The organism is Kitasatospora sp. NPDC086009 (assembly GCF_044540385.1).
Classification (GTDB): domain Bacteria; phylum Actinomycetota; class Actinomycetes; order Streptomycetales; family Streptomycetaceae; genus Kitasatospora.
In genome coordinates this window covers 87,126-137,455 of the sequence record NZ_JBITSA010000019.1, presented here as the reverse complement: position 1 = coordinate 137,455, position 50,330 = coordinate 87,126, and the positions used below count along the sequence as shown (strand labels likewise).

Annotated in this window: 18 protein-coding genes and 1 pseudogene (1 of these 19 only partly in view); 6 read left to right on the top strand and 13 right to left on the bottom strand. The window is 75.0% G+C overall.

The features are described from left to right. Nucleotides 1–142: 142 nt before the first annotated feature. Both ACIF6L_RS32535 and ACIF6L_RS32530 read left to right on the top strand, forming a co-directional pair. Nucleotides 143–611, top strand: a pseudogene (locus ACIF6L_RS32535) (IS5 family transposase); the annotation flags it as partial. A gap of 555 nt (nucleotides 612–1,166) precedes the next feature. Next, nucleotides 1,167–1,688 carry a TerD family protein gene (locus ACIF6L_RS32530; RefSeq protein WP_359810058.1) on the top strand — a complete coding sequence of 174 codons (522 nt, stop codon included), beginning with the start codon at nucleotides 1,167–1,169 and terminating at the stop codon, nucleotides 1,686–1,688. A 1,181-nt stretch (nucleotides 1,689–2,869) separates the two neighbouring features. On the opposite strand, the gene ACIF6L_RS32525 is transcribed toward ACIF6L_RS32530, so the two are convergent. The 9 genes from ACIF6L_RS32525 to ACIF6L_RS32485 form a co-directional block, all read right to left on the bottom strand. Beyond that, a complete protein-coding gene (locus ACIF6L_RS32525; RefSeq protein ID WP_396490981.1) occupies nucleotides 2,870–5,275 on the bottom strand; it encodes an arylsulfatase in 2,406 nt (801 codons plus the stop codon). Beyond that, nucleotides 5,272–7,050: a dipeptide ABC transporter ATP-binding protein gene (locus ACIF6L_RS32520; protein WP_396490982.1), complete on the bottom strand. Its 1,779-nt coding sequence runs from the start codon at nucleotides 7,048–7,050 to the stop codon at nucleotides 5,272–5,274. Before ACIF6L_RS32520 ends, ACIF6L_RS32525 begins: the two co-directional genes overlap by 4 nt. Continuing rightward, the gene (locus ACIF6L_RS32515; RefSeq protein ID WP_396490983.1) at nucleotides 7,047–7,904 is read right to left on the bottom strand and encodes an ABC transporter permease; all 858 of its coding nucleotides are present in this window, start codon (nucleotides 7,902–7,904) and stop codon (nucleotides 7,047–7,049) included. The genes ACIF6L_RS32520 and ACIF6L_RS32515 overlap by 4 nt, the downstream gene beginning before the upstream one ends. Before the next feature lie 5 nt (nucleotides 7,905–7,909). Further along, complete coding sequence (locus tag ACIF6L_RS32510) at nucleotides 7,910–8,854, bottom strand: ABC transporter permease (protein WP_329491832.1); 945 nt, start codon at nucleotides 8,852–8,854, stop codon at nucleotides 7,910–7,912. Between the two features lie 3 nt (nucleotides 8,855–8,857). Further along, entirely contained in the window at nucleotides 8,858–10,444 is a 1,587-nt protein-coding gene (locus ACIF6L_RS32505) for an ABC transporter substrate-binding protein (protein ID WP_396490984.1), read from the bottom strand. A gap of 103 nt (nucleotides 10,445–10,547) precedes the next feature. Beyond that, nucleotides 10,548–11,858, bottom strand: coding sequence for an ROK family protein (locus ACIF6L_RS32500; protein WP_396490985.1), 1,311 nt, complete (start codon nucleotides 11,856–11,858; stop codon nucleotides 10,548–10,550). A 100-nt stretch (nucleotides 11,859–11,958) separates the two neighbouring features. Beyond that, the gene (locus ACIF6L_RS32495) at nucleotides 11,959–12,915 is read right to left on the bottom strand and encodes a TauD/TfdA dioxygenase family protein (protein ID WP_396490986.1); all 957 of its coding nucleotides are present in this window, start codon (nucleotides 12,913–12,915) and stop codon (nucleotides 11,959–11,961) included. Nucleotides 12,916–14,376: 1,461 nt separating this feature from the next. Continuing rightward, nucleotides 14,377–14,574, bottom strand: a complete 198-nt coding sequence (locus tag ACIF6L_RS32490; protein WP_396490987.1) for a hypothetical protein — start codon at nucleotides 14,572–14,574, stop codon at nucleotides 14,377–14,379. Nucleotides 14,575–14,679: 105 nt separating this feature from the next. Continuing rightward, nucleotides 14,680–15,189 (bottom strand): ArsI/CadI family heavy metal resistance metalloenzyme, encoded by a 510-nt coding sequence (locus ACIF6L_RS32485; RefSeq protein ID WP_359836797.1) that lies wholly within the window; start codon nucleotides 15,187–15,189, stop codon nucleotides 14,680–14,682. Between the two features lie 87 nt (nucleotides 15,190–15,276). Here ACIF6L_RS32485 and ACIF6L_RS32480 point away from each other — a divergent pair, with 87 nt between their 5' ends. The 4 genes from ACIF6L_RS32480 to ACIF6L_RS32465 are packed head-to-tail and all read left to right on the top strand — an operon-like array spanning nucleotide 15,277 to nucleotide 17,367. Beyond that, nucleotides 15,277–15,669 carry a metalloregulator ArsR/SmtB family transcription factor gene (locus ACIF6L_RS32480; RefSeq protein ID WP_359836799.1) on the top strand — a complete coding sequence of 131 codons (393 nt, stop codon included), beginning with the start codon at nucleotides 15,277–15,279 and terminating at the stop codon, nucleotides 15,667–15,669. Beyond that, the gene (locus tag ACIF6L_RS32475; RefSeq protein WP_396490988.1) at nucleotides 15,666–16,415 is read left to right on the top strand and encodes an aquaporin; all 750 of its coding nucleotides are present in this window, start codon (nucleotides 15,666–15,668) and stop codon (nucleotides 16,413–16,415) included. Before ACIF6L_RS32480 ends, ACIF6L_RS32475 begins: the two co-directional genes overlap by 4 nt. A gap of 35 nt (nucleotides 16,416–16,450) precedes the next feature. Continuing rightward, a complete protein-coding gene (locus tag ACIF6L_RS32470) occupies nucleotides 16,451–16,870 on the top strand; it encodes an arsenate reductase ArsC (protein WP_359836804.1) in 420 nt (139 codons plus the stop codon). After that, nucleotides 16,867–17,367, top strand: coding sequence for a GNAT family N-acetyltransferase (locus tag ACIF6L_RS32465; protein ID WP_396490989.1), 501 nt, complete (start codon nucleotides 16,867–16,869; stop codon nucleotides 17,365–17,367). Before ACIF6L_RS32470 ends, ACIF6L_RS32465 begins: the two co-directional genes overlap by 4 nt. A gap of 125 nt (nucleotides 17,368–17,492) precedes the next feature. On the opposite strand, the gene ACIF6L_RS32460 is transcribed toward ACIF6L_RS32465, so the two are convergent. The 4 genes from ACIF6L_RS32460 to ACIF6L_RS32445 form a co-directional block, all read right to left on the bottom strand. Next, entirely contained in the window at nucleotides 17,493–18,005 is a 513-nt protein-coding gene (locus ACIF6L_RS32460; RefSeq protein WP_359836805.1) for a GNAT family N-acetyltransferase, read from the bottom strand. Between the two features lie 113 nt (nucleotides 18,006–18,118). Then, entirely contained in the window at nucleotides 18,119–18,322 is a 204-nt protein-coding gene (locus tag ACIF6L_RS32455) for an MbtH family protein (RefSeq protein ID WP_352291321.1), read from the bottom strand. Between the two features lie 92 nt (nucleotides 18,323–18,414). Beyond that, nucleotides 18,415–38,418: a non-ribosomal peptide synthase/polyketide synthase gene (locus ACIF6L_RS32450; protein WP_396490990.1), complete on the bottom strand. Its 20,004-nt coding sequence runs from the start codon at nucleotides 38,416–38,418 to the stop codon at nucleotides 18,415–18,417. Nucleotides 38,419–38,431: 13 nt separating this feature from the next. After that, nucleotides 38,432–50,330, bottom strand: partial view of a non-ribosomal peptide synthase/polyketide synthase gene (locus ACIF6L_RS32445; RefSeq protein WP_396490991.1) — the 3' portion only. The gene runs 5,330 nt beyond the window's last position; the window shows 11,899 of its 17,229 coding nt (coding positions 5,331–17,229); the start codon falls outside the window, past its right edge; it ends in the stop codon at nucleotides 38,432–38,434.

The window sequence follows — 50,330 nt, the reverse complement described above, 5'->3', positions numbered from 1 at the left end:
GCCACGACACCCCCAACGGTTGGACGGACGGACGCCACCGCACATCCAACCGCTGGCACCGCCAACCCGGCGAACTTTCCCGGTCAGAGCACTAGCTGCAATACCGGTGACTTTGGTGGGTTTTGGTCGTTGGAAGGGTTGTGCCATCGACTCCAGCCACGTCCGGGCTGCCGGAAGGGGCCCAAAAGCGGACCGAGCCCGGTCGACCGCGCACGACCGGGCAGCAAGCACCACGTCCTCGTCGACGCCCAGGGCATCCCGCTCGCGGTGTCACTGACCGGCGGCAACCGCAACGATGTCACCCAGCTGCTGCCCCTGCTGGCGAAAGTTCCCGCCGTGGCCGGCCTCGTCGGCCGACCCCGGCGCCGCCCCGACCTCCTGTTCGCCGACCGCGGCTACGACCACGACAAGTACCGGCGCCTGGTGGGAGGCAGGGCATCAAACCGATGATCGCCCGCCGGGGAGTGCCCCACGGTTCCGGCCTGGGCGTCTACCGTTGGGTCGTCGAACGGACCATCGCCTGGCTCCACGGGTGCCGCTGCCTGCGCATCCGCTGGGAACGGCGCGACGACATCCACGAGGCCTTCCTCGGCCTCGCCACCTGCCTGATCACCCACCGCCACGTCCAACGCCTTTGTCAGGACCTCTTACGCCGGATCGGTAGGCACCGGCTTCACCAGCCCCGAACGTCGCACCCTGCGGCCGCGCTGCGCCACCTCGGCCGGTACGAGTCACCGTTCACCACGGACCGGGCGGGACCGGGGCCGGACCGCTGCGCCAGGTGCGCTACGCGCGGCCCGAGCTCCCGGCCGACGAGTCCCTGGAGCTCACACAGGCCGCCGCGACAGAAGCTGGTATGAGGGCCTGCGCGCGTGAGCTGCCCACCCCGGGCCGGTGGCTCGGGTAGGCAGCGGCCCTGCGGTGCCGCCGGTCAGCCAGCGCCCGCGGTCGGGGCGGCGAAGGTCTCGCGGGGCCCGAAGTCTGGGTAGGTCACGGAGAGGGCGGATTTGGGGTTCGATGATGAGCACGGTCACGCCCGTGTCGGCCCGAGGCGCCGACGGGCATTGATAGTATGTCAATTACATATTAGTGCAATGCTTTTAACCGCCAAGGACTGATACGCAACAGCGCAGATCCGGTCGGTGCGACGACGAAGGGACAGTCCGGTGAGCAGTCTCAACAAGGGTCTGGAACGGATCGAAGTAGGCCTGTTGTGGGATCCGAGTCCCGCAGGCTCGGCCCGCCACGATCTGGACCTCGTCGCCGCGACATACACCGCCGCCGCCCCGTCCGGCGCCCCCGCCTACCTGGTTCATTTCGACAACCGCGCTCCCGACGGCACGATCACCCTCACCCGAGACAGCCTTGACGGCAAGGGCCTCGGCGTCGACGAACGCCTCGTCCTGGAGCTCGACCGTCTGGCCGACCGCTACGTCCGGGTGGTCGTGGGCGTCGCCATCCAACAGAACGCCGGCCGACTGACGTTCGGGGACATAGCGAACCCCGTGGTGAAGATCCGGAACGGGCGCGATGAGTTCGCGGCTGTGGACTTCGCCGGTGCCGGTGAGGCAACAGCGGCGAGGGTCGCGGAGTTCGTCCGGGACAGCTCGGGGGCCTGGGGATTCCAGCCCGGCGTCTACGGCTTCGATGCCGATCCGGCGACTTTCGCGAGGATCATGGGCACCTGAGACCTGTTGCGGAAGGTCGCGTACGAGTAGGCCGGGATGCCTTGAACAACTCCTGCCGACACCATGCGGTGCGGGCTGTCTCCCCCGTGGTTCGGATCTTGTCACGGTGCGACAGTGAGCTGGTCTCTCTGGTCGGCCCCGGGGCTGTGGAGCGTTCTGACGTGACCCGCGCCACCCGCATCACGAGGGAGGTGACCCGCACCGCGCCGGGCCCCGGACGCCATCGTCGAAGCGGGTGCCGGTACGAACCGGGGGGACCAGGTGAACGCCGGTGATTGCGCGCCGTCGACCGGTACGGACTCGACGAGCTTGAACACCGTCGGGAGGGCCGCGGTCGGGTTGCCGGCACGCCAGGGGACCATGGTGCGGAGGTTGACCGTGGCGAACGTCGACCCGATCGGACTCGTAATCGATGGCCCGTGTGAAGATCACGACCCGCCGGCCGGAGCCGTCGAGGCAACCCTGATACCGGGTCCGGCGGCCTGACGGGCGGTCGCCGCTGCCGGCCCCATCAGGTGCTCCTTGCCGTGCAGCCCGGACAGAATGCAGCGGCGCGGACGCTCGATCGTCCGGGCCGCCTCCGAACGCCTCCGAACTCCCCCGGCACCGCCGCTGGTGCCTTCGGCGCGCACCTCAGCGGCCGAGCCGGCGTCATCGCGGGACACCGATGGGGGGTCCGCAACAGCCCGCCGCGCAACGGCACCCGACCGGTGTCCCCGGCGTCCGGCACCAGCAGCAGGGCCAGTCGATCCGTCGCGCTCCCCCGCCCCGCGAGAAGGATGCCGGTGGTGGCGCGGCACCGATTCTCCGGGCGTGTCCGCCGTTCAGGCCCGCGCATCCGCGAGGAAGCGGCCGTAGCGACCTCATCCTGACCACCGGCCATACGTGGCCGGTGCTTTGACCTGCGCCGTCGTCCGGCGACGCGTCAGCATCGACAGCGGATGGCAGGTTCCGCGACCCCGGCCTCGCCGCGCGCGGCCGACCCGGGCTGCCCCATTCCTGACGCCCGTGCGCGTACGTGACGGAGGGGGTCCGACGGCGGAGGCGAAGGGGTCTCCGGCTGCCGGCCGGCGTGCCGGCAGACGAGTCGGGCTCACGCCGTACCGGCGACAGTCGCTGAGGCCGGCCGGGCCGGGCGGTAGGGGTGGGCCCGCCCCTACCGGCCGGCCGGGCCGGGCGGTCTACTCGAAGGCGGCCGCCGCCTCCCGCAGCGCCCGGACGACCGTCTCGGGGTCGTACGGCGCCGGCTCACCGGGCAGGTAGGTGACGGCGTGCAGCCCGCCGGTGTAGCGGAAGGAGCGGTGCCGTTCGTGCACCGGCCAGGAGACCGGGGACTTGCGGTCGATCCCGACGCTGATGCCCTGGAACGGTGCCATGCCGATCAGTTGGTGCACCGGGCCGAGCCGGCCGCCCTCCGCGCCGTCCACCAGGACGCGGAACTCCCACTTGAGGTCGGCCACGGCCGTGGCCTCCAGGGTGATCCGGCGGGCGCCCGGCGCGAGCGGGCCGCCGTCGGCCTCGAAGAGCTCGCCGTACTGGTTGTAGGCGAAGTGCAGCCGGCCGTCCTCGACGTAGAGGCTGTAGCCGCCGCCCTGGTCGCCGTGCGAGACCAGGACGCCCCGGTCGTCCGCGCCGTGGGCGGTCAGCTCGACCTCGACGGCGAAGGAGCGGAAGGAGATCAGGCGGGAGGAGCGGTAGCGCTCCAGCTCGGGGGTGCCGGCCAGCAGGGTGACCGGCCGGCGGAGGCGGTCGGCCTCGGGGCCGCGCAGGGCGAGGGCGCCGCTGCCGTCGGCCAGCGGGAACACGCCGTTGCGCCAGGCGGCGGCCTCCCACGCGGCGGCCAACTCCTTGACCAGTTCCGGGTGGTCGGCGGCGACGTCGTGGATCTCGGTCGGGTCGGTGCGCAGGTCGTACAGGGCCCACTCGCTGTCGTCGTACGGCGCGCCGAACCGGTGCAGGGTGACCAGCTTCCAGCCGTCGCGGTAGTAGCTGCGGTTGCCGGTCATCTCGCAGTACTGCTCGGGGTGGGTGGACGGCGCGCCGGGCGTGCGCAGCACGGGGGCGAAGCTGATGCCGTCGAGCGACTGCACCGGTTGCCCGCCGCGCTCCGACGGCCTTTCGACACCCGCGAGTTCGAGCAGGGTGGGCAGGATGTCGGTGACGTACTGGTACTGCGCGCGGACCCCGCCGTCAGCTTCGGCGCGGGGCAGACCGGCCGGCCAGGAGAGCACGAACGGCACCCGGACGCCGCCCGCGTAGGTCTGGCCCTTGTAGAAGCGGAACGGCGTGTTGGAGGCCATGCCCCAGCCGCGCGGGTAGTGGACGAGGGACTGCGGGCCGCCGATCAGCTCGATCTCCCGCTCCACGTCGGGGTTCCAGTCCTCGGGCAGGTTCGGGTGGTGGACGAAGCGGCTGAAGTAGCTGCGGGTGCCCTCCGCGCCGCCCTCGCCGGTGCCGCCGTTGTCGGAGGTGAACACGATGATGGTGTTGTCGAGTTCGCCGAGCGCGGCGAGGGTGTCGGTGAGCCGGCCGAGGTTCTGGTCCACGTTGTCGACCATGGCGGCGTACACCTCCATGTAGCGGGCGTACACCTTCTTCTGGACGTCGGTGAGTTCGTCCCACGGGCCGACATCGTGACCGGCTTCGCCGTTGCGCTCGGGCAGCTCGGTGCCGGGCGGGAAGTGACCGGCGGCGAGCTGGCGGGCGAACCGGGCGGCGCGCAGCTCGTCCCAGCCGCCGTCGTACCGGCCCTTGTGCCGGGCGAGGTCGGCCGGCTTGGCCTGGAGCGGGCCGTGCACCGCGTTGTGCGCCAGGTAGAGCAGGAACGGCTTCTCGGCGTCGTGCGCCCGCAGCGACTTCACCATGGCGATCGCCTGGTCGGTGATGTCGTCGGTGTAGTAGTAGCCCTCGGGGAACTCGTCGATGTCCAGCGGGCTGTTGTCGCGGACGAGTTGGTGCGGGTGGAACAGGCTGGTGAGGCCCTCCAGCACGCCGTAGTACTGGTCGAAGCCCTTCTGCAGCGGCCAGTTGGCGCGGTTGTCGGCCGCGTTGGAGGCGGAGTCCCGGGTGAGGTGCCACTTGCCGACGGCGTAGGTGGCGTAGCCCCGGTCGTGCAGCAGCTCGGCGAGGGTGGGGATGTCCCCGGCGACCTCCATGCCGTAGCCGGGGAACCCGGGGTCGGCGTTGGCGACGAAGGAGTAGCCGACCCGGTGCGGGTTGAGGCCGGTGAGGAGGGCGGCGCGGGCGGGAGAGCAGAGCGGCATGGTGTGGTAGTTGGCCAGCTTGACGCCGGTCGCCGCGAGCCCGTCCAGGGTGGGCGTGGGGATCTCGGAGCCGAACGGGCCGATGTCGCTGTACCCCATGTCGTCGATCAGGACGACGACGATGTTGGGCGCGCCCTCGCGCGGGCGGACCGGCTCCGGCCAGGCGGGGGTGGAGGCGCCGAAGGTGCGGCCGACGGTGCCGGGGAACCCGGCGTAGGGGTCGCGGCGGTGCGGGTCGGTGGCGGTGTCGGCGGCGGTGCCGGTGCCGACCGCGGCGGGGCGGGCGTCCGCGTCGGGGCGGTGCGGGTCCGGGGTGCTGGTCATACGGGGCTCCGGGTGGTGAGGTGCGGGGCGAGCTGCGGGGCGAGCTGCGGGGCAGACTCCAGCCGGGGGACGGCGGCCAGGAGTTGGGCGGTGTACGGGTGTTCGGGGGCGGTGACGACGCGGTCGGCCGGGCCGGTCTCGACGATCCGGCCGCGGTGCATCACCGCGATCCGGTGGCTCACCTGCCGGACCACCGCGAGGTCGTGGGCGATGAAGAGGATGGCGAGCCCGAGGTCGCGCTGGAGCCGGGCGAGCAGCTCGATCACCTGCGCCTGCACCGAGACGTCCAGCGCGGAGACCGGCTCGTCGCAGATCAGCACGCTCGGCTCGGGCGCCAGCGCCCGGGCGATGCCGATCCGCTGGCGCTGGCCGCCGGAGAAGGCGCGCGGGTGCCGGTCGGCCGTGGCCGGATCCAGCCCGACCTGCCGGAGCAGTTCGGCGACCCGCTTCTCCCGGGTCGCCCGGTCGCCGAGCCCGTGGGCGATCAGCGGTTCGGCGATGATCTGCCCGGCCGTCATCCGGGGGTTGAGCGAGGCGTACGGGTCCTGGAAGACCATCTGCACCTCGCGGCGGGCGGCGGCACCGCCGCCGCGGCCGAACTCCTCGCCGCGGAACCGGATGGTGCCGGCCGAGGGGGCGTGCACCTGGACCAGCGCGCGGGCCAGCGTCGACTTGCCGGAGCCGGACTCGCCGACCAGCCCGAGCGTCTCGCCGGGGTGCAGGACGAGGTCGACGCCGTCCAGCGCGGTGACGGCCCGTCGGCGCGACCCGTACGTCTTGCCCACCCCGCTGACGGTGAGCAGCGGTTCGGGGCCCGGGGTGCTGTTGGCGGCGGCCTCGGAGGGGGCATCCAGCCGTGGCACGGCGGCCAGCAGCTCCTTGGTGTACGGGTGCCGGGGCGCCGCGAGCACCTCGGCCGTCCGGCCCTGCTCGACCACCCGGCCTTCCCGCATCACCAGGATCCGGCGGCACGTCCGGGCGATCACGCCGAGGTCGTGGCTGATCACCACGAGGGCGGTGCCGGTCTCCCGGTTGATCCGGGCCAGCAGCCGGAGGATCTGCTGCTGGACGGTCGGGTCGAGTGCGGTGGTCGGTTCGTCGGCGACGAGCACCTCGGCGTCGTGGGCGAGGGCGAGCGCGATCATGATCCGCTGGCGCTGGCCGCCGGAGAACTGGTGCGGGTGGTCGCGCAGCCGGCCGGCGGCGTCGGGGATGCCGACCAGGCCGAGCAGCTCGACCGCCCGGGCGGCCCGCGCGGTGCGGTCCGCCCTGCCGTGCGCCCGTAGGGCCTCGTCCAGCTGCTTGCCCACGGTGAGCACCGGGTTCAGCGAGGACATCGGATCCTGGAAGATCATCGCGATCCGCCGTCCGCGCAGCTCGCGCAGGGCCGGCTCGGGCAGCACGGCGAGGTCCCGGCCGTCGAGCTCGACCGAACCGCCGGTGATCCGGCCGCCCGGCGGCAGCATCCGCAGCAGGGCCAGCGCGGTGGTCGACTTGCCGGAGCCAGACTCGCCGACCAGCCCGAGCGTGTCCCCGGCCGCCAGCTCGAAGCCGACCCCGTCGACGGCGCGGACCCCGGGGACGGCGCCGACCCCCCGGCCGGTGGCGGTTCCGGCTCCCTCCCCCGCGCCGCCGAACTCGACGGTGAGGTCGCGGACCCGGAGCACCGGGCTCCGCCCGGGACTGCTCCCCGGGCGGCTGTCGGGGCCGTGCTCCGGGCGGCTCCCCGGGCGGCTGTCGGGGCCGTGCTCCGGGCGGCTCGCCGGGCGGCTCATCGGCGCACTCCCTTGTTCAGCGCCTCGGCGATCAGGGTGAAGCCGAGGACCAGGGCGGTGGTGGCGGCCAGCGGGGCGGCCGCGAACGTGGGCTGGGTGGAGAGGTAGGCGACGGACTGGCTGAGGATCGAGCCGAGGGTGGGCTCCGGCGGCCGGACGCCGAGGCCGAGGAAGCTCATCGCGCCCTCGATGAAGACGCCGATGGAGAGCGCGACGGCGGTCTGCACGATCAGCGGGTCGGCCGCGTTGGGGACGACGTGGCGCAGCAGCACCCGGAGCCGGGAGGCTCCGCCGACCCGGGCGGCCAGGGCGTACTCGCGCTCCCGCTGGACGAGGATGCCGGCCCGCAACTGGCGGCCGAAGCCCGGGATCTCGGCAAGCGCGATGACGATCAGGACCGGCCAGCGGCCGGGGCCGAGGACGGCCGTGACGGCCAGGGCCAGGATGATCCCGGGGAAGGCGAGCAGCAGGTCGAAGACGCGCTGGACGGCGAGGTCGGCCACCCGGGACGAGGCCGCGAGCAGGGCGAAGGAGCAGCCCAGCAGGGCGCCGACCGGCACCGCGGCGAAGGTGATCGCGAGGTCGGTGCCGGTGCCGTGCAGCACCCGGCTGAAGAGGTCGCGGCCCAGGTCGTCGGTGCCGAAGGGGTGGGCGGCGCTCGGCCCGGCCAGGGCCAGCGCGCTCTGGGCGTTCGGGTCGAGGTCGGTGAGCAGCGGCGCGGCGAGGGCGGCCAGGGCGATCACGCCGACCAGGACCAGGCCGGTGAGGCCGCGCCCGGTCAGCAGCCCGGCCAGGTAGCGGTTGTGGCGGCGGGCGCCGGGGGACTTCGGCCGGTCGGCCGTGAGGACGGTCATCGGTTTCACTCCCACCGGATTCGGGGGTCCAGCCACGCGTACACCAGGTCGGTGAGCAGCTGGACGGTGACGTAGACGGCGACGATCAGTAGCAGGAGGTCCTGCACGACGGGGTAGTCGCGGCGGATCACGCCCTGTTCGATCAGCTGGCCGAGGCCGGGCCAGGCGAAGATCCGCTCCACCAGGACGGCGCCGGCGATGAGTTGGCCGATCTGCAGGCCGAGCACGGTGATCGCGGGCGGCAGCGCGTTGGGCAGGGCGTGCTGCCAGACGATCCGCCGGCGGGAGACGCCGAGCGCGGTGGCGGTGCGGACGTAGTCCTCGGCGAGCGCGCGCTCCATGCCGTCCTTGAGGTAGCGGGCGAGCACGGCGGCGCTCGGCAGGGCCAGGCAGACGGCCGGCATCAGCAGGTACTGGACGGCGAGGTCGGGCTGGTCGAGCAGCGACTCGTGGCCGCCGGCCGGCAGCAGCCCGAGCGTGACCGCGAAGAGCAGTACCAGCAGGACGCCGGTGACGAACGGGGGCACGGCGAGGACGGCGGTGGTGAAGGCGCGGACGGCGGCGGCGACCGGCCGGCGCCGGGTGGTCGCGCCGAGCACCCCCAGCGGGAGGGCGATCAGGATCACCAGCAGCAGGGCGCCGAGGGTGAGTTGGACGGTGGCGCCGAGGCCGTTGCCGATCAGGTCGGCGACCTGCCCGCCGATCGCGTAGCTGGGCCCGAGATCCCCGGTGACGAGGTGGCCGAGCCAGCTGACGTACTGGGTGAGCAACGGTCGGTCGAGGCCGAGCCGGCCGCGGACGGCGGCGACGGCCTCCGGGCCGGCGTCGGGCCCGGCCAGTGAGGTGGCCGGGTCGCCGGGGATCAGCCGGAGGATGAGGAAGACCAGGAAGGAGGCGAGGACGAGGACGAGCAGCCCCGAGGGCAGCCGTTTGACGAGGAAGGTGCGCATCGGTCAGGCCGTCAGGTAGGCGTCGTCGAGGTTGAGGTAGCCGAACTTGTTGAGGTCGGCGCCGCGGGCCTTGCCGCCGGCGACCTCGACCAGGCCGGCGATGGCGAGGTCGATGACGAACTCCTCGTCCAGCAGCACGTCGGTGATCTGCTGGTAGAGCGCCTTGGCCTCGGCGCCGTCGCTGTCCGGCCGGTTCCAGGCCTTCTGGACGACGTCCGTGTAGGCGGGCGAGCTGAAGCGCGAGCTGTTCTTCGCCTCGTTGAACGGGTAGGCGCTGACCGCCAGGGTGGCCGGGTGCAGCTGGGCGAAGCCGTGGCTGAGCGTCCAGAGGGCGGGCATGGTCTGGGAGATGAGCTGCTTCTGCATGGTGGGGGAATCGGTGGGCTGGAGCACCGTCTCGATGCCGACCTGCTTGAGGTCGTACTGCAGGATCTGGGCGACGGCGGTGGAGCCGGGCTCGTTGGAGTGCGCGAACGGCAGGGTGATGCTGTCGAGGCCCGCCTCCTTGAGCAGCGCCCGCGCCTTGTCCGGGTTGTGGCTGTAGCGGGTGGCGTTGGCCTCGCTGTAAGCGGGCGAGGACTTGGGCCAGGGGGCGGAGGAGACGGTGCCGTACCCGCCGAGGGCCTGCTGGACGAGCCGCTCGCGGTCCACCGCCCAGGCGATGGCCTGCCGGACGCGCTTGTCGCCCACGTGCTCGCCGGTGAGGTTGGCGCCGATGTAGTAGGCGCCGGCGCCGGTGTCGTACTGCTTGATGTGGAACTGCGGGTCGTCCTTGAGGGTGGCCACGTCCTTGCCGCGCACGGAGTAGGACAGCTGGGTCTGGCCGGTCCTGAGCGAGGACAGCAGGGACTCCGCCTGCGGGACGATCCGGATCTCGACGCCGTCCAGGTAGGGCCGGCCGGGGTTCCAGTACTTCTCGTTGCGGGCGAAGGTGATGGAGCTGCCGGGCTTGCGGTCGGTGAGCGTGAACGGGCCGGTGCCGATCAGTTTGGTGCCGGCGACGGCCTCCTCGACGCTGACCGAATCCGGGATGATCATGAACTCGAAGAGGTCGAAGAGGTTGCTCACCGGGTGGGCGAGGACGAGGGTCAGCTCGAAGTCGCCGTTCTTCCGGAAGTCCGTGACGGCCGCGGCGGTGGACCGCAACTGGGCCGACCGGGCCGGGTTCTGGAGGTTCTTGACGGCGAACACCACGTCGTCCGCGGTGAACTTGCGGCCGCTGTGGAAGAGCACGTCCTCGCGCAGCTTCAGCGTGACCCCGGTGCCGTCCGCCGCCACCTGCCAGGAGGTGGCCAGCTCGGGCTGCGGCTGGAGCCGGTCGTCGTACCTGGTCAGGGTGTTGAAGACCAGGCGCTGGACGAGGGTGTTGGCACTCTGGGCGAAGAGCAGGCTCGGGGTGAAGTCGACACCGGCGCCCACCGTGAGGACGCCGCCCCGGCGCGGGCCCGCCGATCCGCTCGCGGCGGAGGTGGCGGTGTCCGCGGCCGAACGGCAGGCCGCCAGCGTCAGCAGGCCGGCGCCGGCGAGGCCTCCGCGGAGCAGGGCCCGGCGGGAGACGCCAGGGGCGGAGGAAGTGGTGAACGCGGTCATAACGGGTCCTTCGACGGGGTGGTCGGGCGGGCGAGTGGGAGGGGTGGGGCTGGGGTACTGGGCGGCGGGGGGTGCGGGGTCGTGGGGTGGCGGGGTCGTCCGGTCAGAGCAGCCGGCCGGGGCCGGCGGGCGGCGCCGGGGCGGACGCCGTCGCCTGGAGCGGCCGGGCGTACAGCACGCCCAGGACGGCGGCGCCGGCCGCCACGGCGAGCGCGTCGGCCCCGCGCCGCTGGGCGATCAGCAGGTCCGCGTCCCGGTGCAGGTGCGAGCGGAGCGCGAACTCGGCCCGGACCACGTCCAGGTAGACCGGATCGAGTACCGCGAAGGTCTCGGTGAGCACCAGCAGGTCGGGGTTGACCACGTCCGCCAGCAGGGCGAGGGCCCGGCCGACGATCGCGGCCCGGCGGCGGACCAGGAGGTCGGCCCGCCGGTCCCCGGCCTGCACGGCGGCGATCAGCTCGGCCCGGTCGGGCCGGGAGGTGATCCCGTCCGCGGCCGCCGCCTCGAAGAGCGTGGTGTCCGAGGCGGCGGCCGCCAGACAGCCGGTCCGGCCGCAGTGGCAGAGCGTGTCGTCGCCCGGCACCGGCAGGTGGGCGACGTCGCCGGTGGCCGAGGCGGGGCCCAGGTGCACCACGCCGGCCACCGCGAGCGCCGCGTCCACCACGTGCCCGACGAAGAGGTGCACCATGGAGCGGCGGGCGGCCGGGTGCCCGAAGAGGATCTCCGCCTGGGTGAGCGCCCGGGCGTGGTTGTCCACCCGCACCGGCAGTCCGGAGGCCCGGGAGAGCAGCTCGCCGAGCGGCATGTCCTTCCATCGGAGCGGATCATGCCGGACAGTCATGCCGCGGTCCGGATCGACCGTGCCACCGGTGACGGCGCCCAGCCCGACCACCGTCCGGCCACCCGGCACCTGGGCGAGCAGCCGGGGCAGCCGCTCCAGCAGTGGCCCCAGCACGGCGTGCCCGGTACGGCCGCGGTTGCTCAACTCCTGCCGGCGGAGCACGTTTCCGCGCAGGTCCAGCAGGGAGAAGGTGGTGTACGGCACCCCGATGTGCAGCCCCGCCACCGCCAGTCGGCCGGTGTCGACGTCCACCGGCAGCTGCGGCCGCCCGACCGTGCCCGCCCCGCCGCCGGTCAACTCGGGCCGCTCGCAGAGCAGTCCGATCCGGGTGAGGTCCACCACCTGCCGGGACACCGCGGAGGCGCTCAGCCCGGTGAGTGCGGCGACCCGGCTGCGGGCGATCGGCCCGCGGTCGAGCACGGTCCGCAGCACGGTGGCGGCGTTGACATCCCGCCGGTCGTCCCCGATGCGGCGGTCGTCGCCGGTCCGCCGCTCGTCCCCGATACGGCGGTCGTCGCCGGTCCGCCGGTCGTCCGCGGGGCGGAGGGCGGGGTGCGGGAGCGTGTCGGACATCGCGGGTGCCTTTCGGGCTGCGGGGCTACGGGGTTGCGGGGCGCCGGCCTGCGGGTGGTGGCCCGGGCCCGGGGGACGGCCCGGGCCCGGGCCGGTCGGCTCACGCCGGGAGGGAGGCCTCCAGCTCCTCGGCCGGGACGAGACCGGCCACCTTGGGCGGCTCGGTCGGCTCCAGCAGACGGCTCGGGGTGCCGTCCACGCCCACCGGCAGGTCGCCGTCCAGGGTGATCCGGCGGACCAGGCGCGGCTCGTCGCCGTAGTCGTTGACGGCGTAGTGCTGGGTGGCGCGGTTGTCCCAGACCGCCACGTCGCCGACCTGCCACTCCCAGCGCACGGTGTTCTCCAGCCGCTCGACGTACCGCTGGAAGAGGTCGATCAGGGCGCGGCTGTCGGCCCCCGACACGCCCACGATGCGCTGCGCGAACGCGCCGAGCAGCAGCGTCTTCTCGCCGGTCACCGGGTGCACGCGGACCAGCGGGTGCTCGGTCTTGAACGCGGTCGAGACGAACACCTGGCGGAACAGCTTGGCGATCTCCGCGTTGTCGGCCAGCTCGGGCCGCAGGGCCAGGCTCGCCGCGTAGTCGTAGTCGTTGGTGTGAACCGCCCGCAGGCTCTCCGCCAGCACCTTCAGCGGCTCCGGCAGGTCCTGGTAGGCGGCGACGGTGTTGGCCCAGACGGTGGAGCCGCCGGCCGGCGGGAGTTCCAGCGAGCGGAGGATCGAGGCCTTCGGGTAGGACGGGACGAAGGTGACGTCGGTGTGCCAGTTGTTGGCGCGCACCCCCTTGGTGGCGTCCAGCTCGAAGATGTACCGGCCGTCCGCGCTGGGCACCGTCGGGTGGCCGACCGGCTGGCCCAACAGGCGGGCGAACGCCTCGTGTTCGGCGTCGTCCAGGTGGTTCTGGCCGCGGAAGAACAGCACCTTGTGCACGTACAGCGCGGCCTCGACGGCAGCGACGGTCTCGGCGGGCAGGTCGCCGCCGAGCCGGACGTCGTGCACGATCGCGCCGATCCGGCCGGCGGCCGGGGTGATGCGGAGCTCGGTGAGGGCGGTGGTCATGGCGGAACCTCGGCTTTCGCGGGGAGGGGGGACGGGACGGCGAAGGAGCGGACCGGCAAGGAGATGCCGGCCGGCCGCGCCGGTGTGGGGCAGGGCGGGCGTGCGGCAGGACCGGCCGGCGTGGCGCGGACCGGATACGGAACGCGGCGCAGGGAAGGACGGCACAGGGTGGCGCTGAGCACGCAGGTGCAGCGCGGTGCCGTGCAGGGAGTGCGGCGGCGCCGGGTGTGCGGCCGTGGCGGACGGCTGTCCGACGGGCGCCCGGTCGGTGGGCGCCTTGCCTGGGGGCGGGCGCCGGGCTCTACCGGATCAGCGGTACGGGCTCAGCACGGCCCCGGGCGGGAGCGGGCGTTCAGCGACAACAGCGGCTGCGGCCGTGGCCACGGCAGGGGCGGGGACAGGCAGGGCACGGGACCCCGAGTACGTCGGTCATCGGCCCTCCTTCCGGCGTGCTGCGAGTGGGCTCGGCGCTCATCGTGCTGAACGCCGAGGCCTGCTGTCAATCGCCGTTCTGCCTGCTGGTCAGCGGAGTTGCGGCGGTGTTGCGTCCCGTTGCGGCCGGTGTCCGAGCGATGGCGGGCGTGCGTCACGAGGGCATTCGGCCTTGTCGGGGGGCCTGGCGGAGTTATTAGCTCTCGGAGCGGAAGAAACTCCGACGGTCTCCGCAGGCCCGCTGCGGCCGCTCGCGGACGCTGTTCGGTGCCGCCACGCAGGCCTGCGGGCGCGGCGGCGTCGGCCCGATCGGGTTCGTGTCCGCATGCGCCTTCGTCTTCGTCGTGGTGCTCGTGATTCCGTCCCTGTCCCTGTCCCTGTCCCTGGTCCCGTTCCCGAGGGGAGAAGCCCGGTGCTCGACCTGGCACGTGAGGGGTGGCGTGGCTCTCCTGACCCTGGCGCGCCGGAGGAAGCGTCGGCGGCTGTCGAGGGCGACGTAGATCGCCGCGGGCCACCGGGGCAGGGGCCGGACGGCGCAGGAGCAGTCGCCGGCGCACAGCGGGTAGACGCAGGCCTCAAGGTTCTCGGCGCGGACGGCGAGGCGGGATCCTGGGATGGCGGCGAGGTCGGCGGCGGGGCTGAGAGTCCATCCGGCACTCATCAGGTGGAGACGATCGCGAGGGTCCCCAGGAGCTTCCTCGAAGGGCGGCCTCGCCTGGGAGAAGGCCCGCGCGTTCGTCGGCAACGGCCTCGTCCTCGCCCACCTCACCAGCCGGTGGCAATTCCACCCCGAACCCGGACACCAGATCACCGCAAAACCCCACATGGCCCTGGGCATCGGGCCCCGCCCGATGCGGCTGACGTCTCCCGTCGCCACTCCGGCCGTTTCAGGCCCGTGAGGGTCCGGAGGTCCGGCCGAGGCAGGAGCGAGAGCCGCGAGCTCCTACGCGACACATGCATACCCGAGCTCACGCCAATCAGGACCGATGGCGACCCGCCCTGTTCGGTCAGCGGTTCGCGGTGGAGGCTTCACGCGTGGCCGGCGGTCGGCGAGGGCGGGGCAGGTGTCCTGATTCCGGTGGAGTAGGCGAGGTAGCGGTCGATGACGGCTCGGTCGATCGGGGGGCAGGCGATGTCGGAGCCCGCCAGTGCGCGGGTGGCGTGGGTCCGGTCGAAGTGAACGCCGGTGGGCCGCCCCCGCCCGCAGGCGGCCTGCGCACTGTCCAAGGATCTGGGGAAGGTTGGCGAGCATGTCGGCGGGTCCGCCGACCCCTGGTCGGCGGACGCCATGACCGCAGCAGATCAATCACCGAACAGCTGGGGCGGGGCCGGTCAGCCGCCGCACGCGCAGCCTGCGGCGGTCTTCGCCTCGGCCGGGCTCTGGGTGGGGTCGACGGCCTGTTCGACGGGGGTGCCGCAGGCGGTGGTGCCGCAGCAAGCCTCCGGCGCACTGTCGGCGCTCTTGCCAAGGGTGTCCGCGTCGGCCTTCACGACGTAGACCTCCCACGGCTCCTTGCCGGGGCCGTGCACCCACGTCTTGTCCTGGAGCGCGTAGCAGCAGGAGGTGTCGTTCTCCTCGAAGGTGGCCAGGCCCGCGTCCTTGAGCCGGCTGGTCGCCGCGGCCACCTGCTCGGTGGACTCGACCTCGACCCCGAGGTGGTCCAGGCGGGTGTCCTCGCCGGCCTCGCCCTCGATGAGGACGAGCTTGAGCGGGGGCTCGGTGATGGCGAAGTTCGCGTAGCCGGGGCGGCGCTTGGCCGGCTCGGTGCCGAAGAGTCTGGAGTAGAAGGCGATGGAGCCTTCGAGGTCGGCGACGCGCAGGGCGAGCTGAACACGGGACATGGCGGTTCCCCGATCCGAGGTCTTGTTTCGACGTCTGTCGATACAGTGAGCTTGCCTCTCCGGATAGATGGCTGTCAACATAGACGTATGTCGAATCTGGAACTGCCGGTGCTCGGCCAGGACGACGCGGCGGCGTGCTGCTCGCCGATGGTCCGCGAGCCCTTGGGCGAGGAAGCCGCCATGGACCTGGCGAAGATGTTCAAGGCCCTGTCGGACCCGGTGCGGCTGCGGCTGCTGTCCCTGATCGCCTCGCACGAGGGCGGAGAGGCCTGCGTCTGCGACCTGACCGGCCCCTTCGACGTCTCCCAGCCCACCATCTCCCACCACCTGAAGGTGCTGCGCGAGGCCGGACTGGTCGGCTCCGAGCGGCGTGGGACCTGGGTCTACTACTGGGTGCTGCCCGCCGCGCTGGCCAAGCTGTCCGCCCTGCTCCGGACTCCGGCAGGCGCGGCCGCCCAGACGGCAGGAGGCGCGAGATGACCGAGGTGCCTCCGCTCGGGCGCCGGGCCGCGGTCGAGTTCGTCGGCACCGGCGCCCTGGTCGCGGTCGTGGTCGGCTCCGGCGTCCAGGCCACCCAGCTGTCCCAGGACGTGGGCGTGCGGCTGCTGGCCAACTCGCTGGCCACCGTGTTCGGTCTCGGCGTGCTGATCGCCCTGCTCGGCCCCGTCTCCGGGGCCCACTTCAACCCTGCTGTCACCCTGGCCGCCTGGTGGACCGGACGCCGCAGCGGGGAGGGCCCGGGCCTGCGCGAGGTCGCCGCCTACCTGCCCGCGCAGATCGCCGGGGCGATCTGCGGGGCGGTGCTGGCGGACGCGATGTTCGCGCAGCCGCTGGTGCGCTGGTCCACCCACGACCGCTGGGCCCCGCATCTGTGGCTGGGCGAGGTCGTGGCGACCGCCGGCCTCATCCTGCTGATCTTCGGTCTGGCCCGGGCCGGCCGGGCGCACTTCGCCCCGGTCGCGGTCGCCTCCTACATCGGCGCCGCGTACTGGTTCACCTCCAGCACGTCGTTCGCCAACCCGGCCGTCACGGTCGGCCGGGCGTTCACCGAGACCTTCGCCGGGATCGCCCCGCCCTCGGTGCTGCCGTTCGTCGCCGCCCAGCTCGTCGGCCTGGTGGTCGGCGTCGCCTTGGCCGCCGTGCTGTTCGGCCGCCCCGTCGCGGCTGCCGCCGAGGACGTCGTGGTCCCGTACGACGTGCACCACCCGGCCGCCGCCGGCCGCTGAACCCCGCCCCGCCGCTCCTGCCGAAGGAAGAACCCGTGAGCTCTCCTGCCGTCCCGTCCGTGCTGTTCGTCTGCGTCCACAACGCCGGCCGCTCGCAGATGGCCGCCGCGTTCCTCACCCGCCTCGGCGGCCGGCGCGTCGAGGTCCGCTCCGCCGGATCCGCCCCCGCCGACACGGTGAACCCGGCCGTGGTCGAGGCGCTGGCGGAGGTCGGCATCGACATCTCCGCCGAAGTGCCGAAGGTGCTGACCGCCGAAGCGGTGCAGGCCTCCGACGTGGTGATCACCATGGGCTGCGGCGACGCCTGCCCGTACTTCCCGGGCACGCGGTACCTGGACTGGAAGCTGGATGACCCGGCAGGCCAGGGCGTCGACGCCGTGCGCCCGATCCGCGATCAGATCGAGCAGCGCATCCGCGGCCTGCTCGCCGAGCTCGGCATCGAGGCCGCAGCATGAACGCCGCCGTGACCATCACGGCGATGCTGCCCGAGCACGCCGATCAGCTGCTGACGATCTACCAGCACGGGATCGACGGCGGCGACGCCACCTTCGAGACCACCGCCCCCAGTTGGGAGGCGTTCGACGCCTCCCGGCTCACCGAACACCGCCTGGTCGCCCTCGATGCCACCGGCCAGGTGCTCGGCTGGGCAGCCGCCGTGCCGGTCTCCGACCGATGCGCCTACGCCGGCGTGGTCGAGCACTCCGTCTACGTCCACTCTGCCGCCCGTGGCCAAGGCCTCGGCCTCGCCCTGCTCCGGGCCCTGCTCGCGTCCACCGACGCCGCCGGCATCTGGACCGTCCAGTGCGGCATCTTCCCGGAGAACACCGCCAGCCTCGCCCTGCACACCAAGGCTGGCTTCCGCGTGATCGGCACCCGCGAACGGCTGGGCCGACACCACGGACGCTGGCGCGACGTCATCCTGCTTGAGCGCCGCAGCCCGGCCGTCTCCTGAACCACCTGCGCCCGGCTCCGCCGGGCCGCTCCGTGTCCGCAGCGGCTCGGGGGCGCGGTGGCGCCGCGGGCCCGGCGGCCGGGTGGGCTCACGTGGGTGGACGGCGGCCCGGGTGACCGGTGGCGTCACGTCGGTTCCTCCGTGGAGACGGCCAGGAGCTTCGTCACCGAGCCGTCCTCGCCGACGACGTCGCGCAGGTGCCGGAAACCCAGACGGCGGCACATCTCCAGACTCGCGGTGTTCTCCGCGCCCACCATCCCGTAGGCCTCCTTGAGTCCGAGGTGGTCCGCGGCGTGGCGCAGCAGGCCGCGGACGGCCTCGCTGCCCAGTCCCCGGCCCCAGAACTCGGGGGCGAGGGCGGTGATCAGTTCGTGGCCGTCGACGTTTCCGGTCTTCTTCAGCTCCGCGTGGCCCGCGTATCTCCCGTCGTGCCACAGGCCCCACACGTCGAACAGGTCCTTGGGGTACACGTCCGTCTGGATCGCGCGGAACAGCACGCGCAGCTCCGACTCGGGAGCGCGTTCCTGGCCCATCCAGTGGCACACCTCCTCGATGCGCAGCAGGGCGACGAAGGCGTCCTCGTCCTCGGGCCGGTAGGGGATGAAGTCGAGGCGCTCGGTGCGCAGGGCGGGGGTCATGGCGGGCTCCGATCGGGGTGGGCGCCGTGGCGGTGGCAGGGAGCGGGGGGGTGAGAGGGGGCGGGGGCGCCGGGCCGGCGTTGTGCGGCCGGCGCCCCCGGTCGGGCGGCCGGTCAGGACTCGCTGTCGGCCATGCGCTCGCGCAGGCTGCGCGGGCGCATGTCGGTCCAGACCTCGTCGACGTAGGCCATGCACTCGGCCTCGGTGCCCTCCTTGCCGACGCTCTGCCAGCCCGCGGGTACCTCGATGTCGGCCGGCCAGAGTGAGTACTGCTCCTCGTCGTTGCGCAGCACCTGGTAGCGGGTGTTCTCGTCCATGTCACGTTCCTCGGTGGTAGCTGGGGTGCGGTCGGCGGTGATGGTCGGGCGGGCGCGCGGGGGGCCGCGGCCCGCCGGCGGGTACGGCGCGGTCATCGGCTTCCTCGGGCGTGCCGGGCGATGTGGCGCAGCGCCTCGCCGAACTCCTCGGCGACCCCGCGCACACTGGCCGTGTCGTGGACGGCGGGGCGGTGGTGCCAGGTGAAGGCGAGGCGGCCGTCCTGGACCGCGCCCACCACCTCCAGCGGGTGGGAGCCGCCGTCGCGGGGGTCGTGGTCCTGCCCGAACGAGCCGCGCTCGACGCGCACCAGGCCGCGGCCGGCGTTCTCCGGGCGGGAGTCCCACTGGCCGAGGTAGTTGAAGACCACCTCGCCCTGGGTGCCCGCGGCGAGCCGCTCGCGGACCTCGGGCGGGCCGAAGGTGCGCAGCGCGCCGAAGCCGAGCCCGTTGCCCGGCACCGCGCGCAGCTGGCGGCGCACCGACTTCACCAGGGACCGCCAGTCGCGGTCGGGTCCGAACTCGCCGGGTGCGGGCACCTGGAAGGCGACCGGGTAGACGGTGGTGAACCAGCCGACCGTCCGGGAGAGGTCGACGCCGTCGAGCACGTCCTCGCGGCCGTGTCCCTCCAGGTCCAGCCGGACCTGTTCGCTTCCGGTCCAGCGGGCCAGCGCCAGGGCGAGTGCGGCCAGCAGGACGTCGTTGACCCGGGTGCGGTAGGCCGTCGGCGCGGCCCGCAGCAGAGCTGCGGTGTCCGCCTCGTCCAGTTCCACGCTCACCGTCGCCCGCTCGCCCGCCCCGGCGTCGGCGTCGGCGGGGCGGCCCGCCCGGGCGGGGCCGGCGGACACCGCCTTTTCCCAGTGGGGCAGTTCGTCGTCCAGGGCGCCCGCGGCAACGTGGGCGGCGAGTCCGAGCGCCCAGTCCCGGAAGGACGTGCCGCGTTCGCCGAGGGTGACCGGTTCGCCCTGCTCGGCCTGTCGGTAGGCGCTCTCCAGGTCGTCACCCAGGATGCGCCAGGAAACGGCGTCGACGACCAGGTGGTGGGCGACCAGGAGCAGCAGGACCGGTTGGCCGGGGTCACCGGTGAACAGCGCCGCCCGCAGGAGCGGGCCGCGGGCCAGGTCGAATCCGGCGTGCAGGTCGTCGGCGGCCCGTGCGACGGCGGCGGCGGCCTGTTCGGATGTCTGCCCGGTCAGGTCGTGGTGCTCCAGAACGTCGTCGGCGGGGGCCGGCGGCGGGTTGAACTGGTGCCAGCCCGCCTCGTCCCGGGTGAAGCGCATGCGCAGCGCGTCGTGGTGCTCCAGCAGGGCGTGCAGGGCCGTGCGCAGCGCCCGCGGGTCGGGGGCGGCGCCGAGTTCGAGGAGCGTCGACTGGTTGAAGTGGTGGTGGGCGGCGCGCGGGGTGCCGAGGAACCATTCCTGGATGGGCGTGAGCGGCACCTCGCCGGTCACCGGTGCGTCGCCGGCGCGCTGCGGGGCGTCGCGCACGACGGTGGCCAGCTGTGCGACGGTCTGGTGGCTGAACAGGTCCCGGGTCGCCAGGTGCAGGCCGTCCCGGCGCAGCCGCGAAACCACCTGCATGCTCAGGATGGAGTCGCCGCCGAGGACGAAGAAGTTGTCGTCGGCGCCGATCTCCTCGATGCCCAGTACGTCGGACCAGATCCGGGCGATCCGGCGTTCGGTGTCGGTGCGCGGAGCCACCCGTGGCCCGGCGGCGGCCTGGGCGGGTCCGGGGTCGGGCAGCGCCCGGCGGTCGGTCTTGCCGCTCGGGGTGAGCGGCAGCCGCTCCAGTGGCACGAAGAGGGAGGGGACCATGTGCGGGGGCAGCAGCTCGGCCAGGTGCGCGCGCAGCTCGGCGACGGGCACCTGGTCCGCCAGGGGACCGGCGCAGCTGTCGGCGAGGACGAGGTAGGCGACCAGCCGGGCGGGCCCGGCTCCCGGGCCGTCCCCGGCTTCGCCGGTACGCACGGTGACGACCGCGTCCCGCACCAGGGCGCTACGGCGCAGCGCACTCTCCACCTCGCCGGGCTCGATCCGGAAGCCGCGCAGCTTGACCTGGTCGTCCATCCGACCCACGAAGCGCAGCTCTCCGTCGCCGTGGCGGCGCGCGAGGTCTCCGGTGCGGTACATCCGGTCCCCCGGCGCGCCGAAGGGGTCGGCCACGAAGCGGGCGGCGGTCAGGCCCGGGCGGTTCAGGTAGCCGCGGGCCAGGGCGGGCCCGGCGACGTACAGCTCCCCGGTCACGCCGGGCGGGACCGGCCGTAGGGCGGCGTCCAGCAGGTAGACGCTGGTGGGTCCGGCGGGGCGGCCGATCGGTGGGGTGCCCGCGCCCGCCGCCAGCGGGCCGGTCCAGCTGGCGACCACGGTGGCCTCGGTGGGGCCGTACGAGTTGACCATCCGCCGTCCGGGGGCCCAGGTGTCGACCAGGTCGGCCGGGCAGGCCTCGGCACCGACGATGAGGGTGCGCAGGGCGGGCAGCGCGCCGGCCGCGGCCGGGTCCACGGTGGCCAGGGCCGCCGGCGGGATCAGCGTGTGGCTGATCCGCCGGGCGGCGAGCACCTCGGCCAGCCGCTCGCCGACCAGCGGGCCCTCTTCGCCGGTGACCAGGGTGGCCCCGCTGAGCAGCGAGACGCACAGCTCCAGCACCGAGGCGTCGAAGCTGGGCGAGGCGAACTGGAGTACCCGGTCGCCGGGGCCGGCCGCGTACTGCTCGGCGGCGGCCGCGGCGAAGCCGGCCAGTCCGCGGTGGGTGACCACCACGCCCTTGGGTGTCCCGGTCGATCCCGAGGTGTAGATGACGTAGGCGGGGTGGCCGGTGCTGAGCGCGGTGGCGCGGTCGGCGTCGGTGGGCGGGGTCGGCGCTCCGTCGGCGGTCCACACCTCGGCCGGGTCGTCGAGCAGCAGGAAGGCGCCCGCGTCGCGCACCATGAACTCCCGTCGCCGGGCCGGGTAGCCGGGGTCGACCGGGAGGAAGGCGCCGCCGGCCTTGCTCACGGCGAGCTGCGCCACCACCGTCTCGGCCGCGCGCGGCAGCGCCAGGGCCACCACCCGCTCCGGCCCCACGCCCTGGCGGATCAGCCGGTGGGACAGCCGGTTGGCCGCCCGGTCCAGCTGCGCGTAGGTCAGTTCGCGTTCGCCGTCCAGCAGCGCCACCGCGTGGGGAGTGCGGGCCGCCTGCTGTTCGAACAGCTCGGGCAGGGTCGCCTCGGGCACCGGCCGGAACGTCCCCCGGGCCTGGTCGAGCAGGGCCTTCAGCTCGTCGTCGGAGGCCAGCGGCAGGGCGCCGATGGGGCGTTCGGGGTCCTCGGCGACGGCGGAGAGCAGGGCGGCGAGCTGGTCGGCGATGCGCTCGGCGGTGACCGCGTCGAACAGGTCGGTGTTGTAGCTGATCAGGGCGCGCAGCGCTCCGGAGTCCGTCTCGGCGAACTCCAGGGTGAGGTCGAACGGCGCCTGTTCCAGCTCGGTCTCGACGTCGGTGACGGCGAGGCCGGGAAGTTCCAGGTCGGCGGCCGGGGTGTTCTGCAGGACGACCATGACCTGGAAGAGCGGGCTGCGGCTGGTGTCGCGGACCGGCTGCACCTCGTCGACCACCCGTTCGAACGGCACCTCCTGGTGCGCGAAGGCGTCCAGCACCGTGTGCCGCACGCCGCCGAGGAACTCGGTGAAGGGCTGCCCCGCCTCGACCCGGGAGCGCAGGACCAGGGTGTTGACGAAGAACCCGACGAGGCTCCGCGTCTCGGCCCGGTCGCGGCCGGAGGTGACGGTGCCGACCGCGATGTCCGCGTCCCCGGTGAGCCGGGCGAGGTAGGCCTGGGCGGCGGCGACCAGTGTGGTGAACAGGGTGGCGCCCTGCTCCCGGCCGACCCGGGCCAGCCGGCGGGCGGTCGGGGCGGGCACCTCCAGGCGGGCGGTGGCTCCGTTGCTGGTGCGCACCGCGGGCCGCGGCCGGTCGGTGGGCAGGTGGAGCGGCTCGGCGTCCGCCAGCTGCTTCCTCCAGTAGTCGAGCTGATCGTCGGCGCCGGCGGCGCCGGCCGTGCGCTGCCAGTGCGCGTAGTCGGCGTACTGCACCGGCAGGGGCGGCAACTGGTCTTCGTCGGAGCCCAGTTCGGCGCGGTAGAGGTGGGCCAGGTCGGTGAGCAGGACGGAGGTCGACCAGCCGTCGGTGACGATGTGGTGCAGGGTGATGGCCAGCACGTGGTCGCCGTCGGCCAGCCGGGTCAGGGCGACCCGCAGCAGCGGGCCCCGACGCAGGTCGAAGGGTCGGCCCCGCTCGTCGGCGAGCAGCCCGCGCAGCGCCGACTGCCGTTCCTGCTCGGGCAGTTCGGACAGGTCGTGGAGCGCGAGCGGCACCTCCCGCGGCTGATGGACGAGCTGGACGCCACGCCCGTCGACGCTGTCGAAGGTGGTGCGCAGCGACTCGTGGCGGGCCACCAGCGCGTTCAGGGCCGCGCCGAGGGCGCCGAGGTCCAGGGCGCCGTGCAGGCGCAGCGCGAGCGCGGTGACGTACTCGGTGCCGCCGGGCGCGAACTCCTCCAGGAACCAGAGGCGTTGCTGGGCGTAGGACATCGGCGGCGCCGCTTCGCGGGCGACCGGGACGACGGCGGGGTCCGCGCCGCAGGGTTGCCGCTCCTGCGTGAGCAGCCGGGCCAGTCCGGCCGGGGTGGGGTGGAGGAAGACCGCGCGGGGCGTCAGGTCGGTGCCGAACGCCTCGGCCAGCCGGGCGGCGAGCCGGATGCTGAGGATGGAGTCCCCGCCCAGCTCGAAGAAGCCGTCTTCCACACCGGGCGGCGCTGTGCCCAGCACCTCCCCGAAGACCTCCGCCGTGCGGCGTTCGGCCTCGGTGCGCGGCGCGAGGCGGTCGCGGGGCCCGGCGTCGCGGTCGGCGTCCGGCGCCGGAAGTGCCGCGCGGTCGAGCTTGCCGTTGCGGCTCAGCGGAAGGGCGGCGAGCGGGACGAAGGCGGTGGGCACGAGGTAGTCGGGCAGCAGGCGGGCGGCGAAGTCCCGCAGCTGCGCCAGGTCGGCGCCCGCGGGGCCGACGACGTACGCCACCAGCTGTCGGGCGCCGGGGCGGTCCTCGCGGACGACCACGGCGGTGTCGGCGACCCCCGGGTGCGCGGCCAGCGCGGCCGCCACCTCGCCGGGCTCGACCCGGAAGCCGCGGATCTTCACCTGGTCGTCGGTGCGGCCCAGGAACTCCACGGCGCCGTCCGGCCGCCGCCTGGCCAGGTCGCCGGTGCGGTACATCCGCTCCCCCGGCGCGCCGAACGGGTCGGCCAGGAAGCGTGCCGCGCTCTCGCCGGGCCGGCCCAGGTAGCCGCGCGCCAGGCCCTCACCGGCGACGAACAGCTCGCCCGCGCAGCCGGGCGGCACGGGCCGCAGGCGGCGGTCGAGGACGTACACCCGCTTGTCGTCCAGGGGGTGGCCGACGGGCACGGTGTCGGGCACCGCCGCCGGGTCCGCGAGGGCGAAGGAGGTCGCGAAGACGGTGGTCTCGGTGGGTCCGTAGCCGTCCACCACGCACAGGCCGGGGCAGGCGGCGAGGACCCGGCGCACGGCGGCGGCGGGCACCACGTCGCCGCCGGTCCACAGCCGGCGCAGGCCCGTGAAGCAGTCCGGCGCGTCCTGGGCCAGCAGGCGGAAGAGCCCGGCGGTGAGCCACAGCGCCGTCAGCCCGCCGGACGTCAGCCGCCGCAGCAGCGCCGCGTCCACCGGCCCGTCGGGGGCGACGACCACCCGGCCGCCGTTGAGCAGCGGTGCCCAGACCTCGAAGGTGCTCGCGTCGAAGGCCACCGGGGAGTGCAGCAGTACCTGTTCGCAACCGCCGTCGGTGAAGCGGCTGTCGGTGGCCAGCGAGGCCACGTCGCGGTGCCGGACCGCCACCGCCTTGGGCTCGCCGGTGGATCCGGAGGTGAACATCACGTAGGCCAGCCGGTCGGGGTCGGCCGGCGGCGCGGACAGCACGGGCTGCCCGGCCGCCTCGGTACGGACGGCGGCGACCTGGTCGGTGGTGAGCCGGACGGTGGCGCCGGCCCGCGCGAGCAGCGCGCGGCGGCGTTCCTCGGACGCCCGGACGTCCACCGGGACGTAGGCACCGCCCGCCTTGAGGACGGCGAGCTGGGCGACGACGAGCTCGACCGAGCGGTCCATCGCCAGCGCCACCCGCCCCTCGACGGCCAGGCCGTCGGCCAGCAGCCGGGCGGCCAGCCGGTCCGACCACCGGTCGAGCCGGCGGTAGGTCAGGTCGTCCTCGCCGTGCCGCACCGCGACCGCCTCGGGGGTGCGGCGGGCCTGCTCGGCGAAGAGCGCCACCGGGCTCTGCGCCGCCGCCGGGCGGGCGGTGCTCTGCCAGGACGCCAGCAGCTCCCGGTCGGCCGCGGTCAGCGGCTCCAGCTCGCCCACCTCACCGTCCAGACCGTCGGCTAGGGCGGTGAGCAGCACGGCCAGGCGCCGGGCCGCGCGCTCCACCGTGGACCGGTCGAACAGCGCGGGGTCGTAGGCCAGGTCGAGGCCGAGCCGCTCGGTCAGGTAGGCACGCAGGCACCACGGGAAGGTGGTGGCGTCGTCGGCCCGTACCTCCGTCACCCGCACACCGGTCCTGGCCGCGACGGACTCGTCGACGGGGTAGTTCTCGAACACCACCATGCTGTCGAAGAGCGCCTCGCCGGCCGGTACCTCGCTCAGCGCCTGGATCCGGGTCAGGGCCAGGTGGTCGAAGGGGCGCCCGTCGCTCTGGCGCGCCTGGAGCTCGCGCAGCCAGGGCAGCACGCCGCCGGTGGCGGGTATCCGGACCCGGGTCGGCACGGTGTTGATGAACATGCCGATCATCGACTCGACGCCGGGCAGCTCCGCCGGCCGGCCCGAGACGGTGGTGCCGAAGACGACGTCGTCGCTGCCGCCGCAGCGCGCCAGCAGCAGGGCCCAGGCCCCCTCGACCACGGTGTTGACGGTCAGTCCGGCGTGCGCGGCCCGCTCCCGCAGCCGCTGGGAGAGGTCCTGGTCCAGCTCGTGGTGGACGGTGGCGGCGGAGCGGGCGCGGTGCGCCTGGCCGGGCACCCGGTCGTACGGCAGCGGGTTGCGCGCGGTGAAGCCGGCCAGGGCGTCGGCCCAGTAGTGCTCGGCCGCCTGCCCGTCCTGCTCGGCCAGCCAGCGCAGGAAGTCCGCGAACGGACGCCTCGACGGGCGGGGCCCCCGCGCAGCGCCGCCGGTCAGCGCGGCGTACTGGTCGCAGACCTCGGTCAGCAACTGCCCGCTGCTCCAGCCGTCCAGGATCAGGTGGTGGGTGGACCAGAGCAGCAGCACCTCGTCACCGGGGAGCGCGGCCAGCGTGAGGCGGGTGAGCGGCGCGGCGGTGAGGTCCATGCCCGCCGCGCGATCCGCGGCGAGCAGCCGCTCGGTCTGCGCCTCCTGCCGGTCCGCCGGCAGCTGCCGCCAGTCCAGCAGGGTGACGGGCACCTCGGCGCGCTGGAGCACCAGTTGAACGGGATGCGGCAGGCCCCGCCAGTGCACGCCGGTGCGCAGCGCGGGCGTGCGGTCGGCCAGCAGCTGCCAGGCCTCGGCGAACACGCGCGGGTCGGCCACGCCGGCCAGCCGCACCACGATCCGGTCGAAGTAGGCACCCTCGGTGTCGACCAGCCCGTGGAAGAGCATCCCGGACTGGAGCGGCGTCAGCGGCAGTACGTCGGCGACCTGGCGCCCGTCGCCGACGAGCCGGTCCAGCTGGTCCTGGGTCAGGCCGGCGAGCGGGAAGTCGGAGGGGGTGCGGCCGCCGGCCCCGGGGCGGGCGCAGTGCGCCGCGATCTCGCGCAGGGCGGTGCGCATCTCCTCGGCCAGTGCGCGGACCTCGGCCTCGTCGTAGACGGCCGCCGGGTAGGTCCAGCCCAGTTCCAGGCGCCCGTGCTGGACCACCCCCGTGACGTCCAGGAGGTAGGGGCGGGCTTCGTCCGGGTCGGTGTCGCGGCCGGCCGGGGGCAGCGACGCGCGGTAGAGACCGTCGGCGCCGGCGCTCTCGGCGTCCCACCGGCCGTGGTAGTTGAAGCCGATCCGCGGAGCCGGCGTACCCGCCGGCGCACCGCCCGGCAGCAGGTGGCGCAGCGCACCGTGGCTCAGCCCGCGCAGCGGGACGGCGCGCAGCTGCTCCTTGACCGAGCGCAGCGTCTCGTGCCATCCGGCGTCGGGGTCGACGCTCAGGGCGAGCGGGAACTCGGCGGTGAACCAGCCCACCGTCCGGGACAGGTCCAGGTCGTCGAAGAGGTCCTCCCGGCCGTGCCCCTCCACGCCCACCAGCACGCTCTCGCGACCGCACCAGCGCGCCAGGGTGCGCCCCAGGGCGCTGAGCAGCACGTCGTTGACCTGGGTGCGGTAGACCTCGGGGACCAGGCGCAGCAGGGCCTCGGTCGTCTCCGCGTCCAGCGTCACGGTGACGGTGGCGGCGCCGCCGTGGGTGTTGGGACCGGGCCGGCCGGCGGGCAGGTCGGCCGGGGCCGTGACGGTCCGCGCCCAGTACGCGGCGTCGGCGGCCAGCGCACCGGAGCGGGTGTGCTGCTCCAGCCGGGTCGCCCAGTGGCCGTAGGAGGTGCCCGCCGGGGGCAGTTCGGCGCCGCGGCCGGCACCGACCGCCTGGTAGGCCGCTTCGAGGTCGGCCAACAGGATGCGCCAGGAGACGCCGTCCACGGCCAGGTGGTGCACGGTGACGACGAGCTGGCCCGGCTGCCGGGCGCCGCGGTCGAAGAAGAGCACGCGGACCATCCGGCCCTCGGTCGGGTCCAGTTCGGCCTGGGCCGAGGCCGTGGTGTCCTGCACCGCCGCTTCCAGGGCCGCGGGGTCGAGGCCGGCCGCCTCGTACCGGGTGAAGACGCTCCGGGGCGCCTCGGCGAGCACCTCCTGGCGCCAGCCGGTGCCGGTGTGGCGCAGCCGGGTGCGCAGGGCGGCATGGCAGCGCACCAGGGCCGCGGCTGCCTGGTCCAGGGCCGACGGGTCCGCGCCGGGGGCCAGTTCCACCCGCTGGGTCATCGTGAAGCGCATCGGGTCGCCGGGGCGGCGGCCGTCGAGGTACCAGTGCTGGATCGGGGTGAGCGGCGCTTCGGTGGGCGAGGGGTCGCCCCCGGTGTCCGGGCGCGCGCCCGCCGCACCGACCACCAGTGCGAGTTCGGCGACGCTCTGGTGCCGGAAGACGTCCTTGGTGGTCAGCGCGAGCCCGCCGGCCCGGGCCCGGGAGACGATCTGGATGCTGAGGATGGAGTCCCCGCCGAGCGCGAAGAAGTTGTCGTGCGCGCCCACCCGGGCCACACCCAGCACCTCGGTCCAGATCGCGGCCAGCCGCTCCTCGGTGCCGGGCCGCGGCGCCACGAACGCGTTGCCGCTGTCGGGCTGCGCGGGCGGCGCGGGCAGGGCGCGGCGGTCGGTCTTGCCGCTGGAGTTGCGCGGGATCCGCTCCAGCGGGACGAAGGCGGCGGGCACCATGTGGTCGGGCAGCGTCCGCCGCAGCCGGACCCGCAGGCCCTCGGCGGGCGGGATCCGGTCCCCGGCCGGCACCAGGTAGCCGACGAGCATCAGCCGGCCGGCGTGCTCGCGGGCGGTGACGACCGCCTCGGCGACGTCCGGGTGGTCGAGCAGGGCGGCCTCCACCTCGCCGGGCTCGATCCGGAACCCCCGGATCTTGACCTGCTCGTCGGCCCGGCCGAGGAACTCCAGCAGGCCCTGGGCGTCCCAGCGGGCCCGGTCGCCGGTGCGGTACATGCGCTCCCCCGGCGCGCCGAACGGGTCGGCCACGAAGCGGGCGGCGGTCAGGCCCGGGCGGTTCAGGTAGCCGCGGGCCACCTGCGCCCCGGCCAGGTACAGCTCCCCCGCCATGCCCGGCGGCACCGGCCGCAGGACCTCGTCGAGCACGTAGGCCCGCAGGTTGTGGCCGGGGCGGCCGACGACCGGGCGCTCGGGGCGGTCCGCGCACCGGCCGTAGAGGGCGTCGACGGTGCACTCGGTGGGCCCGTAGACGTTGTAGGCGGTGACGCCGAGGTCGTGCTGCGCCGCGCACAGCTCCTGCCAGGCGGCGGGCGAGATCGCCTCGCCGCCGACCAGCAGCAGGCCCGGGTGGTGGCGGCCCGCCGCGAACAGCCCGGCGGCCGAGAGTTCACGCAGGTAGGAGGGGGTGACGTTGACCACGTCCAAGCGGCGTTCGGCGATCTGGGCGCAGAAGGCCTCCGGGTCGAGCCGGACGTCCTCGTCGATGAGGTGCACCTCCTGGCCGAACGTGAGCAGCAGCGGGCCCTCCCAGCTGGTGTCGAAGGAGAACGAGGCGCTGAGCGCCATCCGCAGTGGACGCCCGTCCGTCAGGTGCGGCGCGAACAGCCCCGCGCGGTGGTCCTGGCACAGGTTGACCAGCTGGCGGTGCTCCACGGCGACGCCCTTGGGTCGGCCGGTGGAGCCGGAGGTGTAGATGAGGTAGGCCGTGTGCCGCGGCAGCAGCGGATGGCGGCGGTCGGCGTCGGTGAGGTCGTGGGCGGGCAGCCGGTCCCACGGCACCTCGTGCAGCTCCCGCTCCGTCAGCAGCGTCCGCGGACGGGCGTCGGCGAGCAGGAAGGCGGCCCGCTCCTCGGGGAGTTCGGGGTCCAGGCAGAGGAGGGTGGCACCCGCCTTGAGCACCGCGAGCAGGGCCACCAGCAGGTCCGAGGTGCGCGGCAGCCGGACCGCGACCACCTGTTCCGGGCCGGCGCCACGGGAGACGAGGTGGCGGGCGAGCCGGTTGGCCCGCCCGTTGAGGGCGGCGTAGTCGAGGGTGGCGTCCCTGGCCACCAGGGCGGTGGCGTGCGGGGTACGGGCGGCCTGCGCCTCGAACAGGGCGGGAAGGGTGGTGTCCGGCACTGCCATCGGCTCGCCCTGCCCCGTCCGGAGCACCCGGCGGCGTTCGTCGGCGGTCATCAACGGCAGGGTGGCGACGGCGCTGCCCGGGTCCTCGGCCACCGCCTCCAGCAGGGTCCGCAGCCACCCGGCCAGCCGCTCGGCGGTGGCCTCGTCGAACAGGCCGGTGCTGTACTCCAGGTAGCCGGTCAGGCCACCGTCGCGCTCGACGAAGTCGAAGGCGAGGTCGAAGGTGGCGCTGCGGACCGGCGGTGCCAGCGGTGCCACCTCCAGGCCCGGCAGACGGGGCACCTCGGTGCCCAGGTTGTGCAGGGCCACCATCACCTGGAACAGCGGCGTGCGGCTGGTGTCGCGCTCCGGCTGGAGGGTGTCCACCAGCCGCTCGAACGGCACCTCCTGGTGGGCGAACGCCGCCAGGACGGTGTCCCGCGACCGGCCCAGCAGCTCGTGGAACGACAGCTCCGGGCGCACCTGGGCGCGCAGCACCAGGGTGTTGACGAAGATGCCCACCACGTCGTGGAGTTCGGGCCGCTCCCGGCCCGAGGCGACGGTGCCCACGGCGACGTCCTGCTGGCCGGCCCAGCGGGCGAGCAGCACCTGGCACGCCGTCAGCAGGGTCATGTAGAGGGTGGCGTCGGCCTCCCGCCCGCGCTCGCGCAGCCGTCCGGTCAGCGCGGCGGGCAGGGTGAAGGTCAGCAGGGCGCCGTCCCGGCTGCGGACGGCGGGGCGCGGACGGTCGGTGGGCAGGTCCAGCGGCTCCAGGCCGTCCAGGGCCTCGCGCCAGTGGGCGAGGTCCGCCTCGGCGCGGTCGGTGCGGGCGCGCTGCCAGACGGCGTAGTCGGTGTACCGCACGGGCAGCTCGGGCAGCTCGGGGCGGCGCCGTTCGAGGGCGGCCGCGTACAGCTCGCCCAGGTCGCGGCCGAGGACGGCCACCGACCAGCCGTCGGTGGCGATGTGGTGCACGGCCAGCACGAGCACGTGCTCGTCCTCGGCCGTCCGCACCAGCCGGGCCCGCAGCAACGGCCCGGCGGCCAGGTCGAACGGGGTGGCGGCGACGCGTTCCAGCAGTGCCTCCACGAGCGCCGGGGGCTGCCCGCGGAGGTCGTCCACCGACAGCTCGACCGGCTGCGCCGGGCGCACGCTCTGCCGGGCGCGCCCGTCCTGTTCGGTGAAGGTGGTGCGCAGCGCCTCGTGCCGGGCCACCAGGGCGTCCAGCGCGGTGCGCAGGGCGCTCTCGTCGAGCGCTCCGCGCAGGCGCAGCACGGACAGGGTGGTGTACTCGGTGCCGTCCGGCTCGAAGCGGTCGAGGAACCAGAGCCGCTGCTGGGCGTAGGACAGCGGCGGCTCGACGGCCGGGTCGGCGGCGGGGATCGCGTCGGCCGACGGGCTCCCCCCGGCGGCCGGCTCGCCGAGGGCGGCGGCCAGGTCGGCCAGTCTGCCGTGGCTGAACAGCAGCCGGGGCGAGACGTCCGTGCCGAACGCCGCGCGCAGCCGGGAGGTGACCCGGATCGCGAGGATGGAGTCGCCGCCGAGGGCGAAGAAGTCGTCGTCCACGCCGACCTCGTCGGTGTCCAGGACGTCGGCCCAGGCCTCGGCGACCAGCCGTTCGGCCCGGGTGCGGGGGGCGGTGCGGTCGTGGCCGGCCGCGAAACCGTCCGGGCCCGGCGCGGGCAGCGCCCGCCGGTCGAGCTTGCCGTTGACGGTGAGCGGCAGGGCCGCCATCGGGACGTAGGCGGCGGGCACCATGTAGGGGGGCAGCAGCCGCTCCAGGTGCGCGCGCAGCTCGGCGGCGGACGGCGGGGCTTCGGCGCGCTCACCGCCGCCGACCACGTGGGCCACCAGGCGGCGGGTGCCGGCGGTGTCCTCGTACACGCCCACGGCGGCGGCGCCCACACCCGGATGGGCGTGCAGGGCGGCCTCGATCTCGCCGGGCTCGATCCGGTAGCCGCGGATCTTCACCTGCTGGTCGGCGCGGCCCAGGTACTCCAGGGTGGCGTCGGCCCGCCGGCGGGCCCGGTCGCCGGTGCGGTACATCCGGGAGCCGGGACGCCCGAACGGGTCGGCGACGAAGCGGGCGGCGGTCAGGCCCGGGCGGTTCAGGTAGCCGCGGGCGAGGCCCTCCCCCGCGACGAACAACTCGCCCACCGCACCGGGGGGGACCGGCGCCAGGTCGGCGTCCAGCACGTACACCCGCAGGTCGGGGATGCCGGTGCCGATCGGTCCGGGGCCGCCGGCGCGGGCTGTGGCGCGGTCCAGCGGGGCATGGGTGACGTGCACGGTGGTCTCGGTGATGCCGTACATGTTGACCAGGCGCGGCGCGCCGTCCGGGTGGCGCTCGTACCAGTCGGCCAGCCTCGTCACGTCCAGCGCCTCGCCGCCGAAGACCACCGTGCGCAGCGCCAACCGGTCCGCCAGGGCCGGGTTCTCGGCGTCGGCGCGGATCAACGGGTAGAACGCGGACGGGGTCTGGTTGAGGACGGTGACCCGCTCGTCGGCCAGCAGGCGCAGGAAGTCCTCCGGGGAGCGGGCGGTGTCCTCGGGAACCACGACGAGCCGGCCGCCGTGCAGCAGCGGGCCCCAGAGCTCCCACACCGAGAAGTCGAAGGTGTAGGAGTGGAAGAGCGTCCAGACGTCCTCGGCGCCGAAGCCGAACCACTCGGCGGTGCGGTCGAAAAGCCGCACCACGTTGGCGTGCGGGATCACGACTCCCTTCGGGCGCCCGGTGGATCCCGAGGTGAAGATGGCGTAGGCCGGGCTCTCGGGCAGCGGGCGGCGGCGCGGGGCGAGCTTGCCGGCCGGGCGCCGCGCGAGGTCGGCGCGCACGTCGGCGTCGCCCAGCGCCAGTACGGGCACGTCGGTGGGCCCCGGCGCGGCGGCGTCCCCGGTGAGCGTGACCAGCGCCACCGGCCGGACGTCGCGCAGCAGCTGGGCCAGGCGCTCGGGCGGCAGCGCCGGGTCGAGCGGCAGGTAGGCCGCGCCGGTCTTGAGGACGGCGAGGACCGCCACCACCAGGTCGGTCGAGCGGGGCAGCGCGAGGGCCACGAACTGCTCGGTCGAGGCGTGGAGTTCGGCCAGTCGGTGGGCGAGCCGGTCGGCCCGCGCGTCAAGCGTGGCGTAGTCGAGGCGCTCGTCGCCGTAGCTCACGGCTTCGGCGTGCGGGGTCCGGGCGGCCTGCGCCTCGAAGAGGTCCACCAGGGTCCGGTCCGGCCGGCCCTGCGCGGCGCCGTTCCAGTCGACCAGCATCCGCCGCCGCTCCTCGGCGGTGGTCCAGGCCAGGGCCCGCAGCGGGCGGTCCAGGCCGCCGGCCAGCTCGGTGAGCAGCAGGCAGAGGCGGTCGGCCAGGGTGCGCGCGGTCCCGGCGCCGAACAGCTCCGGGTCGTAGGCGAGGTCGAAACCGAACCGCTCGCCCTGGTAGGCCCGCAGCACCAGCGGGAAGTTGGTGGCGTCCCGGGAGGAGACGTCGGCCAGTCGCACGCCGGAGCCCGCCGAGCGCGCCTCGTCGAAGGGATAGTTCTCGAAGGCGACCATGCTGTCGAAGAGCGGGCTGCCGGAGGGCACCTCGCTCATGCCGGTCAGCTCGGCCAGCGAGACCGCGGCGAAGCGCCGGGCCTCGGCCTGCGCCTCCTGGAGGTCCCGGAGCCACGCCGCGGCGGTGCGCCCGCCGTCCACCCGGACCCGGGTGGGCAGGGTGTTGATGAACATCCCGATCATCGACTCGACACCGGGCAGGTCGTCGGGGCGTCCGGAGACGGTGGTCCCGAACAGCACGTCCCGCTCGGCGCTGTAGCGCGACAGCAGCAGCGCCCAGGCGCCCTGGACCACGGTGCCCATGGTCAGCCCGGCCTGCCGGGCGGTCCGGGCCAGCCGTTGCGACACCTCCTCGGACAGCCCGGCCGGGTGCACGCCCGCCGACCGGGCCTGGTGGAGCCCGCGCCGGACCCGGTCGACGGGCAGCGGGGTCGGGGTGGCGAACCCCTCCAGGACGCCCCGCCAGTGGGCCCTGGCGGCCTCGGCGGCCTGCCCGGCCAGCCAGCGCACGTAGTCGCCGAAGGGCCGGCGTGCGGCCGGTCGCGGCTCGGCGCCGGTGCTGAGCGCCGCGTACTCCTCGAACACGTCCGTGAGCACCTGGGCCAGGCTCCAGCCGTCCAGGATCAGGTGGTGGGAGGTCCAGAGCAGGTGCAGGCGCGCGTCGGGCAGCCGGATCAGGGTGAGCCGCATCAGCGGCGCCGCGGCGATGTCCACGCCCCGCGCGAGGTCCTCCGCGCGCACGGCGGCCACCCGCTCGGCCCGCTCCTGCGGGCCCGCCGCGCGCAGGTCCAGCTGGGTGACCGGTATCCGGGCGCGGCGGTGCACGACCTGGAGCGGGACGGGGACGCCCTCCCACACCACCGAGGTGCGCAGGGCGGGCGTGCGGTCGGCCACCCGCTGCCAGGCGGCGGCGAAGGTGTCGGGGTCGCTCACGCCGTCGAGGAGCAGCGCGGCCTGGTCGACGTACACGTCGTCGGGCCCGCCGACCAGGCGGTGGAAGAGCATGCCCTCCTGGAGCGGGGTGAGGGGCAGCAGGTCCTCCACCGCCCGGCCGTCGCCGACCAGCCGGTCCACGCCGGCCTGGTCCAGCCGGGCGAACGGGAAGTCGGACGGGGTACGGCCGCCGGCGCCGGGGCGGGCGCAGTGCGCGGCGACGGCGGTCAGCGCGGCGGTCAGCGCGGCCGCCAGGTGCTGGACGGTGGCCGCCTCGTGCACCTGGTCGCTGTAGTGCCAGGTGATCTCCAGCTCGCCGTCGGCCACCACGGCGGAGATGTCGAGCAGGTGGTCCAGCGGCGCGTCGGGGGCGATGTCCCGGCCGGGAGCCTCGCCGGCCGGGGCGAAGTCGCCGCCCTCGGCGGCCGCCCACTGGCCGTGGTAGTTGAAGGACACCTGGGGCAGCGGCACCGCCCGCAGGGCGGCCGCGGCCGGGTCGGGCGAGCCGAGGCGGGCCAGCGCCTCGTAGCTCAGGCCCCGCCGGGGGACGGCCCGCAGCCGCTCCTTGACCGCCTTCAGAGTGGCGGCCCAGTCCGGGGCGCCGGCCGTTCCGACCGGGGTGAGGGTGACGGGGTACTGGGTGGTGAACCAGCCGACCGTGCGGGAGAGGTCGGGCTCGTGGCCGGCCGGGCCGCCGAGTTCCTCGCGGCCGTGCCCCTCCAGGGCGACGGCCACCCGCCCGGCGCCCGTCCAGTCGGCGAGCACCCGGCCCAGCGCGCTGAGCAGCACGTCGTTGACCTGGGTGCGGTAGACCGCGGGGACCTGGCGCAGCAGCGCCTCGGTGGTGGCCCGGTCCACCCTGGTCCGAAGGGTGCGGACCGAGCCGGCCAGCGGGCTGCCGGGAAGGTCGACGGGCAGCGGGGCCGGCGCGGCCGATACCTCGTCCAGCCAGAACGGCAGGTCACCGTCGAGGTCCCCGGCCCGAACGCGCTCGGCGACGTGGTGCGCCCAGTCGGTGAACGGGGTCTGCTCGGGGTCCAGCCGAACCGGCTCGCCGGCGGCCGCCTGCCGGTAGGCCAGGGCGAGGTCGGCCAGCAGCACCCGCCAGGAGACGCTGTCCACGGCCAGGTGGTGGGCCGTCACGAACAGCTGGGGCCGGGCGCCGTCGGCGGCCCGTAGCAGGGCCGCGCGCAGCAGCGCGCCGCCGGCCGGGTCGAGGGCCGCGCGGGCCGCGTCGGCCGCGCGGCGCCGGGCGGCGTCCTCGGCCTCGGCGTCGGCGGCGAGGGCGGCCGGGTCGTGGCAGGTCAGCAACCCGCCGACCGGACCGGCTCCGGGGCTCTGGTGCCAGCCGTCGCCGGTGCGGGTGAACCGGGTGCGCAGCGCCGGGTGCGCGGCCGCCACCGCTTCGAGCGCCAGCTCCAGCGCCCGTTCGTCCAGGTCGCGCGGCAGGTCGAGCAGCATCGACATGCTGAAGTGGCGCAGCGGGCCGTGGGTGGCGAAGAACCACTCCTGCACCGGGGTCAGCGGCGCGGGTCCGTCGTCCCGCGGTCGCCGCGCCGTCGCCGCCGGGGCGCGCCGGCGGCGGGCCGCCGCGGCGGCGAGGTCGGCGACGCTCTGGTGGCGGAAGACGTCGCTCGAACCGAGCCGCAGGCCTGCGGCTCGGGCCCGGGAGACGGCCTGGATGCTGAGGATCGAATCGCCGCCCAGCTCGAAGAAGTTGTCCGTGACGCCCACCCTGGCGACGCCGAGCACCTCGGCCCAGATGCCGGCCAGCACCTCCTCGTCCGGGGTCCGCGGGGCGACGAACTCCTTCTGCTGCCGGTCCACTTCGAGGTCGGGGGCGGGCAGGGCCCGGCGGTCGAGCTTGCCGCTGGTGGTGAGCGGCAGCGCGTCGAGCGCGGTGAAGGAGGACGGCACCAGGTGGTCGGGCAGCACCTGCCGCAGCGCCGCCCGCAGGTCGGCGGCGGGCGGCACGGCGTATCCGGTGGCGGGCACCAGATAGGCCGCCAGCCGGGCGCGGCCGTGTGCGTCGGGCGCGGCCACCACCGCGGCCGCGCCGACGGCGGGCAGCTCCAGCAGCGCCGCCTCGACCTCGCCCGGTTCGACGCGGTGGCCGCGCACCTTGACCTGGTCGTCGGCCCGCCCGAGGTAGTCCAGGCGCCCGTCGGCGGTCCAGCGGGCCAGGTCTCCGGTGCGGTACATCCGGGCACCGGGCGGCCCGAACGGGTCGGCCGTGAACCGCGCCGCGGTCAGCCCGGGACGGTCGGCGTAGCCGCGGGCGAGCTGCTCGCCCGCCAGGTACAGCTCGCCGCCGACGCCGGGCGGCACCGGCCGGCGCCGGTCGTCCAGCACGTACGCCCGCACGTTCGGCAGCGGGCGGCCCACCAGCGCCCGGTCGCCGTCCGCGATCCGGCAGGCCAGCGCGTCGACCGTGCACTCCGTCGGGCCGTAGAAGTTGTAGGCGGCCACCCCGGGGTGCGTGGCCAGCTCGCGCCAGAGGGCGGCGCCGACCGCCTCGCCGCCGAGCATCAGCACCCGAGGGCGGTGCCGCGGATCGGTGAGCAGCCCGGCGGGCAGCAGCTGACCGAGGTAGGAGGGGGTCACGTCGAGGAAGTCGACGCGGTGCTGGACCACGTACTCGACCAGCGCCGCCGGATCCATCCGGGTCACCTCGTCGACCACGTGCAGCGGGTGGCCGTCGGCCATCAGCAGCACGCCCTCCAAGGAGGTGTCGAAGGAGAACGAGGCGGTGAGCGCCACCCGCAGCGGGCCGCCGCCCGCGTCGGCGACGAAGCCCGCCCGGTGGGCGGCCAGCAGGTGCGTCACCGCGCGGTGCGTCACCACGACGCCCTTGGGGCGGCCGGTGGAGCCCGAGGTGTAGATGACGTAGGCGGTGTTCGCCGGGCGCAGCTGGGCGAGCCGGTCGGCGTCGACGGGGTCGGTGTCCCGGCCGGTGGCCGGGGCGGCCCGCAACGCGTCCTCGTCCAGGACCAACGCCGGCCGGGCGTCCTCCAGCAGGTAGCGCACGCGCTCCGCGGGCAGGGCGGGGTCGATCGGCAGGTAGCCGGCGCCGGCCTTCCAGACGGCGAGGATCGCCACGATCATGTCGGCGGTGCGCGGCAGCGTCAGCGCGACCAGCCGTTCGGGGCCCGCTCCGAGGGATATCAGGTGGTGCGCGAGCCGGTTGGCCCGGCGGTTGAGCGTCGCGTAGTCCAGCTGCTCGCCCCCGGCGACCAGGGCGAGGGCCGCCGGGGTCAGGGCGGCCCGGCGCTCCAGGAGTTCGGGGTAGCAGGCGTCGTCGACGGGCAGCCGGGCGCCGTTCCACTCCCGCGTCACCCGGCGGACCTCCTCGGCGGAGAGCAGCGGCAGGGTGCCCAGCGGCCGGTCCGGTTCGGCGGCGACGCCCTCCAGGAGCCGCAGCAGCTGGTCGGCCATCCGCCGCGCGGTGGACTCGTCGAACAGGTCGCTGCGGTACTCCAGCAGGCCGGTCAGCCCCTCCCCGTCCGGGACGAACTCCACGCTGAGGTCGAAGGTGGCCGCCTGCCGGGGCACGTCGACCAGGGAGACGTCCAGCCCGTGCGCGGCGGCGGGCGCGGGCGGGGCGGGGTGCAGCAGGACCATCACGTCGAAGAGCGGGTTGCGGCCCGCCTCGCGGGGGGCGCCGACCGTCTCCACCAGTCGCTCGAAGGGCGTGTCACCGTGCACGAAGGAGTCGTTGACGGTGGTGGTGGCGGCCGACAGCAGGTCGCGGAAGGACCAGGACCGCTCCACCGGGGTGCGCAGCACCACCGTGTTGACGAAGCAGCCGACGGCCCGCTCCAGGTCGGTGCGGGAGCGCCCGGAGGTCAGGGAGCCCACGGTGATGTCGTCCTGGCCGGACCAGCGGGCCAGCAGCGCCTGGGTGGCGGCGACCAGGGCGGTGTAGAGCGTGCTGTGCTGCTCGGTCACCAGGTCGCGCAGCCGGGCCGTCAGCCGCGCGGAGACGGGGAAGGTGTGGATCGCGCCCGCGCCGGCCTCCTCGCCGCGCCGGGGCCGGTCCAGCGGCAGCTCGGGGGCCACCGCGCCGGCCAGCTGCCCCTTCCAGTAGGCGAGATGCTTCTCGAGTCGGGTGCCGGAGAGCTGCTCGCGCTGCCACACCGCGAAGTCGGGGTACTGCGTGGCCACCGGGGGCAGCTGGGGGGCCGCGCCCCGGACCAGGGCGGCGTAGGCGGTGCACAGCTCGTCCAGGACCACGCCCATGGACCAGCCGTCGGTGACGATGTGGTGCGCGGTCAGCAGCAGGACGTGCGCGGCATCCGACTCGCGCACCAGCAGGGCCCGCAGCGGTGGGCCCTGGCGCAGGTCGAACGGGCGGGAGTACTCCGCCAGCAGGATCGCGTCGAGGGTTTCCGCCGGGGTCGGCTCGCGAACCGGCAGCGGCACCGGCTCGGCCGGCCGCACGGTCTGCGCCAGGTGGCCGTCGGTCTCCTCGAAGGTGGTCCGCAGGCCCTCGTGGCGTGCCACCACGGCGGCCAGCGCCCGGGCCAGCGCCTCGCGCTCCAGCGGCCCGGTGAAGCGCACGGCGAGGGCGCTGTTGTAGCGGTGGTCGCCGGGCCGCAGCCGGTCCAGGAACCACAGTCGCTGCTGGACGAAGGAGAGGGGCAGCGGGCGGCCGCGGTCGGCGCGCGGGACGGTCCGCCCGGCGCCGGGCCCCTCGCCGCCGGCCTGTCCGGCCAGCCTGCGGCGCAGCGCTTCCCGCAGGTCCGCGGGCAGGGCGGCGGCGCGGTCTCGCTTCGAAGGCGTCATGGTCGTCGGGTCCTCACCGTTCGTCGTCGTCGTCGGGGCCGCCGTACGCGGCGTCTTCGAGCTCGCTCAGCACCTGCTCCTCCACCAGCTCCGCCAGGGCGGCCACGGTGCGGGAGACCAGGATGTCGCGGGGGGTGAGCGTGACGCCGAAGGCGTCGTTGGCGCGGGAGGCGATCAGCAGGGCGCGCATCGAGTCGCCGCCCAGCAGGAAGTAGTCGTCCTCCACGCCCACGGCCGTCCGCAGGCTCTCCTCCCAGATGGCCGCCACCGCCTCCTCGGTGGGCGTGCGGGGCGCCACGTGGCCGGCCTGCCCCCACTCGACGGGGGCGGGCACGGGCAGCGCCCTCCGGTCGGTCTTGCCGCTCTCGGTGAGCGGGAAGGCGTCCAGGACCGCGAACGCCGAGGGGACCATGTAGCCCGGCAGGGAGCGGGCGGCCAGGGCGCGCAGCTCGGCGCCGGACGGCGCGTCGCCGCCGGGGCCCGCGAGCAGGTGGGCGACCAGGCGAGGCTGCCCCGGCTCGTCCTCCCGCACGCTCACCACGGCGTCCAGGACGGACGGGTGGCGCACCAGGACCGCCTCGACCTCGCCCGCCTCGATCCGGTGTCCGCGCAGCTTGAGCTGGTGGTCCGTGCGGCCCAGGTAGTGCAGCTCGCCTCGGGAGTCGCGGCGCACCCGGTCGCCGGTGCGGTACATCCGGGTGCCGGGCGGACCGAACGGGTCGGCCGTGAACCGCGCCGCGGTCAGCCCCGGCCGGCCCAGGTAGCCGCGGGCCAGGGCCGGTCCGCTCAGCCACAGTTCGCCCGGCACGCCGTCGGCCACCGGCCGCAGCCGCGCGTCCAGGACGTAGGCCCCGGTGGCGGGCAGCGGGCGGCCGATGGGCGGCGCGGCGCCGTCCGGCTCCAGCGGCGCGGACCAGGTGGCGACGACGGTGGCCTCGGTGGGCCCGTAGGAGTTGACCATGCGGTGCCGCGGGGCCCACCGGGCCACCAGGTCGGCGCTGCACGCGTCGGCGCCGACCACCAGCGTCTTGAGGTCCGGCAGCGTGCCGGGGGTGCCGGGCGGCAGGGTGGCCAGGGCGGCCGGGGGCAGCAGGGTATGGGTGATCCGCTCCTCCCGCAGCACCTGGGCGAGCGAGGTGCCGAGCAGCGGACCGGGAGCGGGGACCACCAGCCGGGCTCCGTGCGGGAGGGACATGCACAGTTCGAGCACGGAGGCGTCGAAGCTGGGGGTGGCGAAGGCCAGCACCCGGTCCCCCGGGGTCACTTGGTAGTGCTCGGCCTCGGCCGCGGCGAACACCGCGAGCCCGCGGTGGGTGAGGACGACGCCCTTGGGGGTACCGGTGGAGCCGGAGGTGTAGATCACGTAGGCCGGGTCGTCCAGGTCCAGCGGGCGGCTGCGGTCGGCGTCGGTGGGCCGGCGGTCGGGCGTGCCGTCCGCCGGCGCGGCCAGCAGGCCGGCCACCTCCTTGGCATCGAGGGTGAGCGCGGGAGCCGCGTCGCGCAGCATCAGCTCGACCCGTTCGTCCGGATAGGTGGGGTCGACCGGCAGGAACGCGGCGCCGGTCTTCGCCACCGCGAGCTGGGCCAGCACCATGTCCGCCGAGCGCGGCAGCAGCAGCGCCACCAGCTCGCCGGGACCGGCGCCGCGCGCGATGAGCCGGTGCGCCAGCCGGTTGGCGTGCGCCTCGACCTCGGCGAAGGACAGCTCCAGGCCCGGGGCGGCCAGCGCCGGTGCGTCCGGCCGGCGGTCCACGGCGGCCTCCACCAGGGCGGGCAGCGTGGCCCGGGGCGCCGGGTCGAGCGGCGGTCGCACCGGCCCGTGCAGCAGCCGGGTCCGCTCCCCGGGCGGCAGCACGTCGATGTCGTCCAGCCGGCCGGCGCCGTCCGAGGCGGCCAGCGCGGACAGCGTGTGCAGCAGCTGGGCGGCCAGCGAGCCGGCCGTGCCGGGATCGAAGTACCGCGGGTCGTAGCCGAGTTCCACACTGAGCCGGTCGCCGGGTGAAACCACGACGGTGAGCGGGTAGTTGGTGGCCTCCCGGGCCTCCAGGTCGCGGATCAGCAGTCCGTGCGCGCCGGCCGTCGCATCGCCCACCGGGTAGTTCTCGAAGACGATCAGACTGTCGAACATCGCTGTGCCGGGCGGCAGTTCGCTGAGGGCCTGGATCTCGCTCAGCGGCAGGTGGTCGAACCGGCGGTCCTCGGCCCGGGCCTCCTGCACCGCGCGCAGCCACCCGTCGCAGCTCGCGCCGCCGTCGACGGTGACGCGGGCGGGCAGCGTGGTGATGAAGAGGCCGATGATGGTGTCCGCGCCGACCAGGTCGGCCGGCCGGCCGGAGACGGTGGTGCCGAAGCACACCTGCGACTGGCCGCTCCAGCGCGAGAGCAGCAACGCCCAGGCCCCCTGGACCAGGGTGTTCAGGGTGAGGCGGTGGCGACGGGCGAACTCCTGGAGGCGGTGGGTCTCGGCCGCGCCGAGCCGCTGCGACAGCCAGACCCCGGAGCAGGCCGTCGCGTCCTGACCGGGCCTGCGGTCGTAGGGCAGCGCGGTGGGCGTGGCGAGGTCCGCCAGGGCGCCCCGCCAGTGGTCCGCCGCCCGGCCGGTGTCGCGGCCGGCCAGCCAGCCCGCGTAGTCCGCGAAGGGCCGGCGCTCGGGCAGACTCGGCCGCTCGCCGCGGGCGAGCGCCGCGTGGGCGGCCAGCACGTCCGACAGGACCTGGAAGACGCTCCACCCGTCCAGCAGGACGTGGTGGAAGGTCCACACCACGCGCACCGCGTCCGGGCCGAGCCGGACCAGGTCGAGCCGCAGCAGCGGGGCCCGGTCCAGGCCCAGCGGGCGGCCCCGCCGCTCGGCGAGGAACAGTTCCAGCTCCGTGCCGAGCCGCTCGGGCGCCACGGCGCTCCAGTCGTGCTCGGTGACGGGCAGGGTCGCCTGCCGGTGCACCACCTGAAGGGGTACGGGCACGTCGTGCAGCACCACGGAGGTGCGCAGCACCGGTGTGCGGTCGACCACGTGCTGCCAGGCGGCGGCCAGCAGTCGCGGGTCGCGGGCGCCGTCCAGCACGAAGGTGAGCTGCTCGACGTAGAGGCCGTTCCCCGCCTCGTCGAGGCCGTGCACGACCATGCCGGTCTGGGTCGGCGTGAGCGGGTAGATCTCCACCACCTCCCGCCCGGTGCCCGCCAGCCGGTCGACGGCCGGCTGGTCCAGCGGAGCGAGCGGGAAGTCGGAGGGCGTGCGGCCCCCGGCGCCGGGCTCGGCGCAGTGGCGGATGATCGCCCGCAGCTCGTCGGCCAGTTCGGCCGCCAGCCGGGCGACGGTCTCCCGCCGGTGCACCTCCCGGGAGTACGACCAGGTGAACTCCAGCCGCCCCTCGCTCACCTGCCCGAGGACGTCGAGGAGGTGCGGCCGCTCGGCCGAGGGGTCCATACCGCCGCCGAGCGGGCCGGACGGCGCGTGCAGCAGACCGCCCGGTGGGTGGTTCCGGTCCTGGCGCCCCAGGTAGTTGAAGCCGATCCGCGGCAGCTCCGGCAGCGGCGGTCCCCCGGCGGGCCGCAGGTGGCGAAGCGCGCCGTAGCCGAGTCCGCCGCGCGGCACCGCGCGCAGGCTCTCCTTGACCGCCTTCAGCGCGCCACCGGTGTCCGCGTCCCGGGGCACCTCCAGGGCGACGGGGTACATCGTGGTGAACCAGCCGACGGTCCGGGCGAGGTCGACGTCGTCGAACAGCTCCTCCCGGCCGTGGCCCTCCAGGGTCACCACCACCCGGTCCCGGCCGGTCCAGCGGGACAGCACCCGGCCCAGGGCGCAGAGCAGGACGTCGTTGACCCGGGTCCGGTAGACGTCCGGCACGTCCTGGAGCAGCCGGCGGGTCTCCTCGGCGTCCAGGCCGACGGTCAGCGCCTCCTCGACGGCCGCCGTGTTGGCGCCGTCGAGGTCCCTCGGCAGCACGATCGCGCCGTCCCCGTCGTCGAGGCTCTGCCAGTGGACGAGTTCGTCGTCGAAGCCGCCGGCCGCGGTGTGCGCGGCGAGCCGGCGGGCCCAGGCCTGGAACGAGGTGCTCTTGGCCCCGAGGTCGGGCGTCCGACCTTCGCCCAGGGCGCGATAGGCGCGCTCCAGGTCCTCGAGGATCAGCCGCCAGGAGACGGCGTCCACCACCAGGTGGTGCGCGGCCAGCAGCAGGACCGGGTGCGCCGCGCCGTCGAAGCGGCACAGCGCGGCGCGCAGCAGTGGCCCGCTGCCCAGGTCGAAGCCGTCCGCCAGGTCGGCGGCGGCCTCCCGCAGCGCCGCCGCGAGGACCCGCGGCTCACCGCCGGGCAGGTCGTGCACCCGCAGGCTGACCGGCGCGCCGCCGGGGGCGGCTCCGTACTGGCGCCACTGACCGGGGCCGGTCGGCTCGAACCGGAGGCTCAGCGCGTCGTGGTGGGCCAGCACGGCGGTCAGGGCCGCGCGCAGCAGGGTCTCGTCGGCGTCCGCCGCGAGCTGGTGGGAGACCCCCTGGGTGAAGCGGGCGTCACCGCCCAGGGTGTCGAACAGCCAGTGCTGGACGGGGGTGAGCGGCACCTCGCCCACCACCGCGCCCTGCTCGGCGACGACCGCCGCGACCGGCGCCTCCTCGGCGGCCAGGGCGAGTTCGGCCAGTGTCTGGTGCGAGAACAGGTGCCGGGGGGTCAGCGCGAGCCCGGCCCGGCGGGCGGCCGAGACGATCTGGATCCCCAGGATCGAGTCGCCGCCGAGCGCGAAGTAGTTGTCGTCCGGGCCCACGTCGGGCACACCGAGGACCTCGGACCAGATCGCGGCGAGCAGCCGCTCGGTGCCGGTGCGCGAGGGCCGGTCGCCGGCCGCGGCCGGGGTGGCCCGCGGCGGCTCGGACAGGGTTCCCCCCGGCGCCGGGGCCACCGCCGCCGCGAGCCGTTCGAGGGCCGCGCGTCCGCGCGGCGGGTCCGGCAGCGGCACGTCGGCCGGCGACTGTTCGAGGTCCGCCGCGATCGCCGCGAGCAGCGTCGCCAGGCCCGCCCCGAGCGCCTCGACGGTCGCCGCGTCGAAGGCGGCCGGGTCGTACTCGAGGCTGACCGACAGCGCCTCGCCGGGCACCACCACCACGCACAGCGGGTAGTTGGTGGGCTCCACGTCGCGTTCGGCCTCGACGGCCAGGCCGTAACGGTTCACCGCGTCCTCGTCGAACGGGTAGTTCTCGAAGACCACGATGCTGTCGAACAGGCTGGTCCCGCCAGGCACCTCGCTCCAGGTCTGCAGCTGCGCCAGCGAGACGAAGCCGTGGCGCCGGTCCTCCGACTGGGCGGCCTGCAGAGCACGCAGCCACTCCCGCAGCGGGCGCTGTCCCTCGATCCGCACCCGGGTGGGCAGCGTGTTGATGAACAGCCCCACCATCGAGGTCACGCCGGGGAGTTCGGCAGGCCGACCGGAGACGATGGTGCCGAACACCACGTCGTCGCCGCCGCCGCAGCGCGCGAGCAGCAGCGCCCAGGCACCCTGCAGCACCGTGTTGACGGTCAGCCCCGCCTGTTGCGCCGTCTCGCGCAGCCGCGGCGACAGGTCGTCGTCGAGCGCCACGCGCACCGACGCGCCGGAGGAGGCACGGTGGGCCTCGACGGGCCACCGGTCCCGGGGCAGCGGGGTGGCGGCCGGGAATCCGGCGAGGGCCTCGCGCCAGTGCCGCTCGGCCCGGGCGGGGTCCTGCCCGGCCAGCCAGCCCAGGTAGTGGCCGAAGGGAGCCCGCTCGGGCGCCGCCGGCGGGCGCCCGGTGGTGAGGGCGTCGTACCGCTCGCACACCTCGTCGAAGACCTGGGCCGCGCTCCACCCGTCCAGCAGGACGTGGTGGAAGGTCCACACCATCCGCACCCGGGTCGGTGACAGCCGGATCAGGGCGAGCCGCATCAGCGGCGCCGTGCGCAGGTCGAGGCCGGCCTGCCGGTCCTCGGCGACCAGACGGGCCGTCTCGCGCTCGATCCGGTCGGCCGGCCACTGCGACCAGTCGTGGTGGGCCACCGGCACGGCGGCCCGCTGCTGGACGACCTGGTGCGGCTCGGCGCTCTCCTCCCAGGTCAGCCGGGTGCGCAGGATCGGGTTGGCGTCCGCGGTCCGCTGCCACGCCTCGGCCAGGGCGTGCGGGTCGGTGACCCCGGACAGCACCAGCTGCACCTGGTTGAGGTAGGTGCGGCCGTCCGGTTCGAGCAGGCTGTGGAAGAGCATGCCGGCCTGCATCGGCGTGAGCGGGTAGACGTCCGCCACGTCGCGCCCGTCCCCCACGATCCGGTCGACGGCCGCCTGGTCCAGGCGGGCCAGCGGGAAGTCGGCGGGGGTGCGGCCGCCGGCGTCCGGGTCGGCGCAGTGGGCGACGATGCCTTCCAGCGCGGTCACCATGCCGTCCGCCAGCGAGGCCACGGTCCGCTCGTGGTGGCGGCCGGCGCTGTAGTACCAGCTGATCTCCAGGTGGTCGTCCTGGACGCGGGCCACTACGTCGAGCAGGTGCGGGCGCACCGCGCCGGGCGCCTGCGCGCCGTCGAGCCCGCCGGGGACCGCGCGCACCAGCGCGGCGCCCTCGTCCGACCAGTCGAACCGGCCCAGGTAGTTGAAGCTGATGCCGGGAGTCGCCGCACCGACCAGCTGGGCGTCCTGGGCGAGGTGGCGCAGCGCGCCGTAGCCCAAACCCCGGTCGGGCACCGCGCGCAGCTGCTCCTTCACGGACTTGAGCGCGGTGCCCCAGTCCCCCTCGGGCACCCGGAGGGCGACGGGGAAGAGCGTGGTGAACCAGCCGACCGTGCGGGACAGATCGATGTCCTCGAAGAACTGGTCCTCGCGCCCGTGCCCCTCCAGCCCGACGGCGACGGTGTCCCGCCCGGTCCATCGGGCGACGACCCGGCCGAGCGCGGTGAGCAGGACGTCGTCGATCCGGGTCCGGTAGGCCCCGGGGACCTTGCGCAGCAGTTCGTCGGTGCGTTCCCGGTCCAGCCGGACCGTCACCGCGCGCACGTCGGCCGCGGTGTTGCCGCCCTCGCTGTCCACCGGCAGCGGCGCCGCGCTGTGCCGGGCGACCGCCGTCCAGTGGGCACGCCGGCCGGCGAACCCGCCGCTCGCCGTGTGCTCGCGCAACCGGCGCGTCCATTCCTGGAACGAGCTCGTCCGGGCGGGCAGGCGCAGCGGCCGACCGGCCGCGGCCTGCCGGTAGGCGGTCTCCAGGTCCTCCAGCAGCACCCGCCAGGAGACCCCGTCGACCACCAGGTGGTGCACGGCCAGCAGCAGCCGGGCGGGCCCGGTGCCGCCGGTGGTGAACAGGCGGGCGGTGAGCAGCGGGCCGGTCTCCAGCCGGAACCCTTCGTGCGCCGCCGCGGTGGCCAGGGCCTCGGCCCGCTCGGCCGCGCCCGGCTCCAGGCCGGCCAGGTCGCAGACTTCGAGCAGCTCGGGCGCGGGGGCGTCCGCCGGGGCGCAGTGCTGGCGGACGCCGCCGTCCGGCTCGGCGGTGAAGCGTGACCGCAGCGCGTCGTGGTGCGCCCACAGGGCCGTCAGGGCGCGGCGCAGCACGTCCGGGTCGACCTGGCCGGGGGTCTCCACGACCACGCTCTGGTTGAAGAAGCCGGCCTGCGGCGGGCGGGGGTCGAGGTACCAGTGCTGGATCGGCGCGAGGGCGACCTCGCCGCTCACCGGCTCGGTGCCGGCGACGGAGCCCGCCGTGCCGGTCATGACGGCCAGTGCGGCGATGGTGGGGAACCGGAACAGGTCGCGGGGGGTCAGCGCGAGCCCCGCTGCCCGGGCCCGCGAGACGACCTGGATGCTCAGGATCGAGTCGCCGCCCAGCATGAAGAAGTCGTCGTCGACGCCGACGCGGTCCACGCCGAGCAGCTCCGCCCAGATCGCGGCGAGCACCTGTTCGGTCCCGGTGGCCGGTGCCCGGTAGGCGCTGTCTCCGGACGCCGCCCAGTCGGGGGCGGGCAGCCGGCGCCGGTCGACCTTGCCGTTCGCCGTCAGGGGCAGCTCGGGCACCGTGACGAACGCGGCGGGCAGCATGTAGTCGGGCAGGTCGCCCGCCAGGTGGCTGCGCAGGGCGGTCGCGGACGGCGCCGCGGCGCCTTCGGCCGGCACCAGGTGGGCGGCCAGCCGCTTGCGGCCGCCGTCCTGGTGGAGCGAGACGACCGCCTCGGCGACGTCCGGGTGGTCGGTGAGGCGCGCCTCGATCTCGGCGGGTTCGATGCGGAACCCGCGGACCTTGATCTGGTCGTCCGCCCGCCCCACGAAGTGCAGTTCGCCGTCGTCGCTCCAGCGCGCGGTGTCACCGGTGCGGTACATCCGCTCCCCCGGCGGCCCGAACGGGTCGGCCAGGTAACGGGTGGCGGTCTCGCCGGGCCGGCCGGCGTAGCCCCGGGCGAGCCCGGCGCCGGCGATGTACAGCTCTCCCACGATGCCGGGCGGTTGCGGCTGGAGCGCGTCGTCGAGCAGGTAGACGCGGGTGTTGTCCAGCGGGCGTCCGATGGGCAGCACCGCGGACAGCGGCTCGCCGGCGCGGAAGACCCGGCGGGTGGCGAAGGTGGTCGTCTCGGTCGGACCGTAGCCGTCGACCACGGTCAGGTCGGGGCACGCCTCCAGGACCCGGCGGACCACCGCGCCCGGCACGGCCTCGCCACCGGTCCACACTTCCCGGGCGCCGCGCAGGCAGCCGGGGTCCTCCTGGGCGAGGAGGCGGAAGAGGCCGGCGGTCAGCCAGAGGTGGCGCACACCCTGCTCGGTGACGGCGCGCCGGACCACGGCCGCGTCCAGTTCCACCGGAGGGGCCAGCACGGCCGTGCCGCCGCGCAGCAGGGGCACCCACACCTCGTAGGTGGAGGCGTCGAACGCGTGCGGGGAGTGCACGAGCACCCGGTCGTGGCCGGTGAAGGCACGGCCCAGGGCGAGCGCGGCGACATCGCGCTGGCGCACCGCGACGCCCTTGGGCGTGCCCGTCGAGCCGGAGGTGAACATCAGGTACTGGAGGTTGTCGGGGTGGACCGCCGGACCGTCCTGATCGGGCCGGCCCTCGGCGGCCGCGTGGTGCGTCGGCTCGTCCGGGCGCAGGACGCCGTCGCCGGGGCACAGGTCGCGCGCCGTCGGCTCCCAGTCGGCGTCGGTGAGCACCAGCCCGGCGCCGGCCTCGGCCAGCGTCCGGCGCAGCCGCTCGCGCGGCGCCCGCCCGTCCAGCGGCACGTACACCCCGCCGGTGCGGACCAGTGCCAGTTGGGCGACGATCAGCCACACCGAACGGTTCATCAGCACGCCGACCGGGCGTTCGACCCGGACGCCGAGCGCGGTCAGCCGGCGCGCCAGGGCGGCGGCGCGGGCGTCGAGCTCCCGGTAGCTGAGTCGCTCGTCGCCCGCTTCCAGCGCGACGGCGTCGGGCGTGCGGCGCACCTGTTCGGCGAACAGCTCGGCGACGCTGCGTTCGGGCAGGTCGGTGGCGGTGTCGTTCCAGGCGTGGAGCACCTGGGCGCGGCGCTCCGCGCTCAGCAGCGGCAGCCGGGCGGGCGGACGCTGGGCGCCGTCGGGCATACCCGCCAGCAGGACGGTGAGGTACTCGGCCATCCGCCGAGCCGTGGCGGCGTCGAACAGCTCCGGGTCGTAGCAGAGCCGCAGCGCCAGCTCAGGGCCCGGGTAGGCCACCAGGCTCAAGGGGTAGTTGGTGGTCTCGACACCCTCCAGGCCGCTCAGGCGCAGGCCGTGGGCGGCGGCGAGTTCGTCGTCCACCGGGTAGTTCTCGAAGACGACGATGCTGTCGAACAGGGCGGTCCGCTCGGGAAGGCCGGTGAACGTCCGCATCCGGGTCAGTGGCACGAAGTCGAAGCGCCGGTCCTCGTTCTGCTCCCACTGGAGCCGGCGCAGCCAGTCGACCAGCGTGCCGACGGCCGGCACCGCCGCGCGGGTGGGCAGCGTCGCGATGAAGAGGCCGGTCATCGCCTCGGCGCCGGGCAGCTCGGCCGGCCGGCCGGACACCGCGGTACCGAACACCACCTCGTCACGGCCTGACTGACGCCCCAGCAGCAGCGCCCAGGCGCCCTGGACCAGGGTGTTCAGGGTGAGGCCGGTGGTCTTCGCGAAGCCTTCCAGGGCCCGGGTGGCGGACGCGGGCACGCTCACCCGCACGGCCTGGCCGGACTCCGCGTGGTGGCTCTCGCGCGGCTCGCGGTCCCAGGGCAGCGGCGTCGCCTCGGTCAGGCCGCCGAGGCGCTCCCGCCAGTGCTGCTCGGCCTGGTCCCAGTCGCGCTCGCGCAGCCAGGCCAGGTAGTCGCGGTAGGGAGGGCGCTGCGCCGTCCCGTCCGGGACGTCGAGGCCGTCGAGGACGTCGAGGACGTCCGGAGCGTCCGGCCCCGCCGCGCAGAGCGCCGCGTGGCAGGCGAAGACGTCCGACAGCACCTGGAACAGGCTCCAGCCGTCCAGGATCAGGTGGTGAAAGGACCAGACCACGCGCACCCCGGTCTCCGAGACCCGTGCGAGCACCAGGCGCTGGAGCGGCGCCTGGGCAAGGTCGATGCCGGTCGCGCGGTCGCGGTCCAGCAGGTCGGCCAGCCGCTCGCGGCGCTCCTCCTCGGTCAGCTCGCGCCAGTCCAGGCCGGTGACCGGGACGGGGGCGCGGCGTTCCACCACCAGCAACGGCTCGGGCACGCCCTGCCACCGGACGCGGCCGCGCAGCACCGCGCTGCGCCCGGTCACCCGCTGCCAGGCCGCGGCCAGCCGGTCCGGGTCGGGTACGCCCTCCAGGACGAAGGTCAGCTGCTGGAAGTAGGCGGCGCTGTCGGCCTGGGAGAGGGCGTGGAAGAGCATGCCGGTCTGGGTCGGCGTCAGCGGCAGGACGTCCTCCACGGCGCCCGGCTCGGCTCCCACGACGCGGTCCACGGCGGCCTGGTCGAGCCGGACGAGCGGGAAGTCGGACGGCGTGCGGCCGCCCGCGCCCGGCCGGGCCGCGTGCCGGGCGAGGTCGGCCAGCGTGTCGGCGAACCGTCCGGCCAGCGCCTCGACGGTGGAGGGCAGGTACCGCTGGTCGGAGTAGAACCAGCTGAACTCCAGCGCGTCACCGTCGAGGCGTCCGACGACCTCCAGGGCGTGCGGGCGCTCGACCAGGGGGTCGGCGTCCAGCTCCAGCGGGCGGAAGGTGCCCCGGTACAGGCCGTCCGGGCCGTCCGGGAACGCGATGCGCCCCAGGTAGTTGAAGCTGACCTGCGCCGTCCTGCCCTGCGCCGTCCTGCCCTGCGCCGCCGCGCCCCGCGCCGTCCCGATCCGGCCCAGCCGGTCAAGCACGTCGTGGCCCAGGCCGTGCCGGGGAACGGCCCGCAGCTGCTCCTTGACCTGCTTGAGGACCGCGTCCCAGTCCGCCTGCGCCGGAACGGCGAGGGCGACGGGGTGCCGGGTGGTGAACCAGCCGACGGTACGGCTGATGTCGAGGTCGGGGAAGAGTTCCTCCCGCCCGTGCCCCTCGACGTCGACCACCACCCGGTCCTGCCCGCTCCACCCGCACAGGACCCGGCCGAGAGCGCTCAGCAGCACGTCGTTGACCTGGGTGCGGTAGGTCTCGGGCAGGGTGCGCAGCAGGACGGCGGTGTCGGCGGCGCTCAGGCGCACGGTCACCGAGCGGGCCGAGGCGTAGGTGTCGGCGCCCGCCAGGTCGGCCGGGAGCGGGTCCGCGCGGTCCGGGAGGGCTCGCGCCCAGTAGCCCCGCTCGTCGTCGAAGCCGCCGTCGGCGGCGTGCGCGTGCAGCCGCTGGGCCCACTGCCGCAGCGGCGAGGACTTGGCGGGCAGCGCCGCCGCTCCGTCGCCGCCGTCGCGGCGGGCCCGGTAGGCCCGGTCGAGGTCCTCCAGCAGCACCCGCCAGGAGACGCCGTCCACCACCAGGTGGTGCACGGCCAGGTGCAGGACGGGCGGGCGGGCGGCCCCGCGCTCG

Bases quoted from the DNA above. Each gene is read 5' to 3' on its own strand.
- ACIF6L_RS32450 (WP_396490990.1), bottom strand. From the start codon at position 38,418: ATGACGCCTTCGAAGCGAGACCGCGCCGCCGCCCTGCCCGCGGACCTG.
- ACIF6L_RS32465 (WP_396490989.1), top strand. From the start codon at position 16,867: ATGAACGCCGCCGTGACCATCACGGCGATGCTGCCCGAGCACGCCGAT.
- ACIF6L_RS32500 (WP_396490985.1), bottom strand. From the start codon at position 11,858: ATGTCCGACACGCTCCCGCACCCCGCCCTCCGCCCCGCGGACGACCGG.
- ACIF6L_RS32455 (WP_352291321.1), bottom strand. From the start codon at position 18,322: ATGGACGAGAACACCCGCTACCAGGTGCTGCGCAACGACGAGGAGCAG.
- ACIF6L_RS32475 (WP_396490988.1), top strand. From the start codon at position 15,666: ATGACCGAGGTGCCTCCGCTCGGGCGCCGGGCCGCGGTCGAGTTCGTC.
- ACIF6L_RS32485 (WP_359836797.1), bottom strand. From the start codon at position 15,189: ATGTCCCGTGTTCAGCTCGCCCTGCGCGTCGCCGACCTCGAAGGCTCC.
- ACIF6L_RS32505 (WP_396490984.1), bottom strand. From the start codon at position 10,444: ATGACCGCGTTCACCACTTCCTCCGCCCCTGGCGTCTCCCGCCGGGCC.
- ACIF6L_RS32460 (WP_359836805.1), bottom strand. From the start codon at position 18,005: ATGACCCCCGCCCTGCGCACCGAGCGCCTCGACTTCATCCCCTACCGG.
- ACIF6L_RS32515 (WP_396490983.1), bottom strand. From the start codon at position 7,904: ATGACCGTCCTCACGGCCGACCGGCCGAAGTCCCCCGGCGCCCGCCGC.
- ACIF6L_RS32510 (WP_329491832.1), bottom strand. From the start codon at position 8,854: ATGCGCACCTTCCTCGTCAAACGGCTGCCCTCGGGGCTGCTCGTCCTC.
- ACIF6L_RS32520 (WP_396490982.1), bottom strand. From the start codon at position 7,050: ATGAGCCGCCCGGCGAGCCGCCCGGAGCACGGCCCCGACAGCCGCCCG.
- ACIF6L_RS32495 (WP_396490986.1), bottom strand. From the start codon at position 12,915: ATGACCACCGCCCTCACCGAGCTCCGCATCACCCCGGCCGCCGGCCGG.
- ACIF6L_RS32480 (WP_359836799.1), top strand. From the start codon at position 15,277: ATGTCGAATCTGGAACTGCCGGTGCTCGGCCAGGACGACGCGGCGGCG.
- ACIF6L_RS32525 (WP_396490981.1), bottom strand. From the start codon at position 5,275: ATGACCAGCACCCCGGACCCGCACCGCCCCGACGCGGACGCCCGCCCC.